Annotated in this window: 49 protein-coding genes and 2 tRNA genes (1 of these 51 only partly in view); 15 read left to right on the top strand and 36 right to left on the bottom strand. The window is 42.3% G+C overall.

Annotated features, from left to right (window positions below; all coding sequences use genetic code 11):
* From MSC25_RS06420 to lpxB, 6 genes are all read right to left on the bottom strand, one after another.
* Positions 1–171: the 5' portion of a hypothetical protein gene (locus tag MSC25_RS06420; RefSeq protein WP_055253102.1), read on the bottom strand. Its footprint begins 168 nt before the window's first position; 171 of the gene's 339 nt are visible here — the first part of the coding sequence; its start codon is at positions 169–171; its stop codon lies off the left edge, out of view.
* Complete coding sequence (tilS, locus tag MSC25_RS06415) at positions 172–1,476, bottom strand: tRNA lysidine(34) synthetase TilS (RefSeq protein WP_248442905.1); 1,305 nt, start codon at positions 1,474–1,476, stop codon at positions 172–174. It abuts the gene before it with no gap.
* A gap of 91 nt (positions 1,477–1,567) precedes the next feature.
* The gene (gene accA / locus MSC25_RS06410) at positions 1,568–2,524 is read right to left on the bottom strand and encodes an acetyl-CoA carboxylase carboxyl transferase subunit alpha (RefSeq protein WP_004586940.1); all 957 of its coding nucleotides are present in this window, start codon (positions 2,522–2,524) and stop codon (positions 1,568–1,570) included.
* Positions 2,525–2,540: 16 nt separating this feature from the next.
* Entirely contained in the window at positions 2,541–6,032 is a 3,492-nt protein-coding gene (gene dnaE / locus MSC25_RS06405; protein ID WP_248442904.1) for a DNA polymerase III subunit alpha, read from the bottom strand.
* A 3-nt stretch (positions 6,033–6,035) separates the two neighbouring features.
* Positions 6,036–6,638, bottom strand: a complete 603-nt coding sequence (gene rnhB / locus MSC25_RS06400; RefSeq protein ID WP_054983467.1) for a ribonuclease HII — start codon at positions 6,636–6,638, stop codon at positions 6,036–6,038.
* Entirely contained in the window at positions 6,628–7,785 is a 1,158-nt protein-coding gene (lpxB, locus tag MSC25_RS06395) for a lipid-A-disaccharide synthase (RefSeq protein WP_248442903.1), read from the bottom strand. The genes rnhB and lpxB overlap by 11 nt, the downstream gene beginning before the upstream one ends.
* 291 nt (positions 7,786–8,076) lie before the next feature.
* Between lpxB and MSC25_RS06390 the strand changes: the two genes are divergently transcribed.
* The 5 genes from MSC25_RS06390 to cydC are packed head-to-tail and all read left to right on the top strand — an operon-like array spanning position 8,077 to position 14,470.
* Complete coding sequence (locus MSC25_RS06390) at positions 8,077–9,660, top strand: cytochrome ubiquinol oxidase subunit I (protein ID WP_004586936.1); 1,584 nt, start codon at positions 8,077–8,079, stop codon at positions 9,658–9,660.
* Positions 9,657–10,796, top strand: coding sequence for a cytochrome d ubiquinol oxidase subunit II (cydB, locus tag MSC25_RS06385; protein WP_024033821.1), 1,140 nt, complete (start codon positions 9,657–9,659; stop codon positions 10,794–10,796). The genes MSC25_RS06390 and cydB overlap by 4 nt, the downstream gene beginning before the upstream one ends.
* 12 nt (positions 10,797–10,808) lie before the next feature.
* Positions 10,809–10,973, top strand: coding sequence for a cytochrome bd-I oxidase subunit CydX (cydX, locus tag MSC25_RS06380; protein WP_004586934.1), 165 nt, complete (start codon positions 10,809–10,811; stop codon positions 10,971–10,973).
* Positions 10,963–12,735 (top strand): thiol reductant ABC exporter subunit CydD, encoded by a 1,773-nt coding sequence (gene cydD / locus MSC25_RS06375; protein WP_248442902.1) that lies wholly within the window; start codon positions 10,963–10,965, stop codon positions 12,733–12,735. The genes cydX and cydD overlap by 11 nt, the downstream gene beginning before the upstream one ends.
* Positions 12,728–14,470, top strand: a complete 1,743-nt coding sequence (gene cydC / locus MSC25_RS06370; RefSeq protein ID WP_096041413.1) for a thiol reductant ABC exporter subunit CydC — start codon at positions 12,728–12,730, stop codon at positions 14,468–14,470. Before cydD ends, cydC begins: the two co-directional genes overlap by 8 nt.
* A 192-nt stretch (positions 14,471–14,662) precedes the next feature.
* Here the strand turns inward: cydC and MSC25_RS06365 are convergent, their stop codons facing one another.
* From MSC25_RS06365 to rpsB, 14 genes are all read right to left on the bottom strand, one after another.
* Entirely contained in the window at positions 14,663–15,049 is a 387-nt protein-coding gene (locus MSC25_RS06365) for a septal ring lytic transglycosylase RlpA family protein (RefSeq protein ID WP_096041412.1), read from the bottom strand.
* Between the two features lie 137 nt (positions 15,050–15,186).
* Positions 15,187–15,957 (bottom strand): acyl-ACP--UDP-N-acetylglucosamine O-acyltransferase, encoded by a 771-nt coding sequence (lpxA, locus tag MSC25_RS06360; protein ID WP_029773689.1) that lies wholly within the window; start codon positions 15,955–15,957, stop codon positions 15,187–15,189.
* Positions 15,958–15,959: 2 nt separating this feature from the next.
* Positions 15,960–16,412, bottom strand: coding sequence for a 3-hydroxyacyl-ACP dehydratase FabZ (gene fabZ, locus MSC25_RS06355; protein WP_055253107.1), 453 nt, complete (start codon positions 16,410–16,412; stop codon positions 15,960–15,962).
* Positions 16,413–16,438: 26 nt separating this feature from the next.
* The gene (gene lpxD / locus MSC25_RS06350) at positions 16,439–17,461 is read right to left on the bottom strand and encodes a UDP-3-O-(3-hydroxymyristoyl)glucosamine N-acyltransferase (protein ID WP_064386080.1); all 1,023 of its coding nucleotides are present in this window, start codon (positions 17,459–17,461) and stop codon (positions 16,439–16,441) included.
* Positions 17,462–17,468: 7 nt separating this feature from the next.
* Positions 17,469–17,987, bottom strand: coding sequence for an OmpH family outer membrane protein (locus MSC25_RS06345; RefSeq protein ID WP_004586927.1), 519 nt, complete (start codon positions 17,985–17,987; stop codon positions 17,469–17,471).
* Positions 17,988–17,998: 11 nt separating this feature from the next.
* Entirely contained in the window at positions 17,999–20,470 is a 2,472-nt protein-coding gene (gene bamA, locus MSC25_RS06340; RefSeq protein WP_054983479.1) for an outer membrane protein assembly factor BamA, read from the bottom strand.
* Between the two features lie 102 nt (positions 20,471–20,572).
* A complete protein-coding gene (rseP, locus tag MSC25_RS06335) occupies positions 20,573–21,925 on the bottom strand; it encodes a sigma E protease regulator RseP (RefSeq protein ID WP_004586925.1) in 1,353 nt (450 codons plus the stop codon).
* A 1-nt stretch (position 21,926) separates the two neighbouring features.
* Positions 21,927–23,132: a 1-deoxy-D-xylulose-5-phosphate reductoisomerase gene (gene ispC, locus MSC25_RS06330; protein WP_248442918.1), complete on the bottom strand. Its 1,206-nt coding sequence runs from the start codon at positions 23,130–23,132 to the stop codon at positions 21,927–21,929.
* Complete coding sequence (locus MSC25_RS06325; RefSeq protein ID WP_004586923.1) at positions 23,129–23,995, bottom strand: phosphatidate cytidylyltransferase; 867 nt, start codon at positions 23,993–23,995, stop codon at positions 23,129–23,131. Before MSC25_RS06325 ends, ispC begins: the two co-directional genes overlap by 4 nt.
* 21 nt (positions 23,996–24,016) lie before the next feature.
* Positions 24,017–24,796 (bottom strand): isoprenyl transferase, encoded by a 780-nt coding sequence (locus tag MSC25_RS06320; protein WP_096041411.1) that lies wholly within the window; start codon positions 24,794–24,796, stop codon positions 24,017–24,019.
* Between the two features lie 81 nt (positions 24,797–24,877).
* Positions 24,878–25,435, bottom strand: a complete 558-nt coding sequence (gene frr, locus MSC25_RS06315; protein ID WP_096041410.1) for a ribosome recycling factor — start codon at positions 25,433–25,435, stop codon at positions 24,878–24,880.
* Between the two features lie 13 nt (positions 25,436–25,448).
* On the bottom strand, positions 25,449–26,198 hold the full coding sequence (gene pyrH / locus MSC25_RS06310; RefSeq protein ID WP_039972186.1) for a UMP kinase: 750 nt from the start codon (positions 26,196–26,198) through the stop codon (positions 25,449–25,451).
* A gap of 159 nt (positions 26,199–26,357) precedes the next feature.
* Positions 26,358–27,209 (bottom strand): translation elongation factor Ts, encoded by an 852-nt coding sequence (gene tsf, locus MSC25_RS06305; protein WP_004586919.1) that lies wholly within the window; start codon positions 27,207–27,209, stop codon positions 26,358–26,360.
* A 105-nt stretch (positions 27,210–27,314) separates the two neighbouring features.
* Entirely contained in the window at positions 27,315–28,043 is a 729-nt protein-coding gene (rpsB, locus tag MSC25_RS06300) for a 30S ribosomal protein S2 (protein ID WP_004586918.1), read from the bottom strand.
* A 238-nt stretch (positions 28,044–28,281) separates the two neighbouring features.
* Between rpsB and map the strand changes: the two genes are divergently transcribed.
* The 4 genes from map (at position 28,282) to MSC25_RS06280 (ending at position 35,183) form a co-directional block, all read left to right on the top strand.
* Positions 28,282–29,100 (top strand): type I methionyl aminopeptidase, encoded by an 819-nt coding sequence (map, locus tag MSC25_RS06295; RefSeq protein WP_223230592.1) that lies wholly within the window; start codon positions 28,282–28,284, stop codon positions 29,098–29,100.
* A 267-nt stretch (positions 29,101–29,367) separates the two neighbouring features.
* Positions 29,368–31,986, top strand: coding sequence for a [protein-PII] uridylyltransferase (gene glnD, locus MSC25_RS06290; RefSeq protein ID WP_024033810.1), 2,619 nt, complete (start codon positions 29,368–29,370; stop codon positions 31,984–31,986).
* A gap of 9 nt (positions 31,987–31,995) precedes the next feature.
* Complete coding sequence (dapD, locus tag MSC25_RS06285) at positions 31,996–32,823, top strand: 2,3,4,5-tetrahydropyridine-2,6-dicarboxylate N-succinyltransferase (protein ID WP_064386073.1); 828 nt, start codon at positions 31,996–31,998, stop codon at positions 32,821–32,823.
* A gap of 329 nt (positions 32,824–33,152) precedes the next feature.
* Positions 33,153–35,183 carry a BCCT family transporter gene (locus MSC25_RS06280; RefSeq protein WP_248442901.1) on the top strand — a complete coding sequence of 677 codons (2,031 nt, stop codon included), beginning with the start codon at positions 33,153–33,155 and terminating at the stop codon, positions 35,181–35,183.
* Positions 35,184–35,270: 87 nt separating this feature from the next.
* Here the strand turns inward: MSC25_RS06280 and MSC25_RS06275 are convergent, their stop codons facing one another.
* From MSC25_RS06275 to pspA, 8 genes are all read right to left on the bottom strand, one after another.
* Entirely contained in the window at positions 35,271–35,615 is a 345-nt protein-coding gene (locus MSC25_RS06275) for a 4a-hydroxytetrahydrobiopterin dehydratase (protein WP_004586913.1), read from the bottom strand.
* Between the two features lie 38 nt (positions 35,616–35,653).
* On the bottom strand, positions 35,654–36,451 hold the full coding sequence (gene phhA, locus MSC25_RS06270; protein WP_029774298.1) for a phenylalanine 4-monooxygenase: 798 nt from the start codon (positions 36,449–36,451) through the stop codon (positions 35,654–35,656).
* A 237-nt stretch (positions 36,452–36,688) separates the two neighbouring features.
* Positions 36,689–37,870 carry a methionine gamma-lyase gene (gene megL, locus MSC25_RS06265; protein WP_248442900.1) on the bottom strand — a complete coding sequence of 394 codons (1,182 nt, stop codon included), beginning with the start codon at positions 37,868–37,870 and terminating at the stop codon, positions 36,689–36,691.
* Between the two features lie 145 nt (positions 37,871–38,015).
* On the bottom strand, positions 38,016–39,044 hold the full coding sequence (locus tag MSC25_RS06260; protein WP_248442899.1) for a TIGR01620 family protein: 1,029 nt from the start codon (positions 39,042–39,044) through the stop codon (positions 38,016–38,018).
* The gene (locus MSC25_RS06255; RefSeq protein ID WP_004586909.1) at positions 39,041–40,465 is read right to left on the bottom strand and encodes a YcjX family protein; all 1,425 of its coding nucleotides are present in this window, start codon (positions 40,463–40,465) and stop codon (positions 39,041–39,043) included. The genes MSC25_RS06260 and MSC25_RS06255 overlap by 4 nt, the downstream gene beginning before the upstream one ends.
* A 57-nt stretch (positions 40,466–40,522) precedes the next feature.
* Positions 40,523–40,924, bottom strand: a complete 402-nt coding sequence (pspC, locus tag MSC25_RS06250) for an envelope stress response membrane protein PspC (RefSeq protein WP_248442898.1) — start codon at positions 40,922–40,924, stop codon at positions 40,523–40,525.
* On the bottom strand, positions 40,921–41,154 hold the full coding sequence (gene pspB, locus MSC25_RS06245; RefSeq protein ID WP_004586907.1) for an envelope stress response membrane protein PspB: 234 nt from the start codon (positions 41,152–41,154) through the stop codon (positions 40,921–40,923). The genes pspC and pspB overlap by 4 nt, the downstream gene beginning before the upstream one ends.
* Positions 41,155–41,221: 67 nt before the next feature.
* Positions 41,222–41,881 carry a phage shock protein PspA gene (pspA, locus tag MSC25_RS06240; RefSeq protein WP_004586906.1) on the bottom strand — a complete coding sequence of 220 codons (660 nt, stop codon included), beginning with the start codon at positions 41,879–41,881 and terminating at the stop codon, positions 41,222–41,224.
* Positions 41,882–42,067: 186 nt separating this feature from the next.
* Here pspA and pspF point away from each other — a divergent pair, with 186 nt between their 5' ends.
* Genes pspF through MSC25_RS06210 form a run of 6 tightly spaced genes read left to right on the top strand, consistent with a single transcriptional unit; the run spans position 42,068 to position 48,423 of the window.
* On the top strand, positions 42,068–43,132 hold the full coding sequence (gene pspF, locus MSC25_RS06235; protein WP_248442897.1) for a phage shock protein operon transcriptional activator: 1,065 nt from the start codon (positions 42,068–42,070) through the stop codon (positions 43,130–43,132).
* A 15-nt stretch (positions 43,133–43,147) separates the two neighbouring features.
* Complete coding sequence (locus MSC25_RS06230; RefSeq protein WP_096739311.1) at positions 43,148–44,755, top strand: ABC transporter substrate-binding protein; 1,608 nt, start codon at positions 43,148–43,150, stop codon at positions 44,753–44,755.
* On the top strand, positions 44,755–45,789 hold the full coding sequence (locus MSC25_RS06225) for an ABC transporter permease subunit (protein ID WP_096041403.1): 1,035 nt from the start codon (positions 44,755–44,757) through the stop codon (positions 45,787–45,789). Before MSC25_RS06230 ends, MSC25_RS06225 begins: the two co-directional genes overlap by 1 nt.
* On the top strand, positions 45,776–46,669 hold the full coding sequence (locus MSC25_RS06220; RefSeq protein WP_024033801.1) for an ABC transporter permease subunit: 894 nt from the start codon (positions 45,776–45,778) through the stop codon (positions 46,667–46,669). Before MSC25_RS06225 ends, MSC25_RS06220 begins: the two co-directional genes overlap by 14 nt.
* A complete protein-coding gene (locus MSC25_RS06215; RefSeq protein WP_004586901.1) occupies positions 46,670–47,662 on the top strand; it encodes an oligopeptide/dipeptide ABC transporter ATP-binding protein in 993 nt (330 codons plus the stop codon).
* Entirely contained in the window at positions 47,662–48,423 is a 762-nt protein-coding gene (locus MSC25_RS06210; protein ID WP_054983059.1) for an ATP-binding cassette domain-containing protein, read from the top strand. Before MSC25_RS06215 ends, MSC25_RS06210 begins: the two co-directional genes overlap by 1 nt.
* Before the next feature lie 112 nt (positions 48,424–48,535).
* Here the strand turns inward: MSC25_RS06210 and MSC25_RS06205 are convergent, their stop codons facing one another.
* The 8 genes from MSC25_RS06205 to MSC25_RS06170 all read right to left on the bottom strand — a co-directional run bounded on the left by MSC25_RS06205 (position 48,536) and on the right by MSC25_RS06170 (position 57,668).
* Positions 48,536–50,437 (bottom strand): SurA N-terminal domain-containing protein, encoded by a 1,902-nt coding sequence (locus tag MSC25_RS06205; protein ID WP_054983058.1) that lies wholly within the window; start codon positions 50,435–50,437, stop codon positions 48,536–48,538.
* A gap of 172 nt (positions 50,438–50,609) precedes the next feature.
* Complete coding sequence (locus MSC25_RS06200) at positions 50,610–50,909, bottom strand: HU family DNA-binding protein (RefSeq protein WP_286247754.1); 300 nt, start codon at positions 50,907–50,909, stop codon at positions 50,610–50,612.
* 183 nt (positions 50,910–51,092) lie between these two features.
* The gene (gene lon / locus MSC25_RS06195) at positions 51,093–53,453 is read right to left on the bottom strand and encodes an endopeptidase La (RefSeq protein ID WP_029772555.1); all 2,361 of its coding nucleotides are present in this window, start codon (positions 53,451–53,453) and stop codon (positions 51,093–51,095) included.
* Positions 53,454–53,603: 150 nt separating this feature from the next.
* Complete coding sequence (clpX, locus tag MSC25_RS06190) at positions 53,604–54,887, bottom strand: ATP-dependent protease ATP-binding subunit ClpX (RefSeq protein WP_004586896.1); 1,284 nt, start codon at positions 54,885–54,887, stop codon at positions 53,604–53,606.
* A 135-nt stretch (positions 54,888–55,022) separates the two neighbouring features.
* Positions 55,023–55,640: an ATP-dependent Clp endopeptidase proteolytic subunit ClpP gene (gene clpP / locus MSC25_RS06185; RefSeq protein ID WP_024033798.1), complete on the bottom strand. Its 618-nt coding sequence runs from the start codon at positions 55,638–55,640 to the stop codon at positions 55,023–55,025.
* A gap of 163 nt (positions 55,641–55,803) precedes the next feature.
* Complete coding sequence (gene tig, locus MSC25_RS06180; RefSeq protein WP_004586894.1) at positions 55,804–57,108, bottom strand: trigger factor; 1,305 nt, start codon at positions 57,106–57,108, stop codon at positions 55,804–55,806.
* A 355-nt stretch (positions 57,109–57,463) separates the two neighbouring features.
* A tRNA-Pro gene (locus MSC25_RS06175) sits at positions 57,464–57,540 on the bottom strand.
* Positions 57,541–57,591: 51 nt separating this feature from the next.
* Positions 57,592–57,668 (bottom strand) — tRNA-Pro (locus MSC25_RS06170).
* Between the last annotated feature and the right edge of the window lie 3 nt (positions 57,669–57,671).

Here is a 57,671-nt window from a genome sequence, read left to right as displayed (position 1 = left end):
GTAGGCAAGCAGTAATACCGCCGATATCACCCCGCCCACAACGGCATAACCTAATGTAATAATATTAAGCTCTAGTAATACATTGGCTATAACAGCAACTAACGCTGTTATTAACATACCCATCGGCGCTTTGCTAACTAGCGATAAGCCTACATGTGGCTGATCTTTCATTTATTTACACTCCCAAAAAATGCCGTTTTCGTCTTGGTGTTTTTCACTTACAAAATAACCAACAACTTGCACAAGCTCATCGTTATAAAATATTAAAGGCACGCGCTCCCTTAACCACGGGGCTACTTTTGCATCTTTAAACCAGTGTTTAAGCGTATTGCTGCCTGGCTTTTTTAACGGCTTTATACGCGCACTATTACAATTAAAGCGCACGGTGACTTGCTCGTTTGGTAAAGGGGCACGTAGGCCTTTACCTTGTTGCTTTATTAAAACGCGCCCATCATTAAGCGCAAGCTCATTGCTCGTTAGCGCTTCATCGGCTAATAATATGTGTGGTGTAACAAAATACAAATACCCTTGATGGCGTCGTATTTGCCCCTCGCTTAAATCAACTTGCATTTGCGCATCAGCCTGCGCATTTATGGCTTGGTTAATTATTTGAAAAAGTTGCTTTTGTGAGGGCATTACTTGGGTAAATAAGCTAAGCCATGCACGAACCACATTGGTTATACGCACGTTGCTGTAGGTGGTTAGTTGGCTAACGCTCAGTGCTTGATGGGCAGTTATGCTTTGTTTTAAATCAAGTTCAGTGTACTCATCAAGTAGCGCTTGTTGTTGCTGTAGTAACTCAATGCTGCGCCCAGCACAGTGCTCAAAACCTTTAAAACGCTTTGCAAGTAAAGGCACTACACGCGCACGTAAAAAGTTACGATCAAAACGCTCATCGGTATTTGAGTCATCAGTTATGTGCGTAATATTAAACTCTGTGGCAAAGTGCTCTATATCACTGCGCGTTATGTTTAAAAGCGGTCTGTAGCATATTCGCCCGCTTTGTAGTTCACGCATTTTTTGCATTGCGCCTAACCCTTTTAAGCCAGAGCCGCGCTTTAACCGCAGTAAAAACGTTTCTATTTGATCGTTTAAATGCTGACCCAGCAAAATAACACTGCCCGCGGGGCTTAGTTCATCAAGTGCTTTGTAACGCGCCTCACGTGCCTGCGCTTCAAGGCTTGTTCGTGTTTGCGGGTTTATTGTTACCTGCGCGGCATTAAACGGTACATTTAGCTCAGCGCACAAGTTTTGGCAAAAGCGCTGCCAGTCATTCGCGTATTGGCTTAAACCATGATTAACATAAATCGCGTTTACGTTTAGCTTTGGTTGCGCTTGTTTTAATAAGTGCATTACATGAAGCAATACCACCGAATCCACGCCACCCGAAAGCGCCACCGTAAAGTTATACTGCTGGTGCTTAAAAAAGTGCTCAAGGGCGTGTTTAACGTGCTGATAAATAGGTGATGCTTGCATGGATACGCTATAAATTTAATGTTTGCAGTATTTTAAAACAAAAAAGCCGCATAAGCGGCCTTTTTTAACAATAAATGTGTTGGTTAGCTAATTAGCAGTAACCAAACGACATTAAACGTTTGTAGCGTTGATCTAGCATGTCTTCAAGCGATAGAGCTTGTAAGTCAGCAAGGTCACGTTTTAAACGTGTTTTTAAGTTACGTGCCATTGCATCGTAATTGCGGTGTGCGCCGCCTAAAGGCTCTTCAACTAAGTTATTAATTAAATCGAGCTCTTTAACACGCTCTGCAGTTACACCCATTGCCTCTGCGGCAAGTGGTGCTTTATCGGCGCTTTTCCATAAAATTGAAGCACAGCCTTCTGGCGAAATTACTGAGTACGTGCTGTATTGCAACATGTTAACTCTGTCGCCAACACCAATGGCTAATGCACCACCAGAGCCGCCTTCGCCAATAACCGTACAAATTGTGGGTACTTTAAGTGCCGCCATTACTTTTAGGTTACGTGCAATTGCCTCAGACTGACCGCGCTCTTCAGCGCCCACACCTGGGTATGCCCCTGGCGTGTCGATAAAGGTCATAATTGGCATTTTAAAACGCTCGGCCATTTCCATTAAACGTAGCGCTTTGCGGTAGCCTTCTGGTTTTGGCATACCAAAGTTACGTTTAATTTTTTCAGCTGTATCGCGCCCTTTTTGCTGGCCAATCACCATTACTGGTTCGCCATCTAAACGTGCAACACCGCCTAAAATAGCCGGATCGTTAGCAAAAGTACGATCGCCTGCAAACTCGTCAAATTCCGTGAAAATGCGCTCGATATAATCTCGAGTGTAAGGACGCAACGGATGACGCGCTAACTGCGATACTTGCCAAGCGCCTAAATTTGAGAATATTTCCTCTTTTTGCTTAGCGCTTTTTTCTTTTAATTTGCTGACTTCCTCTTCTAACTCAAGGTCTAATTCGCCAGCGCGGCTTATGCTTTGTAATTCTTCAATTTTTGCTTCTAATTCTGCAATCGGAAGCTCAAAATCAAGATAATTGAGGCTCATGCTCTAAACTACCTAATCAGTTAAATTCTAGTTCTACATCTTGTGCCGCCATGAGTGATAACTTATGAATTAAGTCGTCGCTCGGCGTAACACACCATTCGATCCCTAGGGTTAATTGAGCCAACGCATCGGGGCGCTGGTAATAAACCTTGATCGGACACGTTCCCATTTTATAAGGTTCGAGTACTTTTTGTAATTTATCGAAGAAACCTGCCTCGATTTGCACCATGTTCAGCGTCATTTTAATCGCTTTAATGCGTTTTTCACGCGCTTGAGCAATGGTGTTTATTTCTCTGGCGGTCATTGTAATGCCACCGGAGAAGTTATCAAAGCTGACCTGTCCAGATATTACCAAGATATTGTTTACTTGAAGCATTTCTTGGTACATTTCGAACTGTTCAGGAAACAAGCGTACATCAATACGGGCGCTCTTGTCATCTAAAGTTATTAAGCCCCAACGATTTCCTTTTTTATTAATTAAGGTCCGCGCTGAAATAACTAAACCCGCCGCCGTAGAGAGTACATCACGATTTGTTGGCTGTAAATCCACCAGCTTGCCGCTTGTGTAATGTCTAAGTTCACGGCGATACTGATTTATCGGATGCCCTGTTAAATAAAGGCCTAGCGTGTCTTTTTCGCCATCAAGCCATTGGTTATCGGTAAGCGGCGTGGCTTTAATAAAGGCTTGCTCAACTTCATCAGGCTCGGTGGCCAGTAAGCCAAATAAATCGCTTTGCCCTAGTTGCTCAGCTTTGTTGTGCTGATCGGCAGCGCGCATGGCATCTTTTAAACTTGCCAGTAATGTTGCACGCCCTGCTTGGGTTTTCTCTGGCCCGAGTTGATCAAATGCACCAGCGTAAATTAATTTTTCGGTTACACGTTTATTTAAGCGTTTTAAATCTACACGGGCACAAAAATCAAATAAGTCTTTAAACGGGCCGCCTTTTGCGCGCGCTTCTAAAATGGCCTCTACCGGCGCTTCACCTACGCCTTTAATAGCACCAATACCGTAAACAATTTCACCTTGCAGGTTTACCGTAAATTTAAATTCTCCGGCGTTTACATCAGGCGGTAATAAGGTGAGCTTCATGTTTTCACATTCATCCACCAAGATTACTATTTTGTCGGTGTTATCCATATCGGCCGACATTACCGCAGCCATAAATTCTGCTGGATGGTGCGTTTTCATCCACAGCGTTTGGTACGAAACCAGTGCATACGCTGCCGAGTGAGATTTATTAAAACCATAGCCTGCGAATTTTTCTACCAGGTCGAAAATTTTAATCGCCAGTTCGCCGTCTATACCATTATTGCGTGCGCCTTCTTCAAAGGTTGAACGCTGTTTGGCCATTTCTTCGGGTTTTTTCTTACCCATTGCACGACGTAGCATGTCGGCGCCACCAAGCGTATAGCCTGCTAGTACTTGGGCAATTTGCATTACTTGTTCTTGATACAAAATAATGCCGTAAGTAGGCTCAAGTATGGGCTTTAAGCTTTCGTGTTGGTATTGAGCATCTGGGTATGAAATTTCTTCTCGGCCAAGCTTACGGTCGATGAAGTTATCTACCATGCCTGATTGCAGTGGGCCTGGGCGGAACAAGGCTACCAATGCAATCATATCTTCAAAGCAATCGGGCTTTAATCGGCGTACGAGGTCTTTCATGCCGCGCGATTCTAGCTGGAATACCGCGGTTGTTTCGGCGCGCAGTAATAGCTCTATACTTTTTTTATCATCCAGTGGAATGGTATTTATATCAACGGGCGCTTTGCCTTCGCGCTTCATGCGCTCGTTGGTCATATCCACAGCCCACTGCAAAATGGTCAATGTACGTAAGCCCAAGAAATCGAACTTAACTAGGCCTGCGGTTTCTACGTCGTTTTTATCAAACTGTGTTACCGGAAACTTACCTTCGTCATCGCAATAAAGTGCAGCAAAGTCGGTAATGGTCGTCGGCGATATTACAACACCACCGGCGTGTTTACCGGCATTACGTGTACACCCTTCGAGGATGCGACACATATCGATTAAATCTTTTACCTCTGAGTCGCCATCGTAGGCTTCTTGTAAACGCGGCTCTACCTCAAAGGCTTTGGCAAGCGTCATCCCGGGATCCCCTGGGATCAGCTTAGAAATTCGATCGACAAAACCATAAGGGTGGCCAAGTACACGGCCTACATCGCGTATTACCGCTTTTGCAGCCATGGTACCAAAGGTAATAATTTGTGATACCGCATCACGGCCATACAATGCCGATACATGGTCAATTACCTCATCACGCCTGTCCATACAAAAATCGACATCGAAATCGGGCATTGATACACGTTCAGGGTTTAGAAATCGCTCAAAGAGTAGGTCAAATTCAAGCGGATCAAGATCGGTAATTTTTAGGGCATATGCCACTAATGAACCCGCACCCGAACCACGCCCTGGCCCCACTGGAATATTGTTATCTTTACTCCACTGAATAAACTCCATTACGATTAAGAAGTAGCCTGGGAAACCCATTTGGTTAATTACACCAAGCTCTACTTTTAAGCGCTCGTCGTATTCGCCTCGTTTTTCTTGTCGCTCTTGTTCATCAGGGAATAAAAACTGCAGGCGCTCTTCAAGGCCATCTTCTGAAACCTTAACTAAAAAGTCTTCAATTTTTAACGAGCCGGTTGGGTAATCAGGCAAAAAGTAAGTGCCTAGTTGCACCGTTACGTTACAGCGTTTGGCTATTTCTACCGTATTTTGCAGCGCTTCAGGAATATCGCTAAATAGCTCTGCCATTTGCTCAGGCGTTTTTAGGTATTGCTCTTGTGAGAATCGTTTAGGGCGGCGTTTGTCATCAAGGGTGTAACCGTCAAAAATAGCCACACGAATTTCGTGCGCTTCAAAATTTTCGGGCTTTAAAAAAACCACTTCGTTTGTGGCAACAACGGGCAGCTGCTCTTTTGCTGCAAGCTCTACCGCCATATGCAGGTAGTCTTCTTCAAGCGGACGGTCGGTGCGAATAAGCTCTAAATAGTAATGATCGCTAAAATGCTGCTTATAAAAGCTCACTACAGATTCAATAACGCCTGGGTTATTTTTTAATAAGGCTTTACCTAAGTCACCATCTTTTGCGCCTGAGAGAATAATAAGCCCTTCTTTGTGCTTAACTAGCCATTCTCGGTCAATCACCGGGCGATGAAATATATGCCCGCGTTGGTAAGCTTCGGATATTAATAAGGTAATATTTTTATAACCGTCGTTGTTTTTAGCTAGCAACGTAATACGGCTTGGCTCATCTGGAAACTCTGGGCTGCGCAACCAAAAATCGGCTCCCACTATGGGTTTAATACCGGCACTGTGGGTTGCGCCATAAAAACGCACTAAACCACAAAAGTTCATTTGATCGGTAATTGCCAGCGCTGGCATTTCAAGCTCTTGCGCTTTAGCAACAATAGGCTTGGTTTTAGCTAAGCCATCGACCATCGAAAAGTCTGAGTGAACCCGTAAATGTACAAAATCTGGAGCAGCCATTATTTATGCCTCGCCCTTTGCTTGCATTAGCACACGTTGTACCGGCTTAAAGCTTTTACGGTGCTCTTCAATAGCACCGTACTGCTCAAGCGCTGCAAAATGTGCTTTAGTTGGGTACCCTTTGTGCCCTGCAAACCCGTATTGCGGGTAGCGTGTATCAAGCTCAAGCATTTCATCATCACGCGCTACTTTGGCTAAAATAGAGGCTGCTGAAATTTCAGCCACTAAACTATCGCCTTTAACAACTGCTTGAGCCGGCATAGCTAATTTAGGTAAGCGGTTACCATCTACAAATACAAACTCTGGTTGCGTACTTAACCCCTCAACTGCACGTGTCATTGCAAGCATAGTTGCATGCAAAATGTTTAACTCGTCAATTTCTGATGGGCTACAACGACCAATGGCATAACACAGCGCTTTTTGTTTTATTTCTATAGCCAGTGCTTGGCGCTTTTTATCGGTTAGCTTTTTAGAATCAGCTAAACCTGCAATAGGATTCGCTGGGTCAAGTATTACCGCAGCGGTAACAACATCGCCGACAAGCGGGCCACGCCCTACTTCATCCACACCGGCAATTAAGGTTACGTTGGGTCGTTCAATTTGCATTTATTAACTCCGCCACAGCATTAGCTGCTTGTTTGCTGGCATTTAATCTAATTTTTTCGTGGATGGCTAAAAAACGTGCTTTAAGTTCTTTATTATCGGTATTTAGCATAGGCGTAAGTGCGCCCGTTAAATTAGCCACGTTACATTCACTTTGTAAAAACTCCGGCACTAGCTCTTCATCGGCTAATAAGTTTGGTAGTGAAAAATATTTAATATTAAAGGTAAACAAGGTTTTAAAAATCCAATAGCTCATTGGCTTAATTTTATAACCCACCACCATAGGCTTTTTATACAGCATGCCTTCAAGCGTTGCTGTGCCTGATGCAAGTAAAATGGCATCAGCTGCTTGCATGGCTAGTTTTGACTGACCATCGAGTAGGTTTACATTTAAATTTGGTGCAGTGGCATTTAAAATCTCACTAAATTGCGCTTTGCGTTTTTCGTTAACCATCGGCACCACTATTTTAAGGTCTGGGTTTTGCGCTTGTAACTGCGCAGCTGTATTTATATAGGTTTCGCTGAGTAAGCCTACTTCTGAACCACGGCTACCTGGCAGTAAAGCCAGTACTTTGTCGTCGGTATTTAGGCCAAGTTCTTGGCGGGCTTGGCTATCGTCGTGCTCAAGCGCTATATCGTCAGCTAAGGTGTGTCCTACAAATGTACACGGTACTTGGTGCTTATCGTAAAATTCTTTTTCAAACGGCAGCAGAGCAAGCACTAAATTTGTGGCAGCACTAATGGTATGAATACGTTTTTCGCGCCATGCCCAAACCGACGGGCTTACGTATTGAATGGTTTTAATACCGGCATCTTTTAAAGGCTTTTCTACGCGTAGGTTAAAATCGGGCGCATCAATACCGATAAATACATCGGGTGGGTTATCTTTAAAGTGCTGCACCAGCTGCTTACGTATTTTAAGTAAACGCGGTAAACGCCCTAATACTTCAACCAGCCCCATTACCGAGAGCTCGTCCATATCGTAAAGCGTTTTACAGCCTTGCGCCTGCATTTTTGGCCCTGCAATGCCTTCAAAAATGGCATCTGGAAAGTGCGTTTTAAGTGCTTTAATTAAGCCTTCGCCTAAAATATCGCCCGACAGCTCACCTGCCACAATACCAATACGTAGTTGTTTTTTCTCTTTATTCATTCGACTTTATTTATCAGGCGTTCATAGCGGTTAGTTTACCGTGTTTTAATGTTTGGTTAAACGCTTTAAATTAACGATTATTTGTAACTAATTTAGTACCAAACGATTGTTTGTATTTCATACTGATGTAGCATGGTGAATATATATTAACTTTTTCTAATATGTTTATTGACAAAAATTGTGCAAACGTAAATAATATTCCAAACTTTCAGTAATTACTGAAAGTTTATTAATTTTAACTTTGCCAATTATTAATTGCCTTGTTAACCCGTCACCCTCAAGGAGCCAAAAATGATAGATGAAACCTTTGTGGATCTATCGCGATTGCAGTTTGCTGTTACCGCACTCTTCCATTTCTTATTCGTACCTTTAACCATAGGTATGACCTGGATTTTAGTTATTATGGAATCGGTTTATGTTATGACCGGTCGCGAAATTTATCGTGATATGACTAAATTTTGGGGAAAATTGTTTGGTATTAACTTTGCTATTGGGGTGGCAACGGGCCTGACCATGGAGTTTGAGTTTGGTACTAACTGGTCTTATTACTCGCATTACGTAGGCGATGTATTTGGCGCCCCGCTCGCTATTGAAGGCTTAATGGCATTCTTTTTAGAGTCGACCTTTGTGGGTATGTTCTTTTTAGGCTGGGATAGGTTAACTAAACGCCAACATTTGGGCGCTACATTTTTAATGGCGCTAGGTACTAATATGTCGGCGCTGTGGATATTAATAGCTAACGGGTGGATGCAAAACCCAGTAGGGGCAGAGTTTAACTATCAAACCATGCGCATGGAAATGACCAGCTTTGCAGAGCTTGTATTTAACCCTGTGGCGCAGGTTAAGTTTATTCATACGGTATCGGCAGGTTACGTAGCCGCTTCTATGTTTGTACTGGGCATTAGTAGTTGGTACATATTAAAAGGTCGCGATTTAGCCTTTGCTAAGCGCTCGTTCTCGGTGGCATCGGGCTTTGGTTTAGCATCCATATTGTGTGTCATTTTATTAGGTGACGAATCAGGCTACGAAGTAGGCGAAGTTCAAAAAGTAAAACTTGCCACCATAGAAGCTGAATGGCATACCGAAGAAGCACCCGCTGCGTTTACCGCGCTTGGTTTTCCTGACTCAGATGAGCAGGTAACTCATGCAGCAGTAAAAATACCTTACGCACTGGGTATTATTGCTACCCGCTCTTTAGATGAGCAAGTTATTGGTATTTCTGATTTAGAGAAAAAACACGAGGTGCGCATTCGTAACGGGATGATAGCGTACGAATACCTCCAAAAGCTAAGAAATGGCGATGACAGCGAAGAAAACATAGCTAAATTTGATTCTCTTAAAGCCGATTTAGGTTATGGCTTGCTGCTTAAGCGCTATACCCCCAATGTGGTAGATGCCACAGAAGAGCACATTCAAATGGCAGTTAAAGACTCGTTCCCTAAAGTGGGGCCTATGTTTTGGTCATTTAGGATTATGGTGGCCTGTGGTGTAGCTATGCTGGCCGTGTTTGTATTGGCATTTTATTACAACGCACACCGTATTATTGAGCAAAAACGTTGGCTACTGTGGGCTGCAGTATTAAGTATTCCACTACCATGGATTGCAATAGAATTTGGTTGGATTGTTGCTGAATATGGTCGCCAGCCTTGGGCTATATCAGAAATATTACCGACCTTTTTAGCCACCTCGTCACTGACGGTAAACGATATTTTAATTAGCTTAACTGGGTTTATTATTTTTTACACTGGCCTTGCCATTGTAGAAGGTTGGTTAATGGTGCGCTTTATTAAACAAGGCCCAAGCTCGTTACATACAGGTAAGTATCACTTTGAGTTACCAAACAAAGCAGATAAAGACGCAGGAGAGCAATTATGATTTTTGATTATGAAACATTAAAAATGCTGTGGTGGTTGCTCATTGGCGTACTACTAATAGGCTTTGCAATTACCGATGGCATGGATATGGGCGTAGCGATGCTGCTTCGCCTAGTTGGTAAAACAGACTCAGAGCGCCGCACGGTAATAAACACCATTGGCGCCCACTGGGACGGTAACCAAGTATGGTTTATTACCGCAGGCGGCGCTTTATTTGCAGCGTGGCCTATGGTGTATGCCGCCGCATTTTCGGGCTTCTACTTTGCTATGATGCTGGTCTTGTTTGCGTTATTTTTTAGGCCTTTAGGTTTTGATTACCGCTCAAAAATAGACTCTAAACGCTGGCGTAATAACTGGGATTGGGGTTTGTTTGCAGGCAGCGCCATTCCGGCTTTAGTATTTGGTGTGGCATTTGGTAACTTATTTTTAGGTGTACCGTTTAATATTGATAACTTACTGCGTGTAAGTTACCAAGGCTCGTTTTTTGGCTTACTCAACCCATTTGGCCTACTGGCAGGTTTAATTAGTATCACCATGTTAATTGCCCATGCTGGCATGTGGCTACAACTGCGCACAGCAGATGCCGTTGCAGAGCGCTCAGCGCAATATGGCCGCTACGCATTAGTGGTATTTATTGTACTGTTTGCGGCTGCGGGTTTTTGGGTAGCAAACATAAATGGCTACCAAATTGTTTCTATGCCTGATACGCAAAGCCATGCAGATCCGTTGGCAAAAGTTGTAAGCACAGCGCAAGGTGCGTGGCTTAATAATTACAGCGAGCGCCCATGGACAATGACCTTCCCTATTTTAGGCTTTGTTATGGCACTCAGTGCTTTACTGTTCTCTAAACTAAACAAGCCAGCGCTAGGGCTTATTTCAACCAGCATTATGTTAATTGGCGTTATTATGACGGCGGGTGTGTCGCTGTTCCCATTTATTATGCCATCTGTTAATAACCCAGATATTAGCTTAACTATTTGGGATGCGGTGTCGAGCCACAGAACGCTTAATATTATGTTTGTTGCTGTTGTTATATTTATTCCGTTAATTTTGGCCTACACCACCTGGTGTTACGTAAAAATGTGGCGCAGAGTAACGGTAGACGAAATTGAAAACAACACGCACGGTAGCTACTAAGGAGACTAAATTATGTGGTATTTCGCTTGGATTTTAGGTGTACTTTTAGCCTGTACCTTAGGTGTTATAAATGTAATGTGGTACGAGTTTCATCAAAATAAAAACAGCATAGCTGATGATGAACAACCGATGCACGATTTACTAAACGAAGCTAACAACACAAAAGATGACGACTAATCCCCGACCAAATCGCGCGCAGCAGCAATCTCTGCGCGCTTTTTTAAAACGGCAAAGTAAGCCTGCGGGTGCATGGCTAAAGTTAAGTATTGCACTGGGCACATTTAACGCTATTTTAATGATTGCAGGCGCCTATTTACTGGCACAAACTATTCATAACGTTATGTTTAAAGGTGCAAGCCTTAACCAAGTAACCCACTTACTTTGGCCACTTGCGGGTATTATTTTACTCAGAGCCCTATTTTTAGCTATCAGTGAAAGGCTCAGTGCTTATGCGGCACTTAAAATAAAGTCGGCTATGCGCCAAACCTTATTAACCAAATTAACGCAACTTGGCCCAAGTTATATTGAACAACACGGCCAAGGAGCCACGCTCAACACCGTGCACGATGGCGTTGAAGCACTGCACGACTACTACGCTAAATACTTGCCAGGCGTTGCTTATAGCGCGCTTATTCCGCTGGCAATATTGGTGGTTATTTTTCCAACCGACTATAAAGCAGGCTTAATATTTTTATTAACCGCTCCGCTTATTCCGTTTTTTATGATTTTGGTGGGCTCAAAGGCCGAGGCGTTAAATCAAAAAAGATGGCAGCAACTGGCCGTACTAGGTAATTACTTTTTTGACCGCGTACAAGGTTTAACACAACTTAAATTATTTAACGCAACGCAAAAAGAGCTTAAACAAATAGCAAAAATTTCTGATGACTTTAGGCACGCTACACTCGGTGTTTTAAAAATTGCCTTTTTATCATCATTTGCGCTGGAATTTTTAGCCACAATTAGTGTGGCACTGGTAGCGGTAATCATTGGTTTTAGACTGTTTTTTGGCACGCTTGATTTTGCAACCGGCTTTGTTGTTTTACTACTTGCCCCAGAATTTTACTTACCACTGCGCCAATTAGGCAGCCACTACCATGCCCGTTTGCAAGGTATAAGCGCTGCGGCCGATATGGTCACTATTTTAAATGCCCCACTTCCTGAGCAATCACAGCAACATGAAACAAAGTTTGAGGAGCATATAAGCTCAATAAACATAAACAACTTAAACTTTACCTACCCAAACAGTAACGAAGGCATAAAAAATATAAACCTTACGCTACCCGCTAAAGGGCTAGTGGCAGTAGTAGGTGCTAGTGGCTCAGGTAAAAGTACTTTATTTGATTGTTTATTAGGGTTTCATCCGCAGGTGATTGAACAAATAAGCATTAATAATAAATCACTTGATGCTACAAGCATTAGCACATTACAAAACGCAATTGCGTGGATCCCACAAACCCCAACGCTTTTTTATCAAAGCATTAGCGATAACATAAAAATAGCCAAGCCAGCCGCTACGCAACTAGAGCTTGAGCAAGCCGCACACCAAGCGGGCGCCTTAGATTTTATAAACACGTTAGAGAATGGGTTCGACACCCTGATAGGTGAGCAAGGTGAAGGGCTCTCTGGCGGTCAAAAGCAGCGTATAGCCCTTGCACGGGCGTTTTTAAAACAAGCGCCTATTTTAGTGCTTGACGAACCGACAGCCCACCTTGATAGCCAAACCGAGCAGCTTATTCAGCAGGCTATAAATAATTACGCTAAAAACCACTTAGTGTTGGTCATTGCCCACCGGCTAAATACAGTCAAAAACGCAAGCAATATCCTTGTTATGCAAAATGGCGAAATAGCACAGCAAGGTACTTACAGCCAACTTGAGCAACAACAAGGCGCATTTAAATCACTCCTTAATTTACAAGCACAAGGAGCAAACAATGACTAATTTTATTAGGCTATTAAAGCTTTGCCGCCCGCATTATAAAGCCATGCTACTGGGTACTTTTTTAGCAACGCTAACGGTACTTGCAAACGTGGGCTTATTAGCTATATCGGGGTGGTTTTTAGCCTCAATGGCGGCAGCGGGTATCGCAGGCGTACAAATGAATTACTTTACACCTGCAGGAACCATTCGATTTTTAGCGATTGTACGAACTGCATCACGCTATGGTGAGCGCTTAGTAACACATAACGCGACGTTTTTATTACTTAGTGAAATACGCGTTAATATGTTTGCCACGCTAAGTAAGCTAAACAATGTAGATTTAGCAATGAGCCGCAGCGCCGATTTAGTTAACCGCTTACAAAATGATGTGGATGCGCTTGATAAGTTTTACTTAAACATATTACTACCTATGCTGGTAGCGCTGTTGAGTGTGCCCATAATTATGGTGTTTATGGCGGCTTATAACGCCAATGTTGCGCTTATTTGTTTTACTGGCATTTTATTAATTGGTGTTGTTTTACCTGCGCTGTTAAGTGCTAAATTAAATAAAAATAGCCATAAAGAAACACAGCTCAGTGCACAACTTAGAGCAGAACTTTCTGACACCCTAACCGGCCTTAGAGAGCTGAGTATTTATCAGGCACGTGCTGGGCAAATTTCAAAATGTAATGAACTAAACGAGCAATATAACCAACAACTTTATAGTCGCCATAAAGCACTCGCAAATAGCGACGGTTTAAGTTTGCTGGTTGTGCAGCTAGCTATGCTTGGCGCCATAGTTACTATTGTGCCTCTGGTTTACAGCGGCGCAATGGTAAATGTAGAGCTTGCTATGTTAAGCCTATTTGTATTAGCAAGCTTTGAAACTGTATTACTGTTGCCTAATGCATTTATAGAGCTGCCCACTGTACTCAAAGCCGCTGAGCGACTATTTACACTGGAAGATAAAGTCACAGCGCAAGAAGCTAATAGCGCTGAGTTAGTTGAGATGCAGTTTGATAAAAACAATACAACTTTGGCGCTTAATAACATTGGCTATAAATACCAGGAGCACAGTGCTTTAGCTAATATCAGCTTTACCCTTAAAGCACAGCAAAAAGTAGCGATTGTAGGCAGAAGCGGCAGTGGTAAAAGCACCTTGGTTAATTTACTCACCGGGTTATGGCCTGTGCAGCAAGGCAGTATTAGGCTAAGCGATGAAAATAACGCAGAAGAACTCCACGCACTAAGCAGCAACACCCGCGCAAGCATTATTAATATACTCGCGCAGCAGCATCATATTTTTGATGGCACATTAAGTGAAAACTTACGCTATGCAAAGCCAAGCGCCACAAAAGAAGAAATGCTTGAAGCCATTAACCTTGCACAGCTAAAACCTTGGTTTAATGAGCTACAAGATGGTTTAAAAACCCGTTTAGGCACAGGTGGGAGAAGTGTTTCTCAAGGCCAATCAAGGCGCATAGCCATTGCGCAAGCTTTATTACAAAACCCTGCCATTTTAGTCCTTGATGAGCCTACAGAAGGGCTTGATAACCAATCTAAGCAAACGGTAATGAACGCTATTATGCAGGTAATGAGTAACGCAAGCGTACTTACCATTACCCACGACCCAGCTCTTTTAGCGCAAATGGATAATATTATTTGGCTAGAAAATGGCAGCCTTGTAGCGCAAGGCACTCATAAAGAGCTTAGCGAAACATATACCGATTATGTTGCCTTAACTACTCGGTTTTAACTTGAACTCTGGTTAAGAGATTTACTAACCAACCGAATATTAATGAAACTTAATTCTGTTTTTCTCTAGCTAGAAATTTTAAGTGGAAACAAGGCGAATTTACGCGTCAATAGCTAGCCTATTGCAAGAAAATTAAACGCAGTTAGCGCTAAAAATAGCTGCTTGAGATAGATATATTATCCAGAAACCAAGTTAATCATTTAATACGCTGATTGATACATCTATAACGCCGACTTTAGGGTCGGCAATTTTTTTAAACATACCTAACGATAAATCAATAACCCGCCCTTTAACGTACGGGCCTCTATCGTTTATTCTCACGATCACCGATTTGTTATTTGCCAAGTTTGTAACCTTCACTTTTGTACCAAAGGGTAATTCTAAATGCGCAGCAGTGGATGCATTTTGGCTAAATGTTTCGCCGTTTGCTGTTGTGCGACCATGGTATTTATTAGCGTAATAAGAGGCTTTACCTAACTGAGCACGCTCGCCATTAGCAGAGGTAACTAGAGGTTGGCTGCTACACGCAGCTAAAATTGATAAAAAACTGAGGGTAAAAATTAACTTAGTAAAAGACATAGATGCGCTTTAATTATAAAAATTCGCGCAAAGGTTAACCTTACGTGGCTGAGTGTGTACTGAATTAAAATATTTTATAGGCAATAAAAAACCACCGGCGATTACTCTTAGGTGGTTTTTTTAAAAGCATAAAGCGCTTATCTTACGATACCGCGCTCAGAGCTTTTCACAAAATCAATCATGGTTTGTACTGCAGGATACTTAGCGGCATCTTCACTTAGTGAGGCAATTGCTTCGTCCACACTTAAGCTCTTACGATAAAACGCTTTATAAGCACGGCGTACGGCCATAATTTCGTCGCTTTCAAAGCCACGACGCTTCATACCTTCTTTATTGGTCGCAGCAGGGCCTGCTGGCATACCAATGGTGGTTACAAATGGCGGTACGTCTTTATTAACACCTGAGTACATGCCAATAAATGCGTGATCACCAATTTTACAAAATTGATGCACACCTGAGTTACCACCTAAAATAACCCAATCGCCTACATGCACGTGGCCTGCAACGCTTGCGTTATTAGCAAATATAACGTTATTACCAATTACGGCATCGTGAGCAACGTGGGTATACGCCATAAATAAGTTATTGCTACCAATTTTAGTAACACCTTGGTCTTGAATAGTACCACGGTGAATGGTTGCACACTCACGTATAACGTTGTTATCGCCCATAATAAGAGTGGTTGGTTCGTTGTTGTATTTTTTGTCTTGGCAGGCTTCGCCTACTGACGCAAATTGAAAAATATGATTGCCAGAGCCAATAGTAGATGGCCCTTTAATAACAACGTGAGACTCAATAATACAGTCATCACCGATCACAACATCATTGCCAATATAGCTATATGGACCAACTGAGACATTGTTGCCTAGTTTAGCGCCAGGTTCGATTATTGCTGTAGAATGGATCACTATTAAAACTCTCTTCTCGCACACATAATTTCGGCACTACATACAACCTTGCCGTCGACTCTTGCTTCAGCGGCAAATTTCCATATATTGCGACGCTCTTTTAAAAACTCTACATGCAAATGCAGTGTATCGCCCGGTATAACTGGCTGTTTAAAACGTGCGTTATCGACTGCAGCAAACAAGTAAAGCTCGTTATCGCTACGGTTTTCTACTGTTTTAAATCCTAATAAACCGGTGGCTTGCGCCATGGCTTCTAATATTAGCACACCAGGGAAAATTGGCTGATTTGGAAAGTGGCCAGTAAAAATAGGCTCGTTAACCGATACATTTTTAATCGCATGCAGTGACTCGCCAGGCGTAAAGTCAATTACACGATCAATTAAAAGCATCGGGTAGCGGTGTGGTAATAAACTTAAAATTTCTTGAATATCAAGGCTATTTAATTCGTTTGCCAAAATAGCATCCTTATTAGTGTTCAACGTTATGACTTAGCCAATGCTTCAAGCGCTTTGAGACGTGATTTCATGTCTGAAAGATTACGCAAGTGGGCAATTGATTTACGCCATTCTTTATTAGTTGTATGGGGCATACCAGATGAGTAAATACCCGGCTCGGTGATCGATTTAGTCACCATACTCATGCCGGTAATTATAACACCATCACATACTGACATGTGACCATTAATTGCGGTCATGCCACCTATTTGGCAGTTTTTACCAATGGTTACACTACCTGCTAGTACAGTACAGCCTGCAATTGCAGTACCCGAGTTAACTTCAACGTTGTGTGCTATTTGACATTGGTTATCGATGATCACATTACTATGAATAATCGTGTTATCGAGTGCGCCACGGTCAATTGTTGTGCTTGCGCCCACTTCAACCTTGTCGCCGATAATCACAGAGCCTAGCTGAGGAATTTTAACCCACTGCCCGCGCTCGTTTGCATAGCCAAATCCGTCACTGCCAACCACACTGTTTGCTTGAAATAAACAATCAGCGCCAATTTCAACATCGTGATAAATAGTCACACTCGGCCAAAGCTTTGTGCCAGAACCTATTTTAACACGTTCACCGATGAAACTGTTCGGACCAATTTGTGCGTTATCACCAATCACTGCACCGGCTTCTATAACTACATTTGCGCCAATGGCAGCACTTGCACTTACCGTTGCACTTGGGTGAATAGTCGCACTAGCGTGAATACCTTGCTGCGCCGCTTGCGGGGTTGTATCCATAAATTGTGCAAGCTTTGCGTAGCTCACATACGGATTTCCAACAATGATTTTTGCGCCACTAAAATACGGTGCATCGGCTTCGCTAAGAATAACAGCACTGGCTTGTGTGGTTTCAAGCTGCGTACGATATTTTGAGTTCGCTAAAAATGCAATATGCCCAGAACGGGCATTTGCAAGTGTAGCTATTTTTGTAATTTCTAAAGCGCCATCACCTTGAAGTTCGGCGCCTAGAAGTTCCGCAATGTGCGAAAGCGTATAATTTTGCATAGAGTGATTATTTCTTACTAACTGCTGATACAACTTTGCTTGAAAGATCAGTTACTTCTTTAGGGTTAAAGTAAATAGTAGTGTCTTTAACTTTAACTTCATCGAAGTCGCCATCTTTAGCAATTTCTTCAATTGTTTTAATAATTAAACCCTGAACTTTAGCAAGCTCTTGGTTTTGACGTGCTTTGATTTCTTGCTCTAAAGGACGACCTTTTTCAGCAAGGTTTTGTTGCATGCCTTGAATTTTATCACGTAGTGCATCTTTTTGAGCTTGGCTCATTGTAGTGCTTTCACGCTTAAATTTTTCTGCTTCAAAGCGAATGTCGCCTTGTAGTTTTTCAAGCTCTTGACGACGCTCAGCAAACTCAGTTTGTAAAGACTGCTCAATTTTAGCCATTTGAGGAATTTGCTTGTAGATCTCTTGCATATCAACAATGCCTACTTTGTGGGCAAATGCACTTGCAGAGGTGCCCATCATCAATGTTGCTAACACGGCTACTGCTGTTGATTTAAATAATTTTTTCACAAAAAACTCCTTTAGAAAGTGTTACTAATATTAAAGCTGATGGTCTTTGTATCGTCATCTTCTTCTTTTTGCAATGGATACGCAAAACTAATCAGCATTGGACCCATTGGAGAGATCCATTGTAAAGATAAACCGGTTGATACCCTAAAGCGCATTGGATCAGAGTAATCATCTAACTTAGCACGCTCATCTGGCGCTAAGTTTTGGAAACGGTCAACGTTAAATTCAGTATCCCATACGTTGGCAGCATCTACAAAGAAACTGGTACGTACAGAGCTGGTGTTTTCTTCATCTAAGAACGGCGTAGGTACAATTAGCTCCATACCTGCAACCGCTTTTGCATTACCACCAATACGCCCTTGTGGTACTAAGATATCAAACTCATCAGAGCCACCAATGCTACCTGTTGTAGTACCATCAGCACCTGGCGTACCAGGGATTGATAAAGGAACACGTGATACCGCACGCGGTAATATTGTATTACGGTCAAAGCCACGTAGTTCCATTTCTGTTATACGGAAGTACTCTTGGAATGGCAGTGTTTGCTCATAACCGTTTGTTGAGCCATAACCATTACCGTAACCTAGCGCTGCACGTGTTGAGAACACCCAACGGTGGTCATTCGATATTGGCCAGTAAAAACGCGAATCGTAGTTCAGTTTAAAATACTGAAGATCAGAGTTAGGCGTTGTGGCTGTTAAATTTAATGTTTGGCGCGAACCCGCTGTTGGGAATAAACCACGGTTAACTGTGATACGCGACCAACCAACACTTAGCTCATATTTAGTAAAGTCAAAGCCAGCATCTGGGTTTTCTTCATCTAAGAAGGTTTCGCGTAGTACGCGAGTTTGTTCGTACTCGGCAATTTCTGAAAGTTCTTCTTGAATCCAACGTACGCCAAAGTTAACACGGTTAACCGCATCAATTGGGAAACCAATATTAGTACCAATACCGTAACTTGTTGATTTATAATCTACCAAGCTAAACTTACTGGCATCGTAGTTGTTGTAAAAAATACTGCTGCCTTGCGATACACCATCTGGCGTAAAGTAAGGGTCGGTGTACGACAAGCTAATGCTTTCAGAACCAGTAGAGGTATTTAAGTTTAAGCCTATTTGATTGCCCGTACCTAAAAAGTTAGATTCGGTCACACCAATATTAAACTGAAGCCCTGCGTATGAGCCATACGCTAAGCCCGCGTTAAAGCTACCTGCCGATTGCTCTTTTACTGTAAAATCTACGTCTACTTGGTCATCTACACCCGGTACTGGTACTACATTAAAGTCAACAGTTTCCATGTACGGTAAACGTTGAATTTGCAGCTTTGAGCGCTCAAGGTTTTGATTAGATAACCAGGCACCTTCAAGTTGTGTCATTTCGCGACGAAGTACTTCATCAGCGGTATTTTGGTTACCACCTACAATAATACGACGTACGTACACACGCTTGCCCGGATTTACCGACAGCGTAAGTTGCACTTCTTGTTTTTCATCATCAATTTCTGGAATTGTGCGTACTTCGGCATTGGCATAACCAAAGCGCGCTAAGTAACTTTTGATAAATTCTTCAGATGAGGTCACCACTGAGCCATTGTAAAGCTCGCCGGCGCGAAGCGGGATAACGCTTTTGATTAGCTCTTCTCGGCCAAGTAAATCACCGATAAAGTCAAAACCTTTAACTGTGTACTTAACACCTTCTGTTAAGTTAGCAGTTACATACACAGATTCGCGCTCAGGACTTACTGATACTTGCGTAGAATCTATATTAAAACGTAAGTAACCGCGGTCTAAGTAAAAGCTGCGAATTTTTTCTAAATCGCCTTCAATGGTTTGTTTTTGGTAACGGTCGCTACCCATAAACTGCCACCACGGTAAATCTTGTTGAGATTCAGCAAGCTTTAAAAGCTCTTCGTTAGAGAATAATTCGTTACCCACTAAGTTGATTTGACGAATAGAGGCGGCTTCGCCTTCGTCAAATTCTAGCTTAAGCTTTACACGGTTACGTGGCAGCTTAGTTACGCTAATATCAACGGTGGCATTGTATTTACCAATACTGTGGAAAAACTCAACCAACCCTTTTTCGATATTATCGATAACGGTTTTATCAAGCGGTTCACCTTGGCGAATATCTTGCTGATCGAGTGATTCGTTAAGCTGCTCGTCTTTTATATCTTTATTGCCTTCAAACTCAATAAAGCTAATAGTAGGACGCTCAGTCACTTTAAAAATAACGTTATTACCATCGCGTAACGCTTTGATGTTGTCAAAGTGACCTGAGCGATAAAGTGACTTTATTGTTTTTGAAATCGTATAGTCATCAACGTTATCGCCCACATTGATAGGAACATGCGTTAGTGCTGCACCAAGTGCTACACGTTGCAAACCTTCAATTTTTAAATCTTCAACAATAAAGGAGTTTTGGCCCAGGGCTGCAAAACTTGCACCCAATAAACTTGAAACTGCCAAATGTTTTTTTATAGCCATTTTATTATCTTTATCCTTTACAACAGTATTACCGCTTAACATCAAAACTAATAATTAGTGATGCTTACAATCGTGTTCTAATTAGTAATTGTCACGCTGTAACTACAAACGCGATACATCATTGAACAAAGCGAAACATGTTAAAAATATGAGCAGCAAGGCGCCCACTTTAAAACCAAATTCTTGTGTCTTTTCAGAGACCGGCTTTTTACGGAAAAGTTCAATTATGTAATACATTAAGTGTCCACCATCAAGCACTGGCAGAGGTAATAAATTAAATACACCCAAGTTAACGCTTATTAGCGCTAAAAAGCTTAAAAAGGCGACTAGCCCGTAGCTTACGCTAGTTCCTGCACCAACTGCAATGCCCACAGGGCCACTTAAATTTTTAACCGAAACCTGACCTGTAATTAAATTACCAATCATGTCAAAGCTAAGCGTTATAAGGCGCCAGGTCTCTTGGGTACCACGAGCAATACTATCAAGCGGACCAAAGCTTCGGGTTTCAACATAGCCCTCAGGCCAAGGTTGAACAACCGGCGCAACACCTAAAAAACCTTGTTCAATACCGTGCTCATTAATGCGCGATTTAGGCGTTACTGTTACGCTATTTATACTATCTTGTCTTTTTACACTAAATTGTAAAGATTTGTTAGCCGATTGCGTAATAAGATTAACTAATTGCTGCCAATCGCTTATTGTTTCACCATTTACAGCGATAATCGTATCGTTAACCTGCAAATTAGCCAGTTCGGCTGCTGAATTTTTAGTAATAGCCGCAATGGTTAATGTGGCTTGCGGTCTAAACGGTACAATACCTAACGAACTCAGTGGCGGCACGTCTTGCTGATCGAGCTTCCAACCCTCTACGTTAAGCATTTTTGTTTGCTCTTGGTAGTTTTCGTTACGCACGACTACGGGCACGCTTTGCTCACCTAAGCTCGACATAAGTGCAAAAGTTGCATCTTGCCAGGTGGCAATCGTGTCATCACCAATTTTAATAATTTGTTCTGAGGGCATAATGCCCGCCTGCTCTGCTCTGCTACCTTCGGTAATACTACCCACTACAGGTTTTACCGATTGCACGCCCACCATGTACATAGCCGCCAACGCCACAATAGCAAATAAAAAATTAGCCAGCGGGCCGGCTGCCACTATGGCTATACGGGCCTGAACCGATTTAGCGTTAAATGACAAATGGCGCTCATTTTCTGGCACTTCATCCACGCGTTCATCAAGCATTTTAACGTAGCCACCCAGCGGAATAGCGGCAATTACGTATTCTGTATTGTATTTATCGTGCCACTTTAAAAGCGGTTTACCAAAACCAATCGAAAAGCGCAGCACTTTAACACCCATTTTACGGGCCACCCAAAAGTGCCCATATTCATGAATAGCAACTAAAATGCCCAGCGCTAAAATAAACGAGCCAAGATTCCAAAAAAAATCTAACATATTAATGAGTCACTTTTGTTATTAGGTCCGCTGCACGTTGGCGGGCTTGTTGGTCACACGCTAATATTTCATCTAGGCTTTGTACGTTAGTGAATGTGGCCGCATCAAGCGTTTGTGCATTAATTTTATAAATGTCAGTAAAGCCAATTTGGCCTTTTAAAAATGCCGCAACCGCTATTTCGTTTGCTGCATTTACCGTTGTGGTTGCGCCTTGCCCTGCGCTGCACGCATCAATAGCGAGTTGTAAATTTGGATAACGCGCAAAATCAGGCTTTGTGAACGAAAAATCACAAATATCCGAAAAGTTGAGTGGTTTTACGCCGGCATTTATTCGCTCAGGGTAAGCGAGTGCATGTGCAATAGGTGTGCGCATATCGGGGTTACCCATTTGCGCTAAAATGGAGCCATCGTGGTATTGCACCATAGAATGAATAATACTTTGTGGGTGGATCACCACATCAATATCGCTGGTGTCACAATTAAACAGCCATTTAGCTTCAATAAATTCAAGCCCTTTGTTCATCATGGTGGCTGAATCTACCGATATTTTTTGCCCCATAGACCAATTAGGGTGAGCGACGGCTTCACTTACTGTTACTTCTTTTAAGGTATTTATATCGCGCGTTAAAAATGGCCCACCAGAGCCGGTAAGCAATATTTTACTTACGCCATGCTCTTGTAAATTTTGATCAGCGTTTGCGTTTTGAAGTGAATGAGGTAAGCACTGAAAAATAGCGTTATGCTCGCTATCAATAGGTAACAACGTGGCTTTATGCTGTTTTACTTTATCAATAAACAACTGCCCCGACATAACCAACGATTCTTTATTGGCAAGCAGTACTTTTTTACCTGCTTCAACGGCGCTTAGTGTGGGCAGTAAGCCGGCAGCGCCAACAATAGCTGACATGACTGTATCGACATCGGGATGCGCACATAAATCGCTCATAGCCTGCTGTGAATGCATTACTAAGGTTTGGCATGGCGTATTATTTAAATACGATGATAATTGCTCTGCAGCGCTTTGTGTGGCCATAACCGCATATAACGGTTCGTGCTCAATACATAGCTCAGCCATTTTTTTTGCATTGTGGCCTGCAGTGAGGGCAAACACGTTAAATAGCGCTTTATTTCGCGCTATAACATCTAATGTACTTAACCCAATTGAACCTGTAGCGCCTAAAATAACAAGTTGCTGCTGTTGGCTCATAAACTCAAGGTCCATGCATAGCACATTACAAACATTGGGGCTGCTGCAGTTAAGCTGTCAATTCTATCTAAAATACCGCCGTGGCCGGGTAAACAGCGACCACTGTCTTTTAGGCCGGCTTCACGTTTAAACATGCTTTCGAGTAAATCACCGACAGCCGAAAATAAAGCTATAAAGGCGGTCATTACGGCATAAATAGGCCATACAGCAAAATCCACACCGGTAAAATGACAAAAAGCTAAAACAAATATAATTGATGCAACCACACCGCCTGCTAGGCCTTCGATGGTTTTATTTGGGCTCACCTTTGGCATGAGCTTGTGCTTACCAAAACTTTTGCCTGTAAAATAAGCCCCTACATCTGCACTCCATACAATACCAAGTACCACTAAAATCAGTACCGAGCCAAAGTGCGTAGATTCAGCATATTGCGCGCTACGTAAGGTATTGAGTGCAAGCCAAAGTGGAATTAAAGTAAGCAGCCCGGCAATGCCGCGCATTACCAAGCCTTCGTTCCATGCTTTGGCCATGGCTGGGTAGCGCCAAATTAAATAACTGGCCACAATCCACCAAGCAAACGAGAGCGTAAATAAGTAATTTGCATCCCCGACCAGCTGGCCGTTTTGCCATAGTGATTCAATCGGCCAATGTAAATTTAGCAGCGCCAATAACGCGCCAATTAACACCACAAACGCACCACGTTTTAATTTTGTGCATAGGCCCATAAAAGCAGACCACTCCCACGCGCCAAGTAAAACAATAATACCGGCAAAATAACTAAACAATGTTAGTGGAGTATAAAAAACCAAGGCTAGCGCTAACGGCGCTAATACAACCGAGGTTAAAATTCGTTGTTTTAACAAAATAGTGACCCTTATTCTATTTTAGGTATGCGCGAGTAATTGTTTTATTTGTTCACCCGTACAACCAAAACGTCGCTCTCTGGCAACGTAACACGCAATGGCCTCAGCAAATGCTGCTTCGTTAAAATCAGGCCAAAGAGTTTCGGTAAAGTAAAGTTCCGCATAAGCAGCTTGCCATAGTAAAAAATTACTAATACGAACATCACCACCCGTGCGAATTAGTAAATCCGGCTCCGCTTGGTCTGCCATGCTCATATGCTGTGCTAAGCGCTCTTCTGTAACATCCTCTGCCTTGAGTCGTCCGCTAGCAACTTGTAGTGCAAGTTGCTTAGCGGCATTTGCCATATCCCATCTACCGCCATAATTAGCGGCCACGTTTAAATGCAAGCCAGTGTTATCTGCTGTTAGCTCATGCGCAGCATATACTTTGCTACGTAAACTTTCAGAGAATCGTGATAAATCTCCAATAATGGTCAGTTTTACATTATTTTTATGAAGCTTTTTAACTTCCTTTGTTAAAACAAACAAAAAAAGCTCCATTAACGTATTTACTTCGTCCTCGGGGCGGCGCCAGTTTTCACTACTAAAAGCAAATAAGGTTAACGATTGTATCCCTAATTTAGTACAAAACTGAACAGATTGACGAACTGCGTCCACGCCTTTTTTATGCCCGAACACACGAGGTCTATTTCTAGCTTGCGCCCAACGCCCGTTACCATCCATGATGATGGCAACATGTTTAGGTAAACATTGCTGTGAAATTGTATCAGCGTCTAGAACCATAAATATTGAGTATTCCATAAAAAAACGCCGCCTAGTATACCCTAGACGGCGTTTCAAAACTAATATATTTCATAACCTGCATTGAGGTTATTTAGCTGTTTAGATTTCCATCAACTCAGCTTCTTTCGCTGTTAGTTGTGCATCCATTTCTTTGATAAATTTATCTGTAAGCTTTTGAATTGTATCTTCTGCTTGACGCGCTTCATCTTCAGAAATATCTTTATCTTTTAATAAAGATTTTACATCGCCATTAGCGTCACGACGAATGTTACGCACAGCAACACGGCCGCTTTCTACTTCGCCACGTACAATTTTAATTAAATCTTTACGACGCTCTTCTGTAAGCGGAGGAAGTGGTACGCGAATTACTGTACCAGCAGACATAGGGTTTAAACCTAAGTCAGACGCCATAATTGCTTTTTCTACAGCTTGCGCTAAAGACTTGTCGAATACGCCGATAGCAAGCGTACGAGAGTCTTCAATCGTTACATTAGCCACTTGGTTAAGCGGTGTATCAGCACCGTAGTACGATACCATAATACCGTCTAAAATTGCTGGGTGAGCACGACCTGTACGAATTTTTGATAGTTGACTACCTAGTGCTGCTACACTTTTTTGCATGCGCTCTTGCGCATCTTTTTGAATATCGTTAATCACGGTTTAATCCTAATTATTTGATTACTTCATCTGAGGCTTGTGAAGAGATAAGTGTGCCTTCTTCTTCACCCATAATTACGCGTTTTAAGGCGCCTGATTTATTCATGTTAAATACGCTCAATGGCATATTATGATCGCGAGCGAGTGTAAACGCCGCTAAATCCATTACTTTTAGTTCTTTATCAATAATTTCATTGTAGCTTAAGTGACGGTAAAGCGTGGCTTCTGGGTTTTTAACCGGATCATCACTAAATACGCCATCAACCTTAGTCGCTTTAATTACAGTGTCGGCTTCAATTTCAATACCGCGTAAACACGCAGCAGAATCAGTAGTGAAGAACGGGTTACCCGTACCTGCTGCAAAAATAACAACGCGGCCAGATTTTAATAAGCTAATTGCCTCAGCCCAGTTGTATGCATCACATACACCGTTTAGAGGGATTGCCGACATTAACCGACAATTAACAAATGCACGGTGTAGTGCATCACGCATTGCAAGGCCGTTCATTACGGTTGCAAGCATACCCATGTGGTCACCAACTACGCGGTTCATGCCAGCTTCTGCTAGTGATCCGCCACGTAAAAAGTTACCACCGCCGATAACCAAACCCACTTCTACGTCGAGTTCTACCAGCTCTTTAATTTCTTGGGCCATACGATCTAGCACTTTTGGGTCGATGCCGAAGCCTTCGTCTCCCATTAAAGCTTCACCACTTAATTTGAGAAGAACACGTCTAAAAATAGGTTTACGATTGATAGTCATAGTATTGGGGCCAACTTTTTATTAAATTATGGGTAAAAAATAACCGCGCTTATGATAAACATAAAAGCGCGGTTATTTTAAAGAATTTCTAAGCGTGACGCAAAAGCAAATAGTACTTTAATAGCATCTAATTTCCTTATGCATCACAAATAGTTAATCTTACTCGCCTTTTGCAGCTGCAATTTGAGCAGCAACTTCAGCAGCAAAATCTTCTTCTTTCTTCTCGATACCTTCACCAACTTCTACACGTGCGAAGCTAGTAACTGTTGCGTTTTTCTCTTTAAGAATTTCGCCAACAGATTTTTTAGGCTCCATGATGAAAGCTTGACCAGTAAGAGAAACCTCACCAGTAAATTTCTTCATGCGGCCAACAACCATTTTTTCAGCGATTTCAGCAGGCTTGCCTTCGTTCATCGCGATGTCGATTTGAACTTGCTTTTCTTTTTCTACAACGTCAGCAGGTACATCTTCAGGCGTTAAGTACTCTGGGTTTGAAGCAGCAACGTGCATTGCAATGTGCTTAAGTGTTTCTTCATCAGCAACACCTGCAACAACAACACCAATACGCTCACCGTGACGGTATTCAACAAGTGTTTCACCAGTGATGTACTGAAGACGACGTACGTTAATGTTTTCACCAATTTTAGTTACTAGCTCAACACGGTCTTCTTCAAACTTAGCTTGTAAGTCTTCGATAGTGATTGTTTCAGCGATAGCAGCGTCAGCAACTTTGTTAGCAAACGCTAAGAAGCTTTCGTCTTTTGCTACGAAGTCAGTTTGACAGTTAACTTCTACTAGTACTGCAACACCATCGTTTTGCTTGATGATGATAGTACCTTCAGCAGCAATGTTACCTGCTTTCTTAGCAGCCTTTGCAGCACCGCTCTTACGCATGTTTTCAATCGCTAACTCGATGTCGCCATCAGTTTCAGTTAACGCTTTTTTACAATCCATCATGCCAGCGCCAGTACGCTCGCGTAATTCTTTAACTAGGGCAGTAGTTACAGCCATTAGTAAATCCTCAAATCTGAAATCAGGTATTAGATAAGCGGGTAAACCGCTCTACAAGAATAGCAAGTCTTCACCTTAAAAAGATGAAGACTTGATGACAGCTAATTACTCAGCTTCTACAAAGTCGTCTTTCTCAGCTTGAGCAACGATGTTGTTCTCACGACCTTCAGTGATAGCAGCTGCAACAGAGCTAGTGTAAAGGTTGATTGCACGGATAGCATCATCGTTACCAGGTACGATGTAATCAACACCGTCTGGGTTAGAGTTAGTATCAACGATTGCAACAACTGGAATACCTAGGTTGTTTGCTTCACGGATAGCAATGTGCTCGTGATCAGCATCGATAACGAAGATAGCGTCTGGAAGGCCACCCATGTTTTTAATACCGCCAAGGCTCTTTTCAAGCTTTTCCATTTCGCGAGTAAGCATTAACGCTTCTTTCTTAGTTAACTTCTCGAAAGTACCGTCTTGGCTTTGAGCTTCAAGGTCTTTAAGACGCTTGATTGACTGACGAACTGTTTTCCAGTTAGTTAACATACCACCTAACCAGCGGTGGTTAACGAAGAACTGGTCGCTTTGTAAAGCAGCTTCTTTAACTGCTTCGCTTGCTGCGCGCTTAGTACCAACGAAAAGAACTTTACCTTTGTTTGCAGCAGCACTTGATAAAAACTTAAGTGCGTCGTTGAACATTGGTACTGTTTGCTCAAGGTTGATGATATGTACACGGTTACGTGCGCCGAAGATGAAAGGCTTCATCTTAGGGTTCCAGTAACGTGCTTGGTGACCAAAGTGAACACCAGCTTGAAGCATATCGCGCATTGAAACGTTTGCCATTTTGTAAATCCTCTATGTAGTTTAGGGTTAGGCCTCCACATATCCCATAGCACCAACACCGAAGTATTTAAACTTCAAATGCACCCAAGTGTATGTGACGATACGTGTGTGTGTTAAAATAAAATTGTGTTTGCCTTAAATACAAAAAATCATTTAAGAATTTATTTGTAAAAAGACGGCGCGCTTTATACCATATTAAAATTAAATACTCAACGTCGCGTGCAAAAATTGTGCGACGATAAATGTTAAAAAACGCAACTTTGGAGCCTCAATGAGCGCTGTGATCAAGACCCCTGAAGAAATTGAAAAAATGCGTGTAGCCGGGCGTTTAGCGGCAGACGTACTTGAAATGATTGAACCACATGTAGTGCCAGGTGTGACTACTGATGAGCTAAATACAATTTGTCATGATTATATTGTAAATGTGCAAGATGCTATCCCTGCGCCACTAAATTACCACGGTTTTCCTAAGTCGGTATGTACCTCTGTAAATCATGTAATTTGCCACGGTATTCCAAATGACAAACCGCTAAAAGATGGCGATAGCGTCAACATTGATGTAACCGTAATTAAAGACGGTTACCACGGCGACACCTCAAAGATGTTTCATGTAGGTACGCCTAACATTCAAGGTAAACGCCTTGCACAAGTAACACAAGAAAGCTTATACCTTGCCATTAAAATGGTAAAACCAGGTGTGCGTTTAGGCGATATTGGTGAAGCAATTCAAAAATACGCAGAGAGCTTTAACTACTCAATTGTACGTGAATACTGCGGCCACGGTATTGGTAGCGAATTTCACGAAGAGCCTCAAGTAATGCACTACGGTAAAGCGGGTACTGGCGAAACACTTAAAGCCGGTATGTGTTTAACAATAGAGCCAATGGTTAACGCAGGTAAGCGCCAGTGTAAACTTTTAAAAGATGAGTGGACTGTAGTTACACGCGACCGTAGTTTGTCTGCACAGTGGGAACACACCCTATTAGTGACTGAAAATGGTGTTGAAATTTTAACGCTGCGATCAGATGATACTATCGACAGGATTATCGAACACTAATAAAAACCGAGCCACTTGATAAAAGTATTTAACCTCTAATCGGGTTAATACATTTAATAACATACTGAATTATATGTAATATTTAATTTATTTTTCCCAAGTTGGAGATTTTCAGTGAAAACAAATCGAATTGACGCGCCAAATAGCGAGCCTATTTGCAAGTGGATTCAACACTGTTAACACTAAAAATAGCCGCTTGGGATAGACTTATTACTTCACGTTCAGGTTATTTATCAATGCTAACGGTTCAATAAGGAGCCAGCCCACGTGGCGTTACCCAACAAAGTAAAAAAGTTGCTTAGCGATGCTGAGCAACTGAGCGATTATCGCGATTGTTCTAGCTATTTTTATAAGTGGTTACATAACGAATTTTCTAAGCAACCAGTTGGTAATTTAATTAATGCCCGGGCTGAGTTTATAGACCGCCTGCTAATTAAACTGTTCCATGTTTACGATTTAGCTCACGAGCCTGATCTTGCCCTTATTGCCGTGGGCGGGTACGGCCGTGGCGAGCTACACCCCTACTCCGATATTGACTTTTTATTGCTTGTTACGCAGCCGCCTAGCGAGCAAATATGCGAAAAAATAGGCCAGTTTGTTACCATGCTATGGGATCTCAATTTAGAGATAGGCCACAGTGTGCGTACCATTGAACAAGCCATAGAGCAAAAACGTGAAGACGTTACCTTTGCCACCAGCTTGCTCGAAAGTAGGCTCATTTTTGGTAATCACATTGAGTTTGAAAAACTTAAAACGCATATTATAGAAACCCCCGTTTGGCGCTCAGGTGAATTTTTTGTAGCCAAAGTGCAAGAGCAAAACCTACGCCATAAAAAGTGCCACGGGACTGCTTACAACCTAGAGCCAAACATAAAAGAAAACCCCGGTGGCCTTCGCGATTTACAAACCATTATTTGGGTTGCTAAAAAGCACTTTAGAGCCGAAACCCTACAAGAGCTAATTAGCCACGGCTACTTAACACATGAAGAGTTTCAGGAGCTTTCGGAGTGCCTAGAAAACCTTTGGAATATTCGCTTTGCACTGCATTTAGCCGCTGGGCGCTCAGAAAACCGTTTGTTGTTTGACCATCAACCACACACAGCTGAAATACTTGGCTTTGGTAGCGATGGTAAAGCTTCGGTTGAGCGTATGATGAAACGCTTATTTAGAATAATGAGCCGCGTACGCGAGCTTAATCAAATGCTGCTATCGTACTTTGAAGAAAGTATTATGCCAGAGAGCAGCGAAGCGCCAGTAATTGAGTTAGACAAAGACTTTGAACGCGTTGGGCACCAAATTAGGGTTAAAAACCCATCGGTATTTTTTAGACGCGATCAACTTTTTGTTTTGTTTGAGCATATTGCCGACAACCCCGAAATTACCCATATTTACCCAAGTACTATTCGTACCATTAGGCAAGTACGCAGGCGCCTATTAGGTGACTTACAAGATTACGCAGCGTGTCGCGAGGCATTTATGCGTATTGTAAAACACCCTAACGGCATGGGCCGCGCATTCACGCTCATGCACAAACACGGCATGTTGGCCGCGTATTTACCGCAGTGGCGTAATATATTTGGGCAAATGCAATTTGACTTATTTCATGCCTACACAGTAGATGAGCACACCCATAAATTAATCAATAATATTTACCAATATTTTGATAAATCTAAAGTGAGCGAGTTTCCTATTTGTAGCGAAATAGTAACCCGTATGGATAAGCCAGAGCTGCTTTATTTAGCGGGTATTTTTCATGATATTGCTAAAGGGCGTGGCGGCGATCACTCAGAGCTAGGCTCAGTGGATGCCATTGCTTTTTCTAAATTACATGGCTTCCCATCATCTGATGGCAAGCTTATATCGTGGCTAGTTGGTAACCATTTACTTATGTCGGTCACTGCGCAGCGTAAAGACATAAATGACCCAGGTGTTATTAAAGACTTTGCTTCGCGCGTAAAAACAGAGCGCCAACTCGATTACCTCTATTGTTTAACCGTTGCCGATATACGCGCAACCAACGACAACTTATGGAATGATTGGAAAAACACCCTACTACGCGAGTTATACTTACATACTCAGCGCGCATTACGCCTAGGGCTTGAAAACCCAATGGATCAACGCGACCAAATACGCGATAAAAAACACCAAGCTAAACAGCGCTTACTTAATTTGGGCTACCTAGAAAACCAAATTGATTTAATTTGGAGCCGCTTTAAAGCCAATTACTTTACTGCCTTTAGCGAGCAGCAAATATCATGGCAAACCGAGCACCTATTAAAATGCGCAGACTTAAGCCTACCCAGTGTTATTGTTTCTGATAAAGCAATGCATGGTGGCACGCAAGTGTTTGCCTATAGCCCATATTCTGGGCCGTTATTCGCTCGCTTAGTTAGCGTAATTGGTTCTAAAAAGGCGCAAATACAACACGCTCAAGTGCTTACTACTAAAGACGGCTACGCCCTATTTAACTTTGTAATACTTGAAGTGAGCGGCGACCCTATTGCAAGTAGCCGTGCTCAGTCAATTAAACGTGGGCTTGAGCAAGCACTTAGCGAACCACGTAAAAAAATACGCTTTAAAAAGAATCGCTCGCAACGATTTAAAGACTTTAATATTAAACCTAAAATAGTGCTGCGCCCTCATGCACGTAAAGATCGCAGCCTAATAGAAATTCAAGCTGTTGATATACCCGGTTTACTTACTAAAATTGCCGAAGTTTTCCAAGCGCATTTATTACACATTCACGCAGCCCGTATTACAACGGTAGGTGAACGTGCAGAGGATTTCTTTGTCGTATCAAATAACGAATACCAAGCGCTGACTGATGAAGAGCAAGCCAAAATTCATCAGGCATTACGTAAAAAATTCAACGCCGAAACAGAATAAGGACACACCATGTCAGATTTAAAAACCATGATAGAAAACGCCTGGGATAACCGCGATAGCATTAGCCCAAGCAGCGTATCTAGCGATGTAAAACAAGCGATTATTGACGCACTAGAGCTTCTTGATAGCGGCGCAGCCCGTGTTGCTGAAAAAATATCAGGCGAATGGGTCGTACACCAATGGCTTAAAAAAGCCGTTTTATTATCGTTCCGTATTCGCGATAACCAACCAATGAACGACGGCGTAAACCAGTTTTACGATAAAGTACCGCTTAAATTTAGCGACTACACACCGGAGCAATTTCAACAAGGTGGCATGCGCGTAGTGCCAAATGCTGTAGCACGTAAAGGCAGCTTTGTAGGTAAAAACGTCGTACTTATGCCATCGTATGTGAACATAGGTGCATTTGTAGATGAAGGCACCATGGTTGATACATGGGCAACTGTTGGCTCGTGTGCACAAATTGGTAAGAACGTACACTTATCGGGCGGCGTGGGCATAGGCGGCGTTTTAGAGCCACTACAAGCTAACCCTACCATCATTGAAGACAACTGCTTTATTGGCGCACGCTCTGAAATTGTTGAAGGTGTAGTAGTAGAGGAAGGCGCTGTTATTTCAATGGGCGTTTACATTAGCCAAAGCACCCGTATTTACGACCGTGAAACCGGCGAAATTCACTACGGCCGAGTACCAGCAGGCGCTGTAGTTGTGCCAGGCGCACTACCATCAAAAGATGGCACTCACAGCCTATACGCTGCAATTATCGTGAAAAAAGTTGATCAACAAACACGCGAAAAAGTAGGCATCAACGCCCTACTACGCTCAATTGATGATTAAAAGAAGCGATAAGCTTTTAGCTGTAAGCCCTAAGCTGATTGGTGTTAAACGTAGGTTGGGTTGAGTGAAACGAAACCCAACAACACATTAAAGTTTAGTGTTTTAGCTAAATTTAGAAAGCTCTAAGCCCTTTGGGTTTAGAGCTTTTTTGTTTAGATTAGAGTTTATCTCTTAAATAGCTAAACCGTTGGGTTTCTCTGTGCTCAACTCAACCTTAATTCAAAGCAATATACGTATACAAAACAAACGACTGAATTAGCCAACACACCCAAGATATAATAAGGTAGTAAAGCATACTTGAAAGTTAGCAATTAATATTAAGGATTAATATGACAAAAACTGCTTTACGCTCAACTATTTTGCTACCGGTATTTTTGCCCGCGGTATTTATTATTCTGCTTTTGGTCATTGGTACAAGTAGCAACCCTGAACTGGCAGGGCAAGCATTCAGTGTCGCCCTCAAGTGGATAACAGAAACCTTTGGCTGGTTTTATATGTTATCAGTTGCCATCTTCTTAGTTTTCATCGTTTGTGTTGCCGCCTCCAGCTGGGGAAATATCAAGCTGGGTCCTGATCATGCGCAACCCCAATACAGCTTTGGTGAATGGTTTGCCATGCTATTTTCGGCCGGTTACGGAGTCGCATTACTTTATTTTGGTGTAGCAGAACCCGTGCTCCATTATGCATCTCCGCCGGCAGGCGCCGCAGAAACCGTTAATGCCGCTAAGCAGGCTATGCAAATTGCATTTTTTCATTGGGGTTTTCATATATGGGCAATTTATGGGATTGTTGGTTTAGTGCTTGCTTACTTTGCATTTCGCCACGGCCTTCCGCTGTCTATTCGCTCAGCCTTGTATCCACTTATTGGTGATAAAATATATGGCCCTATTGGACACACTGTTGATGTGTTTGCCATATTAGGCACGCTATTTGGTATTGCCACAACGTTAGGGCTTTCGGTTACTCAAATTAATGCCGGGTTGCACTACTTATGGCCAAGCATCCCTATTAATACCACGGTACAAATTACCGCTATTGTTATTATTACCGCAGCGGCAACGCTTTCTGTGGTGGCAGGTATGGATAAAGGAGTGAAGCGTTTATCTATAATAAACATGACACTCGCCGTATCATTAATGGCCTTTGTGTTTTTTATTGGCCCGACTATTCATATTCTTGAATCGTTTTTACAAAATACCGGCAGCTACCTCAGTGGTATTGTTGAGCGTACTTTTAATTTACAAGCCTATAGCCGTAGTGATTGGATTGGTAACTGGACCCTATTTATATTTGGCTGGACTATAGCGTGGGCACCCTTTGTTGGTATGTTTATCGCTAAAATTAGCCGCGGCAGAACCATTAGGCAATTTGTTGTGGGCGTGATGCTAGTTCCGACTATTTTTACCTTTTTATGGTTTTCTGTATTTGGCGATACCGCGCTAAATTTAATAATGAATGAAGGGTTTAATACTTTAATAACCGATGTTCAAGCAAACCATGCCGTTGCGCTATTTCAATTATTTGAAGTGCTACCGTTATCGTTTATTATTTCGCTACTAACGGTTATCTTAATTATTACCTTTTTTGTAACCTCATCTGACTCGGGCTCGTTAGTTATTGACTCCCTCGCCTCTGGCGGGAGTATTGATACGCCTGCATGGCAACGGGTGTTTTGGGCTGTGCTTGAAGGCGCTGTGGCTGCTGTTTTATTAGTAGCAGGTGGGCTAAGTGCACTACAAACCATGACAATAGCCAGTGCCCTACCCTTTGCTATTATTATGCTTATTGCAACCGCGGGACTTTGGCGCGCACTTACCATTGAAGGCCATCGCGATACGAGCTTACAAGCACATGCGCTCAATAGCCGTAATGTTAACCTATCTCATTGGAAGCGCCGGTTAGCCGCTATGGTTAATTATCCCAATAAGGAAAAAGTGCATACCTTCATTAGTAGTGTGGTGGTAAAAGCAATGCAAGCTGTTCAAGCAGAATTAAAAGCGCGCCAGTGGCATGCCGAGGTAGATTTTGATACTGACTTAGGCCGCGCCCATTTAACCGTACTACGCCATGAACATGTTGATTTTGTGTATGATATTCGTCTTACTGAGCACCCAATGCCAAGCTTTGCCTACACTGAGCTAAAACCGGATGTTGATAACTCCGAGATGTATTACAAGGCAGATGTTTTCTTACGCCGCGGTGGGTTATCTTACGATGTATATGGCTACAGTGAAGATGATATTGTGAAGGACATTCTTGATCAATTTGAGAATTACTTGCACTTTTTAGGTAACAGCCCAGGGGAACTTCCGTGGGATATGGCCGAACACGATGACATGTTAAATAGCGACAAACCTTAAATAAGCGCTTTAATTAACAGCGCAATTTTGATGCAATAAAAAAGGCACTGCAAAGTGCCTTTTTAATCTGCTCAATTAATTTTTTAATTACAGCGCGTTAAATACGTCGTCTGTTTTAGCTGCGCAAATAAAATCGTTTTTGTGCAAGCCTTTAATTGAATGACTCCACCACGTTACGGTTACTTTGCCCCACTCGGTTAATAAACCAGGGTGGTGGCCTTCATCTTCTGCCATATCACCTACTTTATTGGTAAACGCCATAGCTTGCTTAAAGTTTTTAAACTTATAAACACGCTCAAGTTGCATAATGCCGTCGCGTACCTCTGGTACCCAGTCTGGAATTTTTGTAATAAGTTGGGCAAGCTCTTCCTCAGATACCTTTGGCGCATCTACGTGACAGGCTTCGCATTTTTGTTCACTTAATGAAGACATTTTAAATCCTTACTTTAGCGTTTCTTTTTAAATTAAAGTTAACCGGCTAATTTTTCTTTAGGTGGAAATTTTGGGTCGTGCAAACCAAGCGCTTTAGCTTGCTCAACCAAAGTCATAATATCCATTTGCGATATATCAAACAGATCATGAATCGAATTTATGGTGTAGTACTGTGGTTGCATAATATCAATGCGGTACGGCGTACGCAGCACATCAATTACGCTCATAGGCGTTATCTCTGGTGTATCTGAATACACGTACTGGGTTTCACCTGGGCTTGATAATATACCACCGCCATATATACGCAGGCCGTTTTCGGTTTGCATTAAACCAAACTCAACGGTAAACCAATACATACGTGCAAGGTATACACGATCTTTTTTCTGCGCTGCATACCCTAATTGGCCGTATTTGTGTGTGAATTCGGCAAAGTCAGGGTTTGTTAGCATAGCGCAGTGGCCAAATATTTCATGGAAAATGTCAGGCTCTTGCAGGTAGTCAAACTCTTCTCTGCTACGAATAAACGTCGCTACCGGAAATTGTTTGTTTGCCAATAACCTAAAAAATTCATCAAAATCGATAAGCGCAGGTACAGGCGCTACTTGCCAACCGGTGGTGGCAAGAAGCACTTCGTTAAGTTCGCTTAACTGCGGAATACGATCGTGTGGTAGGTTTATTTTTTTAAGTCCATCCATGTACTCATCACAAGCTTTGCCTTCTATGCACGCAAGTTGGCGCGTAACAAGCTCAGACCAAATTTTGTTTTCTTCTTCGCTCCAATGAATAACACCGTTTTCATCGGGTGTTTTAGAGGTGTATTTACTTGCTTTAGCCATAATAACCTTCTTGGGGTTAAGCCCTAAATGTGTGTCAGTGTGATACTCAAGATTAGTGAATATCTAATGCAGCCATACTATGCAAAAGTGAAGAAAAGTTTAATAGTTAGGCGGATATCTACATTTAGCACGATCCCCTGAAGTGTACAGTTAAAATTACACCACCGGCATTAATATTATACAAACACTAAATTAAAGGCGTTAATGGTAAGTACAACTGTACACAAATAAATACACCTAACAAATTAATGTAAAAGCTTGGTTTAAGTCGTCAATAATATCGTTAACATCTTCAAGCCCTACAGAGAGTCTTATTAAGCCATCACTTATGCCTGCGGCTGCTCGCTCCTCGGGTGTGTAAGGAGAATGCGTCATTGATGCGGGGTGCTGAATAAGCGTTTCGGCATCACCTAAACTTACAGCAAGTGTGCAAAGCTTCATGCTATCTATAAACTGCGCTCCTTGAGCAAGGGTGCCTTTAATTTCAAATGCAATAACGCCACCTGCGGCTTTCATTTGCTTGCCTATATATTTGTTTCCAGGGTGCGATTTAAGCCCAGGGTAATAAACAATATTAACCTGTGGGTGCGCCTCTAAATATTCGGCAACCGTTTGCGCGCTTTGGCAATGGCGCTCCATGCGTATAGCTAAAGTTTTTAATCCGCGATTAATAAGCCATGCGTCGTGCGGGCTTATGGTGGCACCAATATCTTTAAGTACCGTCATTTTTATTAAGGTAATGTGCTCATGCGTTCCACACACAAGCCCAGCTACTACATCGCCATGGCCGTTTAAGTACTTAGTGGCACTGTGCACAATAATATCTATGCCGTACTGCTTAGGTGATTGCAGCAGTGGCGTTAAAAAGGTGTTGTCGACCACACTAATTAAATTATGTTGCTTAGCGAGCGCGCCAATTAAGGCTAAATCAATGACTGCCATTGTGGGGTTGATTGGCGTTTCTACAAATATCATTTTTGAATTAGGTTTTATAGCAGCGCGAAGCTCGCCCTCGTTGGTCATATCAACAAAAGTTACTTCAATTCCCCAGCGCGGTAACATGTGAGCAAAAAACGCAAAAGTACATCCATACAATGCACTTGATGCAATTAAATGATCGCCGTGCGATAAAAAGCTTAATACCGACGCCGATACAGCACCCATACCTGTGGCGGTAGCAGCAGCAGCTTCGCATCCCTCTAACTGTGCTACTTTTTGCTCAAGTTCGGTGGTGGTTGGGTTACCCAGGCGGGTATAAATATAACCGGGCTCATCGCCTGCAAAACGCGCGGCACCTTGTGCTGCATTTTCAAAATGAAAGGTAGAGGTTTGATACAAAGGCGACGTGAGTGCGCCATGCGGATCATTTGCTTTTTGCGGGCCATGAATACATTGGGTATTAATATGCTGCTTGCTCATTGTGTTCTCTCGTTTTTATTATGTGTGTCAATTACATAAATAAAACGCACCGCAGTTTAAATCACAAGCATGCCGGATGCTCAGATGGCTATTTGTGCAAAAACCGCTCAGCGCGGTTTTGTACACAAATATTGCCACTACTACTTTAGGTCGTTGGCTCGGCCTTTTTACGGTTCATAATTTTGCTGGCAATACTTTGCACTGTGCCTTTTAACAAGCTGCGTTTGTTTTCAAGCCGTGGTAATGGGCGGCTAAGCTCCATTGCTTTGTAACCAATACGTGCTGTAAAAATACCGGCGCTTACACCTTGCGCTGCACGCCCCGAAAGCTTACCTAAAAGCTCAGCACTGAGCGCTGTGGCTGCTAAATCAGATAAAAGCTCAGCACTGCCTACAAACATAACTTGTTTTATTAGCATACGGTAGAGCTTAATGCGGCTTGCGTAACCAAAACCAATGCCATAAATTTTACCAATTTGCTCTATTAATTTAGTACCGCGCCAAAGTACCGCCATCATATCCACCAGCGCAAGTGGGCTTAAGGCAACAAGCAACGCTGACTCTGTCGCAAAACGATTTATAAGCTTTTTAGCTTGCGTGTCTTGCGTTATGAGTAAGCTATTCGCGTAAAGGGTCATTATTTCTTTATCGCTATGATGGGTAGCTACTTGGTTTTTAAACGCTTCGAAGTTGTCGAGTTGTTGGTGCTTATTTAGTTTTTCAAGCCAGGGTAATGCGCCACCTACTTGCTCACTATTTAAGAGTCTGTCGGCTTCTTGGCGGTGTAATTGATTACGCTTTAAACTGCGCAGCATTCTGTATTCGCGCCATAGCATGCGCCCAATTAGCAACACACCGCTTACCACCGCCGTTAAATACACGCCGCCCAAAATGACCGACTGCTGAAACGCAAACACTAGCGAATAAGCAAACTCAAGTAGCACTAACACTAAAAAGCTTACAGCAAACACCCCTTTAAGCGTTTGCCATTTAGACTTTTTATATACCGGCTCTAGGTCTATTTCATCATCAAGAAGTTCATCTTCAGGCTCTTCAATGTATTCACTTTGACCCTGGGTAATTATTTTTGCAGGAGCAAGCGTCGCCTCAACCTGCTCATCAGCTTGGCTATCAATTCGCCTACCTGCTTGAAAAGTTTGATGTGTGTCGTTCATGATAATTTGTCTCCTAACAAGTACTGCATCACATGATCAAGGCGAATATGCTTAAGTTGCTTATCGGGGTTTGGCATAGGCGCAAACGATAAAAACTCAAAGCCCTGCGCTGGCCACTCATTTTTATTAAGCATGCGCTTTGGTGGCTGTGGGGGTAAATAAGTAAGCCAATCTTGCTCGTTTAATGGTTTACCATAAATACAATCAAGCGTTTGGCCTTTATCGGCCACTTGGCGCGGCTGCGTTGCTGCAATTGACGACATTGCCATGGTTTCTATTTGTACGCCATCAAACTTTAAGTGATTACTTTGCTCATGCACTAGTGAGTCAAGTAGTAGTGCTAAATCTTTATGGTGCTTTGCACTTATATGATCTGACTTATTGGCAGCAAATAGTATTTTATCTATGTTGGGTTTAAATAAACGCTTAAAAAAACCCGACTCGCCGTAATTAAAATGTGCGAGTAATTGGTTTATTACACTACTTTGCTCTTGGAGTGTTTCGTGGCCTTCGTTTAAAGCGCTGAGTACGTCTACCAACACAATTTGGCGGTCAAAGTGTTTAAAGTGCTCATTATAAAATGGCTTAACTACTTCTTTTACATAGGCGTTAAAACGCTTAATTAAATGCGCTAAGTTAGAGCCAGGCACTACCTCATCACTTTTTATATGCTGTGCATTTACCGGAAAAAATAATAAAAGCGGCGCACCTTGTAAGTCGCCAGGCATAAGCATGCGCCCAGGTTGTAACATGGCAAGCTTAGTATCTTTTTTAAGGCCCACCAGCATACTTTGATAAAGCGCTGCAATGTGTGCAAGTAAGCCTTCATCTACAGGGGCATTTAAATCAAGCTGTTCAAGCGCGTTTAAAAATTCAGTAGAGGTATTCACACGTGGGTGCTGTAGTAACAGCGGGTATTGTTGCTCGCACCACTGACTATAGCTTTGCTCAAGCATAGGTAAATCAAGTAGCCACTCACCAGGGTAGTCAATAATATCTAAATACAGCGTAGATTGCGGCGAAAAATGCCCACGCAACCCTGATGCGCTTTGGTATTTAATCGCTAAACGCAGGGTATTAATACGCTCAGTTGATGCAGGCCATGTAGGCATCCCATCAGTTGGGAGCAAGGCATTAAGTGCTCGCGGATAGTCAAACGTAGGCACCTTTAACGCCTCTTGCGGCACCACTTTAGTAGCTATATGGCGGTGCTCTCGCATTACATCAAAAAACGGTAAGTTTTTATCATCGCTTTGTGTTGTAAGGTGCTTAACAAGTGCGGTAATAAACGCGGTTTTACCACTACCACTTAGACCGGTTACGGCCAATTTTACGTGTTGATCTAAACTGCGATGAAGGGCTTTTTGGGCTGAACCTTTAATACTTTTAAAGGTTTTTTTGGCAAATGAAGTGCTACTCATAATGGGCTAGCACTTCATTGATGCTGTTAATCACCGAACAAAGTGCTATTAAATCCTTTAAAGTTTGTTGATTTCACGGCTAACCGTAAACTCGCTTGAAGTAACATGGCGCTCCATATCTTGAAGACGCGTGTCTATTCGCGTTAAACGCTCTTTTAAGTCTTGCAATGCGCGGCGCGGTGGCTCGCCTTTTTGCCATACTTTAAATTTAACTTCTAGCGGATCGTCAGTTTTAGTTGAGCTACTAGTATGTATAGCTGTGGGGTCTTTTTTATCTAAAATAAACCACGCTGCAATATACGCTACCACAAATAATGGGCCACCCGTTAGCAGTACCGCACTAACAAAAATAATGCGAACTAACCATAACTCCATATTAAAGTAGTCACTTAATCCCGCACATACACCGGCGATTTTGCCGCGCTGTGGGTCTCTTAATAATTCGCGTTTGGCACTCATACTTTGCGTCTCCATTGTGGTGACTCTTGATCGAGTAATGCTTCAAGGGTTTCTACTCTATCAGCCATTTTTTCGGCCTTGTGGGCAAGTTCCAATAACTGGCGATGTTCATGCTCACTTAACCCTTGGCTCACTTGCTTTTTGCTACGGTAGTGCAAAATTAACCACAGTGGCGCAACAAAAATCATGAACAAGATAAATGGTGCAATTAGTATCTCTGGATCAAACATAATCCTCTCCTGACAATCCGTAATCGATGTTTTAAGCAGTGGGGCACTTTAAGTACCCCTTTATAAGTTATTTATCAGCTAGCTTCTTTTTAAGTTCGGCAAGCTCATCATCTATCTTTTCATTTTTTTGTAGGTCGGCAATTTCATCTGCAAGCGACTTTTTACCTAAATCGTAAGACTCTATTTGAGATTCTAGTCCATCAATTTTAGTTTCGTAGCGCTCAAAGCGATTAAGTGCATCTTCTACTTTAGAGCTATCAAGGGCTTTTTTCACTTCAAGGCGCGACTCAGCCGAACGTTGACGTAAAATAATTGCCTTTTGACGTGCTTTAGCATCGGCTAGCTTTTCTTGTAGAGTAGTGACTTCTTGCTGAAGTTTCTCAATGTGAGACTCTACATGCTCAAGCTCAGACTCTACTGCTGCGACTGCTTCTGCCGATTTTTGCTTTTCAAGTAATGCTGAACGCGCTAAATCGTCGCGGTCTTTACTTAATGCAAGCTCTGCTTTGTCTTGCCAATCGCTTACTTGTGCTTTTAGTGTGTCTACACGACGTACTAATTCTTTTTTCTCAGCCAGTGTTTTAGCTGACGTAGAGCGCACCTCTACCAATGTGTCTTCCATCTCTTGGATAATAAGACGAACCATTTTTTCTGGGTCTTCTGCTTTATCTAAAATGGCATTGATATTAGAATTAACAATGTCTGCAAAACGCGAAAAAATTCCCATAACATTTACCTCTGTAATATAAACTTAGTTGGTCTGCTGTAACTAGTATCAATATGCTTGCCAACTTTTTAAAATCTAAAATACACTTTATTTTCATTAAGTTAAACTAAATATACAAATTCCTTTAGTTATCCCTGATTATGAAATACACTAACTGTTAGCAAAAATGACCAAGAGTTAGGAAAAATGAGCCAATATCGCCAACAGGATAATTTACTCGGCCAATCTGATAGCTTTTTAGCTGTACTTGATCAGGTATCGCAGTTAGCTAATTTAGATAAGCCAGTGCTTATTATTGGCGAGCGAGGAACCGGTAAAGAGCTTATAGCCGCCCGTTTACATTTTTTATCAAAGCGTTGGGATCAAAACTACGTAAAGCTTAACTGTGCAGCCCTTAACGAAAACCTCCTCGAAAGCGAATTATTTGGTCATGAAAGCGGTGCTTTTACCGGGGCAAGTAAACGTCACGAAGGTCGCTTTGAGCGCGCTAACAGCGGTACCTTATTTTTAGATGAGCTGGCTAATACATCGGCCATGGTACAAGAAAAGCTTCTGCGCGTTATAGAATACGGTGAATTTGAGCGGGTTGGTGGTAAACACACCGTAAAGGTAGATACTCGTTTAGTGTGTGCCACCAACGAAGATTTACCCCACCTTGCTGAGCAGGGCGAATTTAGAAGTGACTTACTTGACCGCTTAGCCTTTGATGTAATTACCCTGCCACCACTGCGCGAACGTCAAGACGATATTATGCTACTCGCTGAGCAATTTGCCATGAATATGGCACGCGATTTAGAGTGGGAGTTATTTAGTGGCTTTACCCGCAGCGCCACCGAAACCCTGCTAAATTACGATTGGCCGGGTAATATACGCGAGCTTAAAAATGTAGTTGAGCGAAGCTTGTATCGTCATGGCAATGAACATATCCCCGTTCACCAGATTATTTTAGACCCGTTTGAAAGCCGTTTTAGACCCAAAGCACGCATTAAAGCTCCTATTGCAACACCGCTTGCCCCAGCGGAGCCTACAACACGAGCCACACCTATTAGCGAGCTTAGTAACGAGCTTAGCGCCCCAATTGAATTTCCGTGTAGCTTAAAAGAGCGCTCTAACGAATTTGAAATTAATATGATTAATAAAGCCCTTGAGCATAGCCAATTTAATCAAAAGAAAACTGCAGAAGTACTCGGTTTAACGTATCATCAATTACGTGGTTATCTTAAAAAATACAATTTATTAGAAGATAAATAGTTAGAGGTTATGCGAGTGCATAAAATACTACTTGTTTTACTAGCCAGCACCTTAACAGGCTGCTTTGATAGTAAAGAAGAAATTATAGAAGAGAAAAACCAAGGCCTCGTTTATTGCGCCGAAGCGAACCCTGTGTCGTTTAATCCGCAAGTAACAACCACTGGCTCAACTATTGATATTATTGCTAATCAGTTATTTGACCGTTTAATTAGTATTGACCCCGTTACTGCAGATTTTAAAAGTGAGCTGGCAACCGATTGGAAAATTAGCAACGATGGAAAGTCGGTTACCTTTACGCTGCGTAAAGGCGTAAAATTTCATTCTACCTCGTACTTTACCCCTACTCGCGATTTTAATGCTGATGATGTTATTTTTACCTTTAGCCGATTATTTGACGTGTACAACCCGTACCATTTTGTAGGCGATGCAAACTACCCGTATTTTCAAAGTGTGGGGCTCGATCAGCTTATTCGTAAAATTGTGCGCGTGTCTGACTATCAAGTGCGCTTTGAGCTATTTCACCCAGAAAGCAGTTTTTTAACGAACATGGCCACCGACTTTGCCGTGGTGCTGTCGCAAGAATACGCAATGCAATTAAAAGCGCGAGATCAAACTAATTTATTCGATCAGTACCCTATTGGCACAGGCCCCTACATTTATAAAGAGTACAGACGCGATCACTTAGTGCGCTTTTACCGCAACCCACTTTATTGGAAGCACGATGTTGCCCTTGAACAGCTGGTTTACGACATTACGACAAACGGCACTACGCGCATAGCAAAAATGCTCACTAAAGAGTGCGATGTAACCGCTCACCCAAGTAGCGCACAACTGAGTATTTTAGCGCAACGAGACGATATAAACGTTGAAAAAGAAACCAATTTAAATATTGGTTATTGGGCCTTTAATACTGAGCGCGCCCCTTTTGATGACATTAGAGTACGCAGAGCCCTTGCGCATGCAATTGATATAGACAAAATAATGCAAGCCGTTTATTACGGTAATGGTATACGCGCGCAATCTATTTTACCGCCGACCTCGTGGGGCTTTGAACCACAAGAAAACATGCCTATGTTTGACCCAGAGCTGGCTAAAAAACTGCTCATAGAAGCGGGGTTACCGAATGGCTTTGATATGACCATTTGGGCAATGCCGGTGAGTCGAATATACAATCCTAATGCCCGTAAAATGGCTGAGCTGATGCAGAGCGATTTACGCAAAATAGGTGTTAATGTGAGTATTGTTGAGTACGAGTGGAATACTTTTATTCAGCGTATAGGTGAGCACCGCCATGATAGCGTATTACTCGGCTGGGCTGCCGATACCCCCGATCCAGATAACTTTTTTAGCCCATTGCTAAGCTGCACCGCCACTTTTAGCGGTAAAAACCCAGCCAATTGGTGTAACCCGCAGTTTGACTTATTGCTTACCCAAGCGCTCGACACCACCGATTTAAGCTTACGCAAACAGTATTACGATCAGGTTCAAGCGCTCATTATTGATCAGCTTCCGTTAGTGCCTATTGCTCATGGTATGCGTTTTCAAGCAAATAGTGCCGATGTAGAAGGGATAACCCTTGGCCCATTTGGGGCGATTTCACTCGCAAATGCGAGGAAAAAATAATGATACTAGATTATATATTACGCCGCCTTGGCTTGTTTTTGTTCATGATTTTAATGCTAAGCATATTTACCTTTTCGCTTAGCTACTTGTTCCCAGGGGATCCGCTCAGCAACCTAAGTGGCATTCCTACCGGTAATTTTTCTCAGCACAGTGAGCTTGAAGATAAATACATGTATGACAGCAACTACGTTATGCAGTATTTAGCGTTTTTAGGGCGTATATTTCAAGGTGATTGGGGCGTGTCGTTTGCCTCGGGAGACAACGTTTTTCAGCACATTTTAGATTTAATTCCAGCAACTTTAGAGCTGTGTGTTTATGCGCTTATTGTATCGGTTGTGGTAGGTGTACCAGCGGGCATTTTGGCCTCAGCGTACACACGCCGTTGGCCAGATAAATTAATTAGCTCTACCACCATGATTGGTTACTCTATTCCGGTTTTTTGGTTAGCGCTGTTACTTATTATGATTTTTTCGCTCAAACTGGGCTGGTTTCCTATGTCGGGTAGAATGGGATTACTATTTGAAATACCGCCTAATACCGGGTTTATATTAATCGATATTATGCTCGCAGGCTTCCCCTACAAAGGTGAAGCATTTATAGATGCACTGCATCACTTAACACTGCCAACCATAGTACTGGCCATGTTTCCTACCACTGTTTTAGTGCGCTTTACCCGCGACTCTATGCTTAAAGTAATGGATCAAAGCTTTATAAAAACGGCCAGGGCAAAAGGCCTTAATCGCCGCCAATTAATCATGCATCATGCGCTGCGCAATGCGCTATTGCCGGTAATAAAACAAATAGGACTGCAATTTAGTACGCTTATTACGCTTGCCATGATAACCGAAGTTATTTTTTCTTGGCCGGGTATTGGCCGTTGGCTAATCGATAGTATTTACCAACGAGACTACCCTGCTATTCAAGGCGGTTTAATGGCGGTGTCTATGTTTGTTATTATTGCCACTATTGTTGCCGAGCTTACATATACTCTGTTCGACCCAATTTCGCGGAATCAGGCACATGGTAAAGTTTAAATTATTTTCTGAAGAGTCGAATAAATCGCCGCTGGCGCGTTTTTGGCGCAAATTTAAAAACAACCACCCCGCCTTGGTGGGATTATGGATTTTTATGGCGTTTGCGTTATTGGCCGCCAGTGCGCCCTTTTTAGCGCCGTATGGAGTTAACCAGCAACATAGCGATGCTTTACTTATACCGCCATCATGGCGAGAAATGGGTGATGTGCGCTTTATTTTAGGCACCGATGATTTAGGACGCGATGTACTCTCGCGCTTGATGAATGGCGCAACCTACACGTTTGGCTTATCGGTGGTGGCTGCATTTATTACCACCATTATTGGTGTGCTTGTTGGGACTTTTGCCGGCATTAGCCGCGGCCTTCGTTCAAGCTTTTTAAATCACTTGCTTGATATCACGCTCTCTATTCCGTCTTTGCTATTGGCGATTATTATTATTGCAGTGCTTGGGCCGGGCTTAATGAATACAGTGTGGGCCATTATACTGGCGTTATTACCGCAATTTATTCACTCTATTCGTAATTTAATTGTTGATGAGCTAAGTAAAGACTACATTACCGCTTTTAGGCTTGATGGTGCCTCTAACTGGCATATTTTGTCGCGGGGTATTTTTCCTAATATTTATGAGCACATTGTGGTTATTTTTACCACCGCGCTTTCTACTGCTATTTTAGATATTGCTGCCTTAGGCTTTTTAAAACTTGGTGCACAGCCCCCTACAACCGAATGGGGCGCCATACTGGCTGAGAATTTAGGCCTTATATATTTAGCACCTTGGACCGTTGCGCTACCGGGTGTATTATTATTTTTAGCGGTTTTGTCTACCAATTTAGTAGGTGATGGCCTACGAAAAGTGCTTAAAGCACGTAAGGCTGATTAAATGCAATTACTCGACGTTAGAAATTTAACCATAGAGCTGCGTACCTCTGAAACGGTGATTCGCGCTGTAGACAGAGTCAGCTTTAGCCTAAAAGAAGGCGAAGTACATGGCTTGGTGGGTGAGTCGGGCTCAGGTAAAAGCTTAATAGCCAAAGCCATTGTTGGGGTACTTAACGAACGCTGGCATATAACAGCCGATAGAATGCATTGGCGCGGTGTTGATTTAATGCGCTTAACCCCAGAGCAACGCAGAAAAACAGTCAGCCAAGACATTGCGATGATTTACCAAGACCCTAGCCGCTGCCTTGACCCAACCGCTAAAATATTTGACCAAATAGCCGAAACACTGCCTGAAACATCCACTAAAGGCTTTTTTTTAAAGCGCAATAGAGAACGTAAAGACCGCGTAAAAGCACTTATTCATAAAGTGGGTATTAAAAACCACGACGCTGTGCTTGATAGTTACCCGCACGAGCTCTCAGAAGGCGTGTGCCAAAAGGTCATGATTGCCATGGCCATAGCGCGCACTCCTAAGCTACTAATTGCTGATGAGCCGACTACAGCGCTTGAAAGCACCACCCGTGCACAGGTATTTAGGTTGCTAAAAAGCTTAAATCAATTAAAAAACATGTCTATTTTGATGATTTCTCATGAGCTTGAAGAAATAGCCGACTGGTCGCACGGTATTCATGTTTTATATTGTGGGCAAATGGTTGAAGCCGGCCCAACGCAACGTATTTTTCGCCAGCCTCGCCACCCTTACACGCAAGCGTTATTAAAAAGCTTACCCAATTATGAGCAAGGCTTAGCACACAAAGAACCCTTTTATGCACTTAAAGGCACTATCCCTACTTTGCAACATTTACCTATAGGTTGCCGATTAGGCCCACGCTGCCCTCAAGCACAAAAAGAATGTGTAATTACCCCTGCACTTACTAAGCACCATGGGCATAGCTATGCGTGTCATTTTCCGCTTATTAAGGAGATGAAGTAATGCAACCGGTATTAAAAGTCCAAGCGCTTTGTAAAACCTTTAACATACGTGCCGGTTTATTTAGCCGCAAAAAATTTGAGGTACTAAAAAATATCTCTTTTTGTGTGGGCAAAGGCGAAACAATCGCAGTTATCGGTGAAACCGGTGCGGGTAAAAGTACACTCGCTAAATTACTCGCAGGGGCCGATAGCGCCGACAGTGGGCAAATTTTATTAGAAAGTAACATTATTGAAGATGACGGCGTGCGCGATGATCAATGTCGACATATCCGCATGATATTCCAAGACTCCGCTGCCTCGCTCAATCCGGGCCTCACCATAGGTGATATGCTAGATGATTGCTTGCAGTATAATACCGATACAGACCAACTGGCTCGCCAAGAAAAAATAGATGCCACGCTTTCCAAAGTGGGACTGCTAATCGATCATCAACATTATTACCCTCACATGTTTAGTGTAGGCCAATTGCAGCGTGTAGCGTTGGCGCGGGCGCTCATTTTAGACCCTAAAGTGGTGGTGCTTGATGAAGCGCTGTCGGCTTTAGATCCCTCCGTTCGTGCGCAAACAGTTAACTTATTACTTAAGCTGCAAAAAGAAACCGGTCTAACTTATGTACTCATTACGCACCATTTAAGTTTAGTGCGCCATATCAGCGATCAGCTAGTGGTGCTTGAAAAAGGTGAGGTAGTAGAATATGGGCGTACCGAAGAGGTGTTTCAAAATCCGCAATCAAAAATAACACAGCGCCTAATATGCTGTTAATTCTAAGCTTATATTTATAAGCAATACTGCCTAATCATTTTACTAAGCACATTGAAGTTATAAAAAAGGCGCGTTACTTATAAAGTAACGCGCCTTTTTTAATGTGTCGCGATTATTCTGCTGCTTGCTCTACCACGGGTAGGTTTAGCTCAGCCTTTGCCTTTAAAGACTCAATAAACGCTAAGTAGTTTTTGTTAGCTTGCGCCATAGTAATGTTTTGCTGTACTTGCGGGTCGATATTTGCGGTTACTTGCGCATCGCTTACCGATTTAAGTGCAACAATTGCCGCATCGCCGTTGTTTAAATCAACCACGTCTGTGCTTGGTGCATCATTAGGACGAGGCATTTTAAACGCTTGCGTTACAATAGCAGGCGAAACCGTGTAGCTTTGACGCGTTAAGCTCGCTTCTTCACGTACCGTTAGGTTTTGCTCACTGGCCACATCGCTTAGCGTTTTACCTGCTTGGACTTGTGCAAATAACTCACGTGCTTTTTCTTTAGCAAGTGTTGATGCTTTTTCATTAACTAAACGTGTTTTGATTTGCTCACTCACTTGCGCAAGCGGTTTAGTTGCAGATGGCTCGTATTTATTTACACGTACTACAATAACGTGCTCATCACCTAGCTCAATCACTTCTGAGTTTACTTTATCTTCAAGTAATTCTACTGAGAACAACTGTGAAATTACCGCAGGTGTATTAAGTGGCTCTGGCAATGCATTACGTGCAACAAGTGGCGTGGTTTTAACTTCAACGTCTGCCACTTCTGCTGCATCGTCTAAACGGTCAGAAATCTCAAATGCTAAGGCACCCATTTCTGTTTGCTTTTCGTAAAACGCATCTACTTTTTCAGTTTGCTCAAGCTCTGCACGTAAGTCGGCTTTTACGTCGTCATACGCTTTTACTTGCTCTGGCTGTAAGTCAGTAAGTTTAATGATGTGATAACCAAACTCTGATGCTACAACTTCTGAAATATCACCTTTGCTTTGAAGCGCAAATGCAGCATCTTCAAAAGCTGGGTCCATTACATCGCGCTCAATCCACTCTAGGTCGCCGCCCATTTCGCCACTCACAACATCATCAGATGATGACTCTGCAAGCTGTGCAAAATCAGCACCTTGCTCTAACTGCTCATGTAATGCGTTGGCTTTTTCAAGCGCGGCATCATCATCTTCGCTGTTATCAATTAAAATGTGTGATACACGGCGTTTTTCAGGCTCGATGTATTGTGCTTTATTTTGCTCATAATACGCTTTTACGTCGTCTTCTGTTACCGACTCTACGGTGATATCTTGTGCTTTAAGCTCAATGTAATCAACCGATACACGCTCTGGCGATAAAAATTGTGATGCGTTTAGCTCGTAGTAATCAGCAATTTCTTGCTCAGATACATCTACGTTTGCTTGTAACGCCTCTTTGCTTAACACAAGGTAGTCTATGCTACGCGTTTGCTGCTGCAGGGCTGCAGCGCGTTTAAGCTCGTTTTCAAGTGCAAACTCAGTACCAGCAACCGCAGACACTAATTGGCTGCGTGTCATGTCTTTACGTAAGTACTCACGAAAAGCATCTGGTTGAAAGTTCATTTGACGAATTACTTGTAGGTAACGGTCGTTATTAAATTTTTCACCAATTTGAAAGTAAGGTAGTTCTAAAATTGTTTTACGTACGCTGTCGTCGCTTACGCGAAGGCCTAAATCTGCCGCTAATTGTGATTGCAATTCTTGTTGTACTAAGCGGTCAATTACACCTTGACGAATTTGCGCCATGTAATTTGGATCTGCACTGATTTGTGCAAAGTATTCGCCAAATTGTTGCTCTAAACGGCTACGTTCGTTTTGATAAGCACGATTAAATTCGGTTTGGCTAATTTTAATTCCATTTACTTCAGCAACGGGTTGTTCTGGGGTTTGACCTAAGTAACTACCGATCCCTGCTAAGGCAAAAGATAAAATCACCGCGCCTAAAATTATTTTGGCTACAGGACCCTGTGAGCCCTCTCTGATTTTCTCAAGCATTTGTTTATCTCTTATTGATCAAGGTATTTTACCTTGTCATATGTAAAAAAAGCGTATCTTACCAGATACGCTTTTTCACTTGAAGTAACTGGCGGTGAAGTTACTTAATTCATCGATTAGGATAATTAAGTTTATATACACTCGCCATAACTAATCTGTATTTAAACAGTGATTAGTTTACTGCGTCTTTCAGCGCTTTACCGGCTTTGAAAGAAGGAATATTTGCCGCAGCGATTTGGATAGTTTCACCAGTTTGTGGGTTACGGCCTGAACGAGCAGCACGCTCGCGTACTGAGAAAGTACCAAAACCTACAAGTGCAACTGAATCGCCATCTTTAAGCGCTCCAGATACAGACTCGATGAATGAATCTAGTGCACGACCTGCAGCCGCTTTAGAAATGTCAGCGTCAGCTGCGATTTGATCGATTAATTGAGATTTATTCACAATATCATCCTCTTTCATTGTTATTATCAAGAGCGATTGTTTTTTAAACTAACATCACTTTTTTGAAAATTTTAGAGCAAACTTTTAATGCTCACATGATTATATTTTTCTTAAGCCTAGGCCCCATAAGGGCTAGGCTCGAAAACCAGTGCTTAACTTATCATACCGATTAGATTTGAAAAGCCCTTTAAAGCACTTTTTTTGGGTTTTTTATTGGTTTTTCGGTGTTTCGACTGAAAAACTCTCAACAGGATGCACTAAAGCTAACTTTAATACTTCATCAATCCATGTAACTGGGTGAACATCTAAGCCTGCCAGTACGTTATCTGGGATCTCTTTTAAGTCACGTTCGTTAATTTTAGGAATGATGACCGTTTTAATTCCACCACGGTGTGCAGCAAGTAGTTTCTCTTTTAAGCCACCAATAGGCAGTACTTCACCGCGCAGTGTTATTTCACCTGTCATTGCTACATCGGCTTTAACGGGGTTACCTGTTAAGCTCGATACTAAACCCGTTACCATTGCTGCACCGGCGCTTGGGCCATCTTTAGGGGTCGCGCCCTCTGGTACATGCACATGAATGTCGCGTTTTTCGTAAAAATCGTTATTAATACGGAACGTATCAGCACGATTACGAACCACCGTCATGGCCGCTTGTATCGACTCTTGCATTACATCGCCCAGTGAACCTGTGTAGCTTAGCTTGCCTTTACCTGGCACAGCCGCACATTCAATGGTCAGTAAATCGCCGCCTACTTCGGTCCACGCTAAGCCTGTTACCTGACCAATGCGATCGCCGTCTTCAGCTTTACCGTAGTCGTAGCGCTGTACCCCTAAAAACTCTTCTAGGTTATCTTGATTGACAGTGACTGTTTTAGTCTCTTTATCAAGTAAGATATTTTTAACGGCTTTACGACATAGTTTAGATACTTCGCGCTCTAAATTACGTACGCCCGCTTCACGCGTGTAGTAACGAATAATGCCAATAATTGCACTGTCTTCTATTACTAGCTCAGAAGGTTTTAAACCATTGCGTTTAACTTGCTTAGTAATTAAGTGCTCTTTTGCAATGTTTAGCTTTTCATCTTCGGTGTAACCCGATAAGCGAATAACTTCCATTCTGTCCAATAATGGACCAGGAATATTAAAGCTGTTTGATGTTGCTACAAACATTACATCCGATAAATCGTAATCAACTTCTAAGTAGTGATCAGCAAAGTGGCTGTTTTGCTCCGGATCTAGCACCTCTAATAGTGCTGATGCTGGGTCGCCGCGCATATCAGATGACATTTTGTCGATTTCATCTAACAAGAATAATGGGTTTTTAACGCCCACTTTTGTCATGTTTTGAATCAGCTTGCCTGGCATAGAGCCAATGTAAGTACGACGATGGCCACGAATTTCAGCTTCGTCACGTACACCACCTAACGCCATACGAACATATTTACGACCCGTAGAGCGTGCAATAGACTGCCCTAGTGATGTTTTACCAACACCCGGTGGTCCTACTAAACATAAAATAGGCCCTTTAAGCTTATTAGTACGTTGTTGCACCGCGAGGTATTCAATTATGCGTTCTTTAACTTTATCTAAGCCATGGTGATCGCTATCAAGAATTTTTTGCGCGCCTGCTAAGTCTTTTTTCACTTTAGAGCGTTTTTTCCATGGTACGTTAATTAACGTATCAATGTATGAACGCACTACAGTGGCCTCTGCAGACATTGGCGACATCATTTTAAGCTTATTAAGCTCAGCTGATGCTTTTTCTTTCGCTTCTTCTGGCATACCTGATTCTTCAATACGCTTTTTAAGCGCTTCAAATTCGTCAGGTACATCATCAAGCTCACCAAGTTCTTTTTGAATGGCTTTCATTTGCTCGTTGAGGTAGTACTCGCGCTGAGATTTTTCCATCTGCTTTTTCACGCGGGTACGAATTTTTTTCTCAACTTGCAATAAGTCTATCTCACCTTCCATCAGTGCCATTAAGTATTCTAAGCGCTCTGTAACGCTTGAAATTTCTAACACTTTTTGTTTTTCAGGCACTTTTAAGGGCATATGCGCTGCCATTGTATCGGCAAGGCGTGCTGGCTCATCAATACCTGAAACAGAGGTTAATACCTCAGGTGGAATTTTTTTATTAAGTTTTACATAGCCTTCAAACTGGCTAACAGCGCTGCGGATGAAAATATCTTGCTCTTGCTCATCCACTGAATCAGATTCGATGAACTGAGCATTCGCTACAAAAAACTCATCGTTATCTACAAATTCTTCAATTTGTGCGCGCTGCGTACCTTCAACTAAAACTTTAACTGTACCGTCTGGTAACTTTAATAACTGAAGTACAGTAGCAATAGTACCGATACGGTAAATATCGTCTTGCTCAGGTTCGTCTACAGTTGCATCTTTTTGTGCAACCAAGAAAATTTGTTTGTCTTTATCCATCGCCGCTTCGAGGCATTTTATTGATTTTTCACGGCCTACAAAAAGCGGGATCACCATGTGCGGATATACCACAACATCGCGCAGTGCTAACACTGGGATTTCGACTCGATCGGTTCTCTCAAGCGTCATTATAGTTTCTCTTCGCACTTCATTTATTTAAAAGATTACTCAAGTATATGGGGATAATCTAATTAAAGTTCAACAATTTTCCCCAACTCGTTCAAATTAATTATAAAAAAAGGAGCCTAAGGCTCCTTTTTTATACAAATAGCTTAAAAACTACTCTGATGCAGCTTTATCTTGATTATTGTTTTCATAAATCAAGATTGGGTCAGATTCACCTTTAATCACGGTTTCATCTATAACCACTTTGCTTACATCATCCATTGATGGCAGCTCATACATAGTATCAAGCAGTACGCCTTCAACAATTGAGCGAAGTCCGCGAGCACCTGTTTTACGCTCCATTGCTTTGTGAGCAATAGCGCTTAGTGCATCATCACGGAACTCTAATTCAACGTCTTCCATACCAAACAATACAGAGAACTGTTTAGTAATGGCGTTTTTAGGTTCACTTAATATTTGTACAAGTGCCGCTTCATCAAGCTCAGTTAATGTAGCAACAACAGGTAAACGACCAATAAACTCAGGAATTAAGCCGTACTTAACTAAATCTTCTGGCTCTACGTCTTTAAATGTTTCGCTTAAAGAGCGGCTCGACGCTGACTCTTTAACATTAACACCAAAGCCAATTCCGGTATTTTTATGGCTACGCTGTTCGATTACTTTATCTAGGCCTGCAAAGGCACCACCACAGATAAATAAAATCTTAGAGGTATCAACCTGTAAAAACTCTTGCTGCGGGTGCTTACGACCACCTTGTGGTGGTACTGAGGCAACCGTGCCTTCAATTAGTTTAAGCAGCGCTTGTTGTACGCCCTCACCCGACACGTCACGTGTAATAGATGGGTTATCTGATTTACGCGAAATTTTGTCAATTTCATCAATGTAAACAATACCACGTTGCGCTTTTTCTACGTCATAGTCACATTTTTGTAGCAGTTTTTGAATGATGTTTTCTACATCTTCACCTACATAACCGGCTTCGGTTAGTGTAGTTGCATCTGCCATAGTGAACGGTACATCAAGTAAACGCGCAAGTGTTTCTGCCAGTAATGTTTTACCACTGCCTGTAGGACCAATAAGCAAAATGTTACTTTTACCTAGTTCTACTTCTTGCTTTGTAGATTGGTTGCGTAGGCGCTTGTAGTGATTGTATACCGCTACAGACAATACTTTTTTAGCATGGTCTTGACCAATTACGTAGTCATCTAAGTGATTACGAATTTCTTTTGGCACAGGTAGTTTATCAGACGAATTATGCTTAGGAGCAATGTCTTTGATTTCTTCCCTGATAATATCGTTACACAGCTCTACACATTCATCACAAATGTATACTGAAGGACCTGCAATTAATTTACGCACTTCGTGTTGGCTTTTGCCACAAAAAGAGCAGTATAACAATTTATTACTTTTGTCGCCGTCTGTAGGAGTGTCAGACATTCAGCTACCTCTTTTATACGTTGGCTGCCAAATAAGGTTGGCAACTATTTCAAATTCGCTTTTAACTATACCAAAATTTACTGGTTTTCGCATAGTAACTCAAAGTGGCAAGCAATTATTTGCTTGCCTACACGCTTACTTGCTTTCGCGATTTGTAAACACTGAGTCAACCAGGCCGTAATCTACAGCTTGTGATGCACTCATAAAGTTATCACGGTCAGTATCGCGTGAAATAACATCTAATGGCTGGCCTGTATGCTCTGCCATTAAGCGGTTAAGTTTGTCTTTAATAGACAGAATTTCTTTTGCGTGTATTTCAAAGTCAGATGCTTGACCTTGGAAACCACCTAACGGTTGGTGAATCATTACACGTGAGTTTGGTAAACAAAAACGCTTACCTTTAGCGCCAGCAGTAAGCAAAAATGCGCCCATGCTTGCCGCTTGGCCAACACAAATAGTACTTACATCTGGTTTGATGAAGTTCATTGTATCGTAAATTGCCATACCAGCGGTTACAGAACCACCTGGAGAATTAATATATAAAAAGATATCTTTTTCAGGGTTCTCTGATTCTAAAAATAGCATTTGCGCTAAAATTAGGTTTGCCATGTTGTCTTCAACTTGGCCCGTTAAAAAGATAATTCGCTCTTTTAATAGACGCGAATAAATGTCATACGAGCGCTCACCTTTAGCTGTTTGTTCAACAACCATAGGGACTAATGCATTTAGGGGATCTGTCATACCAGTGTTCATACTTTTTTAATTCCTTATGCGCTTATGCTTTTTCTTACTAAAGGAAGCATAGTTATCATTTTTCGCAAATTATGGGGCACAAACTAAAATGGCCCGGGCACACTGCATAAACAGAGTAACACGAGCCATTTAATCGTTAGCGAGCGCTTAAGTCAATGACTTATTAAGCACCTTGCTGAGGATTCATGATGTCATCAAATGCTTTTTCAACGTCAGACACGTTTGCTTTAGCTAAAATAGCTTCAACAGCTTGCTCTTCCATTGCAACATTACGCATTTGCTGCATAAGTTGATCATTTGCTTTGTAGTATTCTACTACTTCAGTTGGATCTTCGTAAGCAGATGCAACTGTAGCAATTAATGCTTCAACTTTTTCATCATCAACTTTGATATCGTTTGCTTTGATCACTTCACCTAGTAATAGGCCAGTTTTAACGCGAGTTACAGCTTGCTCGTGGAACAATTCAGCTGGAAGCTCAGGCATGTTTTTAGCGTCGCCACCAAAACGTTGAGCTGCTTGCTGACGTAATGCGTCAACTTCTTGATCAATAAGTGCTTTAGGCACTTCGATTTCGTTGTTTTCTAAAAGACCTTTAATCGCTTGGTCTTTCACGTTAGCTTTAACCGCTTGGTCTAGCTCACGTGTCATGTTCTTTTTAACTTCTTCTTTAAGCGCGTCTACGCCGCCTTCGGTAACACCGAACTTAGTTGCAAACTCTTCGCTTAATTCAGGTAGCTCTTGTGCTTCAACTTTTTTCACTGTGATAGTGAATTGAGCCGCTTTACCTTTCAGGTTTTCAGCGTGGTAATCTTCAGGGAAAGTTACATCAGCAACTACTTCTTCGCCTGCTTTTTTACCAACGATGTTGTCTTCAAAACCTGGGATCATACGACCTTGGCCAAGCTCAAGTGGGAAGTCTTCAGCTTTGCCGCCTTCAAACTCTTCACCGTCGATAGTACCTACGAAATCAACTGTTACACGATCGTTTTCGCCAGCAGCTGCGTCAACATCAGCCCAAGAAGCGTGTTGCTTACGAAGTGTTTCTAGCATGTTTGCTAAGTCTTCGTCAGTTACTGTTACTGCTGGTTTTTCTACTGCAATTTTGTCTAAACCTTGAACTTCAACTTCAGGGTATACTTCAAACGTTGCTGTAAACTCTAAATCTTTACCTGCTTCAAGTGATTTAGGTGCAAATGATGGTGCGCCAGCAGGGTTAATTTTTTCAGCAACAATTGCTTCAATGTAGTTACGCTGCATTACTTCGCCAGCTACTTCTTGACGAACCGCAGGTCCAAAACGCTTGTTAATTACTGAAACTGGTACTTTACCAGCACGGAAGCCATCGATACGCTGCGTTTTTGACAGTTGTTGTAAGCGTTTTTTTACTTCGGTCTCAACGTTCTCTGCAGGAACGGTGATGGTCAGACGGCGCTCAAGGCCTTGAGTCGTCTCAACAGAAACTTGCATGATTTACCTCAATATTCAATTTTGGCGACTGTTCGCCTTCCTTACAAACAAAGTAATCTTCATGAGTCTTGATAAATTTTAAAGCGATTTTTCACTAAAAAGCATCCGTCACTACCATGAGATCCCATTGCTGCTCTGCCCTTCGGGCACTATGTTAAACAATAGACGCGGCATTATAACCTAATAATTATGATAGTCGAGTGTAGGGGGCAATTATTTGGACTAGTTTAGCTACGATCGAGACCAACTGCGTAAAAAACAGACTAACTGGTACGTTAAAGCGATATTTTAGTAGGAAGTAAATAGAAGTTATTGCTGAGTGATTACTCGTTTACTTTCTTTAAGGTTAAGAAAGTGGTCGGCGATGCAGGATTTGAACCTGCGACCCCTTGGACCCAAACCAAGTGCGCTACCAAACTGCGCTAATCGCCGATAATCGTGTTGAATACTTAAATGTTGAATTTAAGACCACTTATGAGAAAGTGGTCGGCGATGCAGGATTTGAACCTGCGACCCCTTGGACCCAAACCAAGTGCGCTACCAAACTGCGCTAATCGCCGATA

Source organism: Pseudoalteromonas sp. 1CM17D (assembly GCF_023161805.1).
In the GTDB taxonomy this organism is placed as follows: domain Bacteria; phylum Pseudomonadota; class Gammaproteobacteria; order Enterobacterales; family Alteromonadaceae; genus Pseudoalteromonas; species Pseudoalteromonas atlantica.
Note: the sequence above shows the minus strand (reverse complement) of the source record. Positions and strands in the feature narration are given on the sequence as shown.

Bases quoted from the DNA above. Each gene is read 5' to 3' on its own strand.
- accA (WP_004586940.1), bottom strand. From the start codon at position 2,524: ATGAGCCTCAATTATCTTGATTTTGAGCTTCCGATTGCAGAATTAGAA.
- MSC25_RS06275 (WP_004586913.1), bottom strand. From the start codon at position 35,615: ATGTCTTCATTAAGTGAACAAAAATGCGAAGCCTGTCACGTAGATGCG.
- phhA (WP_029774298.1), bottom strand. From the start codon at position 36,451: ATGGCTAAAGCAAGTAAATACACCTCTAAAACACCCGATGAAAACGGT.
- dapD (WP_064386073.1), top strand. From the start codon at position 31,996: ATGTCAGATTTAAAAACCATGATAGAAAACGCCTGGGATAACCGCGAT.
- MSC25_RS06390 (WP_004586936.1), top strand. From the start codon at position 8,077: ATGATAGATGAAACCTTTGTGGATCTATCGCGATTGCAGTTTGCTGTT.
- lon (WP_029772555.1), bottom strand. From the start codon at position 53,453: ATGACGCTTGAGAGAACCGATCGAGTCGAAATCCCAGTGTTAGCACTG.
- MSC25_RS06320 (WP_096041411.1), bottom strand. From the start codon at position 24,796: ATGGAATACTCAATATTTATGGTTCTAGACGCTGATACAATTTCACAG.
- megL (WP_248442900.1), bottom strand. From the start codon at position 37,870: ATGAGCAAGCAGCATATTAATACCCAATGTATTCATGGCCCGCAAAAA.
- MSC25_RS06210 (WP_054983059.1), top strand. From the start codon at position 47,662: ATGCAACCGGTATTAAAAGTCCAAGCGCTTTGTAAAACCTTTAACATA.
- pspB (WP_004586907.1), bottom strand. From the start codon at position 41,154: ATGTTTGATCCAGAGATACTAATTGCACCATTTATCTTGTTCATGATT.
- cydC (WP_096041413.1), top strand. From the start codon at position 12,728: ATGACTAATTTTATTAGGCTATTAAAGCTTTGCCGCCCGCATTATAAA.
- rseP (WP_004586925.1), bottom strand. From the start codon at position 21,925: ATGTTAGATTTTTTTTGGAATCTTGGCTCGTTTATTTTAGCGCTGGGC.
- pspC (WP_248442898.1), bottom strand. From the start codon at position 40,924: ATGAGTGCCAAACGCGAATTATTAAGAGACCCACAGCGCGGCAAAATC.
- pyrH (WP_039972186.1), bottom strand. From the start codon at position 26,198: ATGACTATCAATCGTAAACCTATTTTTAGACGTGTTCTTCTCAAATTA.
- MSC25_RS06255 (WP_004586909.1), bottom strand. From the start codon at position 40,465: ATGAGTAGCACTTCATTTGCCAAAAAAACCTTTAAAAGTATTAAAGGT.
- MSC25_RS06225 (WP_096041403.1), top strand. From the start codon at position 44,755: ATGATACTAGATTATATATTACGCCGCCTTGGCTTGTTTTTGTTCATG.
- MSC25_RS06260 (WP_248442899.1), bottom strand. From the start codon at position 39,044: ATGAACGACACACATCAAACTTTTCAAGCAGGTAGGCGAATTGATAGC.
- cydX (WP_004586934.1), top strand. From the start codon at position 10,809: ATGTGGTATTTCGCTTGGATTTTAGGTGTACTTTTAGCCTGTACCTTA.
- pspF (WP_248442897.1), top strand. From the start codon at position 42,068: ATGAGCCAATATCGCCAACAGGATAATTTACTCGGCCAATCTGATAGC.
- tsf (WP_004586919.1), bottom strand. From the start codon at position 27,209: ATGGCTGTAACTACTGCCCTAGTTAAAGAATTACGCGAGCGTACTGGC.
- MSC25_RS06205 (WP_054983058.1), bottom strand. From the start codon at position 50,437: ATGCTTGAGAAAATCAGAGAGGGCTCACAGGGTCCTGTAGCCAAAATA.
- cydB (WP_024033821.1), top strand. From the start codon at position 9,657: ATGATTTTTGATTATGAAACATTAAAAATGCTGTGGTGGTTGCTCATT.
- tilS (WP_248442905.1), bottom strand. From the start codon at position 1,476: ATGCAAGCATCACCTATTTATCAGCACGTTAAACACGCCCTTGAGCAC.
- dnaE (WP_248442904.1), bottom strand. From the start codon at position 6,032: ATGGCTGCTCCAGATTTTGTACATTTACGGGTTCACTCAGACTTTTCG.
- MSC25_RS06215 (WP_004586901.1), top strand. From the start codon at position 46,670: ATGCAATTACTCGACGTTAGAAATTTAACCATAGAGCTGCGTACCTCT.
- lpxB (WP_248442903.1), bottom strand. From the start codon at position 7,785: ATGAATAAAGAGAAAAAACAACTACGTATTGGTATTGTGGCAGGTGAG.
- rpsB (WP_004586918.1), bottom strand. From the start codon at position 28,043: ATGGCAAACGTTTCAATGCGCGATATGCTTCAAGCTGGTGTTCACTTT.
- clpX (WP_004586896.1), bottom strand. From the start codon at position 54,887: ATGTCTGACACTCCTACAGACGGCGACAAAAGTAATAAATTGTTATAC.
- MSC25_RS06220 (WP_024033801.1), top strand. From the start codon at position 45,776: ATGGTAAAGTTTAAATTATTTTCTGAAGAGTCGAATAAATCGCCGCTG.
- pspA (WP_004586906.1), bottom strand. From the start codon at position 41,881: ATGGGAATTTTTTCGCGTTTTGCAGACATTGTTAATTCTAATATCAAT.
- bamA (WP_054983479.1), bottom strand. From the start codon at position 20,470: ATGGCTATAAAAAAACATTTGGCAGTTTCAAGTTTATTGGGTGCAAGT.
- clpP (WP_024033798.1), bottom strand. From the start codon at position 55,640: ATGAACACTGGTATGACAGATCCCCTAAATGCATTAGTCCCTATGGTT.
- ispC (WP_248442918.1), bottom strand. From the start codon at position 23,132: ATGAGCCAACAGCAGCAACTTGTTATTTTAGGCGCTACAGGTTCAATT.
- MSC25_RS06280 (WP_248442901.1), top strand. From the start codon at position 33,153: ATGACAAAAACTGCTTTACGCTCAACTATTTTGCTACCGGTATTTTTG.
- MSC25_RS06365 (WP_096041412.1), bottom strand. From the start codon at position 15,049: ATGTCTTTTACTAAGTTAATTTTTACCCTCAGTTTTTTATCAATTTTA.
- lpxD (WP_064386080.1), bottom strand. From the start codon at position 17,461: ATGCAAAATTATACGCTTTCGCACATTGCGGAACTTCTAGGCGCCGAA.
- cydD (WP_248442902.1), top strand. From the start codon at position 10,963: ATGACGACTAATCCCCGACCAAATCGCGCGCAGCAGCAATCTCTGCGC.
- tig (WP_004586894.1), bottom strand. From the start codon at position 57,108: ATGCAAGTTTCTGTTGAGACGACTCAAGGCCTTGAGCGCCGTCTGACC.
- rnhB (WP_054983467.1), bottom strand. From the start codon at position 6,638: ATGCAAATTGAACGACCCAACGTAACCTTAATTGCCGGTGTGGATGAA.